Source organism: Yersinia rohdei ATCC 43380 (assembly GCF_000173775.1).
GTDB lineage: Bacteria > Pseudomonadota > Gammaproteobacteria > Enterobacterales > Enterobacteriaceae > Yersinia > Yersinia rohdei.
On record NZ_ACCD01000026.1, the window covers coordinates 1 to 57,671 of the forward strand.

Consider the following 57,671-nt stretch of genomic DNA (forward strand, 5'->3'; position numbering starts at 1 on the left):
TTTATTCAACAAAACCATGTTCAATTTACAGATGCTACTGAGGCAGTGATTAATGGCTATTTTTGCTATCCACAAGATCCGCAGTATTATAACTTTTTAGGGGAATCTGAGGTTGGTGATGCGAGATATTTAACATTTTATGAAAAAAAGCCTGATTACGCTAAGGCTATACTACGAATTCCGGATGAATAATATATTAATATATTGACATTAAACTTGGGTTTGGAGTAAAACAATTGGCTAAATTTTAAATTTAAGATCGTAAAATGATAAAACAAAAGAATGTGAGTTACGATTATACAATATGTGATTTTTTATCACTCGTATATTTGGGATTGCCTGTTTTTATTTTCTTTGCTTGTTTTGCTAAAGTGTGGATAGGTTTTTCAGCTATAATTATTTTAAGTTATATTCTATATAAAGTAATAAAAAAAACGCAATGGAAGCTGGATGGTAATATTAAGTTATTATTCTTGGTGTTTGCTATATCTTCTATATGGGTGTTATTGTCAGGTGGGCTGTTTGGGGTAAGTCAAAATTATGATTGGATAAAACACAATGCCATTTTAAATGTTTTATCTCATAATTCATGGCCTGTAAACACTGAGGATGGGAATATGAGGTACTATCTTGGATGGTATCTTACTCCTGCATTAGTGATGAAGCTATTTAATGGTAATGGCGGGATATTAATTTCATCTATATGGTCGTTAATTGGCGTTGTGCTTTTCTTTTGGGGGGTGGTTTCAAACATAAAATCAAAATTAAATGCCTCTATTGTTATATTTGCATTTATATTTTTTAGTGGTGCCGATAATATTGGATACCTGATAACTAAATTTCAGGTTGATCTCCCTTTACATTTTGAATGGTGGGCGGGGTGGATTGAATATGCATCGAATACAACATCTTTATTCTGGGTGCAACAACATGCGATTCCAGGATGGATAGGAATTACAATTCTTTTAAAAAGATTAGATAGTAATAACCTACAAGGCGGTTTGTTGGCGATGTTATTAATATTTATTGCTTTTTGGTCCCCTTTTGTCGCCGTGGGTTTGTTGCCATTTGTTTTGCCAATTCTTAGTAGATTTGGGTTGTATAAATCAATAGTTAATATTGAAAATATAATTGTTAGTGTGGTTGTTGGGCTTCCAATAGTATTGTACTTGCTGTCTAATACTGGGGAGATTATAAGTGGTCCGATCTGGAGTAATAGGTGTACAATAATTCCAAATTCACCTTGTTTTACTATTAGTAGCTTCTTCCTTTTTCTTGCACTTGAAATTGGTGGGGCTGTATTGGTTATGCTTACGTGTAAGACAAATATACCAAAAAGTTTTCTTATAATTTCCGTCGTGTCACTTTGCTTAATTCCTTTATATAAGGTTGGGCCACTCAATGATTTTGCTATGAGGGCATCTATCCCAGGGATAGCTGTGCTTGCTCTAGCTTGTGGTAAAGCATTAGTTTACACAAATTGGCCGAAAAAATTGATACCATTACTAGTTGTTTTAATTGGTATAGGTATTCCTCTAGGTGAGATGTATAGAGGAATATTTATTTTAAAAACAGACTTTGAAAAAGCAACGATTAAAGATCTAACTGGTGGTAATGAAATTTTCTTACAACAGTATTTTACTGAAAAATCAATTTGGGTACTGCGTGATAGTAAATAAAGAGTTGTGATATGTTTTTTCAGTAAAATTGCGCATATCATCTCTTACAGAAATAAGGTACAAAACCGGGCTTAATTCACTTACCCGAATCACTTAACTCTGTAAGCTCAACGGGATTCGCTCATTTGCCGCCTACCTGCGCCTTGAAATCTATTGGGTATGCTATGGATATATTTCAAGTCGCAGTGGTGTTGGCTGCTTTCACTTACCCGAATCGCTTAACTCTGTAAGCTCATCGGGATTCGCTCATTTGCTGGGGGTCACTTAGGCTCAAGAACATAAGTAGGCGCAGGAAAATAAGAGTGCAAACCAACCAACACACCATTAAGGTTATTACGCGGTCACTATAATGGCCACACGGCGGTTTTCTGCCCGGCCTTGAGCCGTTTTATTATCGGCCGCCGGCTCTAATTCCCCTCGGCCACGGACATCAATTCTTGCCCGTGGAATACCACTGGCCGACAGCGAATCTGCAACGGCTGCCGCCCGCTGGTATGACAATTGCTGGTTATAACCGTCTTCGCCAGTTGAGTCGGTATGACCATCAACTCGTAAGTGGTTGATGCCAACATTGTGTAATGCCCGGCCAATGCTCTCTACAGTTTGTTTGCCCGTAGAGTTTAATTCTCTGATATCAGTGTCAAATAACACTTTATTAGCTAACCCAAATTCCCAGCCATTATCCGTTAATTTAAAACCTTGCTCCTGTAAAGCTGCAATTTGTTCTGCTGTCAGCCCTGATGGTTTAGCCTGGCAGCCCGCGAGCGCCAGCAGGCAAAGAGCAATAAAGCCCATCCAAAGGGGATGGTTATGGTGATTCCTTGTTAAATGCATGTCACTTACCCTGTCTTTTCTGTATGAGTGAAGCCAGCATGTTGAACAGTGCCTCGTCCACATGGTTGAAAACCTTTTTTCGCCTGATACATGGCTTCATCTGCCCGTCGTAATAATTCGTCCGGCGTTTGTGCATGGTCAGGGTAAATTGCAATTCCAATGCTGAGTGAGGTGATTATTTCACTGCCATTCGGCAGTATTATTGGCTGAGCCATACTGTCGATAATATTGTCGGCAATGGTTAACACATCGTCAGTGTTATAAATAGGGGCCAGTAATATCGCAAACTCATCACCACCCAGACGGGCCACTAAATCGGACTCACGCAGCAGGGCGCGAATACGGTCAGCAATGGTGGTGAGCACAATATCGCCTGTTGCATGGCCATAGTTGTCATTGATGTCTTTAAAGCGATCGCCATCGAGAAATAAAACCGCGGCGTGTTCTTTGGATTTACACTCTTTAAGTGTCCGAATTAAGCGGCCCTCAAAGAAGGCGCGGTTTGCCAAACCGGTCAGGCTATCATGGGCTGCGCGGTGGGCGAGTGAGTCATTCTCCAGTGTTAAGTTTCTTTGCCAAACTTCCAACTCTTCCAGCAACCCATTGAAGTCATTGCTTAGCTCATTTAGCTCGGCGATTTGTGCCGAGGGAACGCGTTGACCAAAACTGCGGTTGCGGCTGACATTATGAGCCACCTCAGTTATGCGATTCAGTGAGCCGATGATGCCAAAAAGCATGCGGCGTGACAGGTAGAGTGCCACCACACAGCTAAGAATCAGGCAAACCAGTAGGCCTGCCAGCCCTTGTAGCAGGAAACGCAGCAGGCTACCGCCATGACCGGCAATGATTATTTTGCCAATTTCATTACCGGAATGAATTACTGGAACCACCACCGGTTCAGGCAGTGCCCAGCGGGCAGCACTTCTCTCCAGGAAATGAAGCGGGCCGCTCTCAGGGAGTGTCCAGCTGGCGACCTCCCGGCCATTTTTGTCCAGAATTTTGGCCTGTTCGACTTCTTCATTTTTAGCAATGAGAGCCAAAGATTCATTGGCGGCCATTGTGTCACCAAAAACAACTGCGGCTTCAGTGGTATAGCTGATAGAACGCGCGATCAAATGCAGGTTATGCTCAGCATAAACTCTTAAGGCGAACAGGGCGGCTAATGTCAGGAAAATACCTGCTGTAACCACCGAAACTATTGCCACGGTTAAATGTATTTTGCCCAAGACTCGACCCAGAGTAGGGAGTTTTACTGCCTGGGCTTGATTCCGTTCAGCGGATTTATTTTTTGTTGAATTCATAATGCGTCAGCCTTTTTACGGGCAAGTTGCAACACACTGGGGTGCACTTTCACCCCACTGCGTGCTAATGCATCCATATTAACTTTGAAAGAGGCTTGCTTATCTTCCAGTAGCAGACAAAAGGCACTGCCCAAAGTGCATTCGTCGTAATCTTCACTGATGGTAAGAACTGGGTGTTGGGATAATTGAACCGCCAGCTCTTGGCGATGTTGCTCGTCAATAAGGCCCAAATACGCCACATCACAATTGTCCGCTATTGCGAAATTGGGCAATGAATAACGCTGGGTGTAAATAGGATGTGTGGTTTCCATTAATGCTGGGTTAAATAATTCTTCTGCATATTGTGTTGGTGCAACAACACACAAACGAATGATTTTCGGTGCCACTGGCCAGCGCGAATAACTGATAATGCCCAACACCATTTTTGCGGCGGCATCACTGCGCTCATGCACCTGCTCTTCACTGAGATTATTTGCCGCCAGTAAAGGCCATGAGGCGAATAATATTGAAAAAAATAACAAAGTGTAAGCACCGGCTCGCCAGACACGCCGCCATATCGTCCGTTTTCGCGGATAATAATACTTATCATCACTGACGCCATTAATTGCGCAAGGTATTGTGTTCATTTTTGCGCTTCCTATAGGGCGAGTTAATTGCTGCGGCCAATGAATAAATCATCTCTATTATAAGATTTAATTGATGCAATAATAGTCATGGTATCGGCAATATGCGATTTATCTTAAGTCCGATTTTTAACAAATAAAAAAACCCGACTTATTAGCCGGGTTTATGTATCTAACTGAATGAAATCAGTCAGGATTTTTTATGCGCGTTTGAAGCGCCCTATGACCCACTTCTCAACTTCGACGATCAGGAAGATGGCGATAGAGACCAGCAGAGTGATGCCCCAATAATAAGCCGGTAATGGCTCGGTACCGAAAGCAGTATTCATAAATGGCAGATAGATAATGGCTAACTGCAACAGGATTAACACGCCAGAAACTAACCATAGCCCTTTGTTAACAAAGACTTCTTTGTTTAATGGGAATCTGTCCATCACACGGCAGTTAAACATATAAATCCACTGGGCGGTCACCAGGGTTTGCATTAACACGGTGCGGATAAATTCAGTGCTGTAACCGCGCGGTTCCATATAGGCTTCCAGGGCGAATGCGCTACAGGCAATCAAGGTGCCGACAAAAGCAATGCGCCAGATGGCATGGCCATCTAATACATGCTTGGACGGGTCACGAGGATTGCGGCGCATAATGCCTCTTTCTGCCGGTTCAAATGCTAAACCGAAGGACAGCGTGGTAGAGGTTGCCATGTTTATCCAGAGGATTTGCAATGGCGTCAATGGGATAACCGCACCCACCAGAATGGCAAAGATAATCAATAACCCTTGCGCCAGGTTGGTCGGCAACACAAACAGAATGGTTTTCTTCAGGTTATCGTAGACTCGGCGGCCTTCTTCAACCGCACTGGCGATGGTGGCGAAGTTATCATCTGACAGCACCATATCGGCGGCTTCTTTTGTCACCTCGGTGCCCTTGATACCCATGGCGATACCCACATCGGCCTGTTTCAGCGCCGGAGCATCATTGACGCCATCACCGGTCATCCCGACGATTTCACCTTTCTCTTGCAAGGCTTTGACCAGACGCAGTTTATGTTCTGGGCTAGTACGGGCAAAAATATCATAACGAACAGCAGCTTCCGCCAGCTGTGCATCATCCATATGCTCCAATTGGCCACCGGTAATGGAGTCTTTCCCATTACCTATCCCCAGCATGGCACCAATCGCCATTGCGGTTTCCTGATGGTCACCGGTTATCATTTTCACGCGAATACCGGCTTGCTGACAGGTGGCAATGGCATCAATGGCCTCTGGACGAGGTGGGTCCATCATGCCCGCTATGCCAACAAACACCATGCCTTGCTGGATGTCACTGTGGTCTAGCTCGCTGACGGCCTGCTCGGTCGGGCGGAAAGCCGCGGCGACCATGCGCAAGCCCTGTTTAGCATAGCGCGCCATCTCTGCTTCCCAGTAATCACGGCGGAATGGCGCAAAGCCGTTGTCCGTCAGTTCTTGCTGGCAGAAGGTGAACAGCACATCAGGCGCGCCGGTCAGGAAGATACTGTTTTCAGACTCAACTTGATGGCTGGTGGCCATGTATTTATAAGCTGAATCGAAAGGAATTTTACCCTGTTGCACCACTGGGCCAAGTTCAATGCCGGATTTGGCCGCCAACACTTTCAGCGCACCTTCCGTCGGGCCGCCGGTAATCGTCCAATGGCCTTGCTCGTTCTTTTGAATTTGGCTGTCATTACAGAGGTTTACTGCAGTGATAAAGGTCTTTAATGGCCCTGCCAGGGTGGCTTTCTGGTCACTGCCCTCAGGATAAATATTGCCGACCGGCTCGTAGCTTTCGCCTTCTACACGGTAGCAATGCTCTGCCAAAATCACCGCTTTGACGGTCATTTCATTCATCGTCAATGTACCGGTTTTATCGGAACAGACGACGGTCATGGCACCTAAGGTTTCTACCGTTGGCAGCTTGCGAATAATAGCGCGGTTGCGCGCCATCGCCTGCACACCCAAGGACAGAATAATTGAAATAATAGCCGGCAAGCCTTCAGGAACTGAGGCCACAGCCAGACTGATTAAGGCTAGCAGCAATTCATTGACTGGCAGGTCGCGCAAGATAAAGGCGAAGACGAACAAGAAGGCCATCATCACCAAAATCAGAATGAAAATGGCTTTGCCCAGCCTATCCATCTGTTGCAATAGCGGGGTGCGGGTGGCTTCGACCGCCGACATCATTTGGTTAATATGACCCAATTCGGTATCGCCACCACTGGCAATCACTAAACCTTTCGCGGTGCCAGCACTGATGGTGGTGCCCGAGAACAACAGGTTTTTGCGATCACCAATAACGGATTCGTTTTCAATAACGCCGGTTTGCTTCTCAACCACAGTGGATTCACCGGTCAAGATAGCTTCTTCAATCTGGAGGTTGTGGGCTTCCAGTAATCGAAGGTCGGCTGGAATCTTATCCCCTGGTTTTAATGTGACAATATCTCCCGGGACTAAATTCTGCGCATCAATAGTTTGTGCGCTGCCATTACGGATAACCACAGCTTTACTGGAAAGCATATTTTGGATGCTTTTCAGTGACTTCTCGGCTTTATTTTCCTGAACATAGCCAATTAAGGCATTAATAACAGCCACGCAAAGGATAATAATAGTGTCAACAGAGTGGCCCATTAGGCCTTTGACTAATGCTGCAGCTAAAAGAATGTAAATCAGAACATCATTAAAATGTGCTAAAAACTGAAGCAGGGGATGCTTACGTTTTTGGGCGGGTAGTGCATTGGGACCGTATTGTTTAAGACGTTCTTCCGCCTCTTGTGGGGTTAAACCTTCTTCGCGGCTATTTAAATGCTGCAAAGATTCTTCCGCAGTAAGCTGATACCAGGCCCTGCCCTCTGGGGGTTTCGCTCCGGGTGAATGGTTTGATGAGTTTTGCATTGAAAGAACCTTCTTAAAAATTAATAAATCTGAAATTTATCCATTTAATCTAATTATCGAGCTATGGGGCAGAGAAAATGACCTTCTTTCTTCCTTGAAAAAATCCTGCTCCTTAATTATTTGATTTTTATTAAAAGACAAAAAAATGATTCTGAATGATATATTTACATCAACATAGTTATATTAAGCAAGGATAGTAGATTTTTATCAAAATAGTGTCTTGATCTGAGATAATAAAGTCGAAACATTGAGTGATTAATGACGGGTAACTCAGTGAATAATAAGTAATTACTCGGTAAACTATTTTGTCCGCTATCTTTTTAACTTTCTGGAATTGAAGCCATCATCCAGGAATATTAATTTTCCCTTTGTATTGACACGTGTAATCGCTAGCTATCAGGTGAAACTCTTAGTTAGTATGTCCTGCGCCGGAACTAATTATGACTATGCTAATCAGAAGTTGCGGTAAGTGAAATGCAGTAGCCAACAACCAGTGAGGAAAAGGCAGTATGAACAAGTGGCAATATCTGGCGATTGGCGTGTGTCTGGTGACGACTTCAGGAGTGGCATTCGCAGACTCTATTGATGCCCAACGGCAACGCTATCAACAAGTTAAACAAGCTTGGGACAGCAATCAGATGGATACTGTCGCGCAACTGATGCCTATGTTGCGTGATTATCCTCTGTACCCGTATCTGGAATACCGCCAGTTAACTCAAGATTTAGGCCAAGTGAGTGCGGCCCAAGTGAACGATTTTCTGAGTCGTAACCCCACATTGCCGCCCGCACGTTCGCTGTCATCCCGTTTTGTTAATGAACTGGCTCGTCGCGAGGATTGGCGTGGGTTATTGGCTTTCAGTCCGCAAGCACCAAAACCGGTTGCTGCCCGCTGTAATTATTACTATGCAAAATGGGCAACTGGCGAACAGCAAGTCGCCTGGGACGGGGCCAGTGAGATCTGGCTCAATGGTCAGTCGCTACCGGGTAGCTGCGATAAATTATTCAGTGTCTGGCAACAAGCCGGGCATCAAACACCACTGGCAACTCTGGCCCGTATGAAGTTAGCGCTTCAAGAGGGCAATGCCAGCTTGGTGAGTTTCTTACTCAAACAATTGCCAGCCGATTATCAAACCATGGGGACGGCGCTGGCGAAATTGCAAAGTGATCCCGCCAGTGTTGAAAGCTTTGCCCGCACGGTGGGGCCAACAGATTTTACCCGCTCAGCGACCATTATTGGCTTTACCCGGCTGGCGCGTCAGGACGTAGAAAATGCGCGCGCGATGATCCCAAGCTTGGTGCGGCTACAAAAAATGAGTGACAGCGAGAAGCTGGAGCTGGAAGAAGCCGTCGCCTGGCGCTTAATGGGCACTGATGCCACTTATGACCAAGCTAAATGGCGAGATCAAGTCACCTTACGTAGCCACTCCACGCCATTGCTGGAGCGCCGTATTCGCATGTCTCTGGGCAGCGGTGACCGCCAGGGGCTGGCAACCTGGATGGCCCGCCTGCCAGCAGAGGCACAAAACAAAGATGAGTGGCGTTATTGGCGTGCTTCACTGTTATTAGATCAAGGCAAGAAAGCTGAAGGCGAAGCTATCTTGCGCAGTCTGATGCAGGAGCGCGGCTTTTATCCTATGGTTGCAGCCCAAAAATTGGGGGTGGCGTACCCCATCAATGTTGAGGTTGCGACTAAACCCGATGCTTCACTGACGCAGCGGCCAGAAATAGCCCGAGTGCGCGAGTTAATGTATTGGAATATGGATAATCTGGCCCGCAACGAGTGGAGTTATTTGGTTGCCAGCCGCAGTAAACCTGAGCAGGAAGCATTAGCGCGCTATGCCTTTAACCAAAAATGGGCGGATTTGAGTGTTCAGGCAACCATCGTGGCCAAATTATGGGACCATCTGGAAGAGCGCTTCCCACTGGCATGGCCGAAAGAATTCCATCAGGCAACAGAAGGGAAAGGAATCACCCCAAGTTATGCGATGGCCATTGCTCGTCAGGAAAGTGCCTGGAACCCGAAAGCACAATCTCCGGTAGGTGCGGCAGGTCTGATGCAAGTGATGCCCCGGACTGCGGAACATACCGTCAAACTGAATAACATCCCAGGTTATGTCAACAGCAGCCAGCTGCTTGACCCTATCACCAACATCGAGATAGGCACCAGCTATCTGGAAGAGGTATATCAGCAATTTGGCCGCAACCGTATTTTATCCAGTGCCGCCTATAATGCCGGCCCATCACGGGTCAACACCTGGCTAGGAAACAGTGGCGGGCAAGTAGATGCCGTGGCATTCATCGAAAGCATTCCGTTCTCAGAAACCCGAGGCTACGTGAAAAATGTACTGGCCTACGATGCTTTCTATCGTCATTTTATGAATCGCCCAGCGAAGGTGCTGAGTGATGCTGAGTGGCAGCGGCGCTACTGATCCCCTGCGTCCTTGGCGCTGCGGCGGTGTTAGCTGCGCTCGCGCCCCCGGGATTTGCTCGCTGGCTGCCTTTGGTTCTGGGCTCCGCAGAGGATAGCCTTGAACTTGAAGCTGTAGAGAGTTAACTGCGGCTTCAAGTGCTTTGGCTATATCTGGCCTTATGTTATCCTAAGTACTAGTTAAATAGTACTTAGGGTCTATATCATGACAACACCGCGATTCACCGAATCTAATCTGTCGGCTGATGAAGAAAACCTGCCTGATATCCACCATCCAATTAACAGCGCACAAGCTCCTGACCCAGCGTTATCCCCTGAAGATAACCAACATTGGTTGAGTTTTGTTGCGCTGTTACAAAATGCGATTGCGCAAGATCTGCATTTGCCACTCTTGCAATTGATGCTGACACCGGATGAACGCACGGCTCTTGGTACTCGTGTGCGTATCATTGAGGAGTTAATGCGCGGGGAATTAAGTCAGAGGGAACTGAAAAACCAATTGGGTGCCGGTATCGCCACTATCACTCGTGGTTCGAATAGCTTGAAAACCGCCCCACCAGAGCTGAAAAACTGGCTTGAAGAACAGTTGCTTTCAAACCAGCCGTAATCGCCCCTCCGTTGGGCAAACTTTAATCTTGCTGCACTGGGCGCTGGTAAATTTCATTATGAAAAGGAACCAGTGCCAGCAGCAGTGCCTGGTGGTAAACACCGGTTCGGGTCAATTTCCCATCGGTAAAAATCCCAATAGCACCGCCCTGATGCTTTACATTCGAAATTCCGGTTAAATCTGCCATTTCGTCGCCCAGCTCACGGCCTTGGCGAATCCCTTGCAATATAATCTCGGGCAGCATCAAACTGGCAGAACGGGATTCTCCCCGCAACTGTAAGTGTTCAATTACCATCCATGCAAAGGTCATATTATCTTCAATACCGGCTTCTACCCCGACCCAAAAATCAGCCTCAGGGCGCATCTGACGTGCATTACTCACTCGTTGTCTGGCACCAGTGCGTGTCTCAACGCTGCCTATCGGTTGCGGAGAGACGCCACTTTCGACATTAACACCTTCGATGCGATATTGGCTGGGGCCATAAACGTCGTCAAATGCGAGGCTGATAGCCTTAATCTTTGCAGGGTTGGTAGTTGCAGCAACAACATGGTACATAGTAAGTCTCAGTATTTTTAAGAATCTATATCCGTCATCTTCAAGGTGTAGGGTTGCTAGCCAAATAAAACAACTAAATAAGTGATATTGATTGTTTTTATAGGCGGCTTCAGTTGTTGACCCAACTCTGAATCTACTGGGTATAGTGAAGTGGATTGAGTTTTTATTTCACGCAGTATAACGGAAAAATGACATGTTACAGGTATATCTCGTGCGCCACGGCGAAACCGTATGGAACGCCTCGCGCCAGATCCAGGGCCAATCAGACAGCCCTCTGACCGAGGTCGGTCAACGTCAGGCACATTTGGTTGCGCAACGCGTTCGTAACCAAGGTATCACGCATATTATCACCAGCGACCTTGGGCGCACGCAACAAACAGCACAAATCATCGCCGATGCTTGTGGGCTAAACATAGTAACAGACCCACGGCTGCGCGAGCTGGATATGGGGGTGCTGGAAACACGTCCGATTGAAAGCTTAACGCCAGAAGAAGAGCAATGGCGCAAACAGATGGTCAACGGGACTGAAGGCGGCCGAATTCCTCAAGGGGAGTCGATGGCAGAGCTGGCGTGGCGGATGCGTGCAGCACTGGATAGCTGTTTAGAGCTTCCTGCGGGCAGTAAGCCGCTATTAGTCAGTCATGGTATGGCGCTGGGATGTTTATTAAGTACATTACTGGGTTTGCCCGCTCATGCCGAGCGGCGGTTGCGGTTGCGTAACTGTTCACTATCCCGTGTTGATTATCAGGAAAGCCCGTGGTTGGCTTCTGGCTGGGTGATTGAAAGTGCTGGCGATACCGCGCACTTGGATATGCCAGCACTTGATGAGCTACAGCGCTAGCGCCTGATCGGAATCAGATATTCACACTTCAATAGAGTCGGAGGCCCTTCTTTTGGCCTCCCCTGTGGAAAGAATCGCTCAATATCGTATCCACATCTGCGGGTCAATTCTAACTGTGGTAAGCAGGTGCCATACAGTGTCAGGATAAAGTTCTGCAATCCATCCAGTGGCCCTTCATAGCAAAACTGTGCGTATTCGCCACCTTGTAAAATAACCGGCTGCCCTTCCTGCACATTGCTCGGCACATGTTGTGGCTCAATTGCCGTGGTGTAAAAAATCTCTTGCTCATCATCTTTCTCCTGATTAGGGCGGGAGTGATGTAAGCCATAGAGCACGGGTGGCAATTGATCGGCATTACCAAGATACTGTTGCCAGAAATTAGTCCGAAATTCAGCACGGTAGGTTGAAATTTGCTCAAGTGTACAAGAGTAACTTTGCGTCAGGCCCACCAGGTGCTGTTCTGGTAAAGTAACAAATTCAGGCTGCGGTAAAGTATATTCCCCCAACCGAATAGGCGGACAGATCCCCGCTGAATGCCAATCTTCAGACCGGCGGTACAACGCAGGTGTTTGCGCAAACTGTTTCTTAAAGGCGCGGGTAAAGGTTTGCTGCGAATCAAAGCGATATTGCAGGGCAATATCCAGAATAGGTCGACTGGTTAATCGTAATGCGACAGCAGCTTTAGATAGCCTTCTGGCACGGATATAAGCACCGATAGCATTCCCGGTGACATCCTTGAACATTCGCTGTAAGTGCCATTTCGAATAACCTGCTTTGGCAGCGACATTGTCCAATGCTAAAGGCTGGTCTAAATGGCTTTCTAGCCAGCTAAGCAAATCACGAATGATACTGGCTTGATCCATAGATCTTCCTCGTAAAGCGGCCTAAATTTAGGGTGTTAGTCATATCAAAAGAATAGCTCTGGCGCATAGTAACAACTTTTTATGTTTCCGACTGCTTAAGAATTTAGGGGTGTTCTGTGCTAAAAAGGTTTCTAAGATTTATAAAGTAGCTTTTTAACCACTGTTTTATTTCAAATAAAAATATTTAATGTTGAATACTATTATTCAGCGACATAGGAGTAAGTGTATGAAAAAAAGCTGGATATTCCTTGGTTGTCTACTTTCTTTAGGGTCAATAGGCGTCCATGCAGAGGAAATTGGCTCAGTCGATACAGTATTTAAATTGCTTGGGCCAGACCATAAAATCGTGGTTGAAGCTTTCGATGACCCTGACGTTAAAAATGTAACTTGTTATATCAGCCGGGCAAAAACCGGTGGTATCAAAGGTGGGTTAGGGTTGGCGGAGGATACGTCTGATGCGGCTATTTCTTGCCAGCAAGTAGGGCCAATTGAGTTAAGCGAGAAGATTAAGAATAGAAAATCTGAAGGCTCTGTTGTGTTCCAGAAGCGGACATCACTGGTGTTTAAAAAGCTTCAAGTGGTTCGTTTTTACGACCCGAAACGTAATGCTTTAATCTACCTGACTTATTCCGATAGGATTGTTGATGGTTCGCCGAAAAATGCGATAAGCGCGGTGCCAATAATGCCGTGGCGTGAGCAGTAATAGAAAGATAAAAGCCAGCATATAAATGCTGGCTTTTTAGGGCAAATAGCTGGCCGAGGTTTACTCTTCCAGGTCACCACAGAAACGATAACCTTCACCGTGGATAGTGGCGATGATTTCAGGGGTGTCTGGCGTAGACTCGAAATGCTTACGAATACGACGGATAGTCACGTCAACAGTACGGTCATGTGGCTTCAGCTCACGACCGGTCATTTTCTTCAGCAATTCGCCACGGGATTGGATCTTGCCCGGATTCTCACAGAAGTGCAGCATGGCACGGAATTCGCTGCGTGGTAGCTTATAATGCTCACCAGCAGGGCTTATTAGTGAGCGGCTATTGATATCCAGCTCCCAGCCATTGAATTTATAGCTCTCAACCAAGCGGCGTTCTTCGCCGACGCTACCCAGATTCATTGTGCGTGATAGCAGGTTACGCGCCCTAATGGTTAATTCGCGCGGATTGAAAGGTTTGGTGATGTAATCATCAGCGCCAATTTCCAAGCCAAGGATCTTATCTACTTCGTTATCACGACCTGTCAGGAACATAAGGGCAACACTTGCTTGTTCACGAAGTTCTCGTGCTAGCAACAGGCCATTTTTGCCCGGCAGATTAATGTCCATGATAACTAAGTTGATATCATTCTCAGACAAGATGTGGTGCATTTCTGCGCCATCATTGGCCTCATGAACAACATAGCCTTCCGCTTCGAAAATGCTCTTCAGGGTGTTACGAGTAACTATCTCGTCTTCTACTATCAGAATGTGCGGGGTCTGCATGTTTGCTACCTAAAATTGCCAACAAAATAGAAATAGGAAGTACAGAAGTCTTTGTTATATTAGGATTTTTATTGACTTGTTGCTTGTCATCCTGCTCATCACATGACTAAAGTACGTAAACGCGTTCTTGATGCACTTTCCATCAACGTCAACAACATCACTAGCTCGGTCGGGGTGTTACTCCCTACAGCCCCAAAGGCGACAAAAGCGGCGCATATCCTAACCCTATTAACAGCAATATAACAGTGTGAGCCGAATCTACCACCCAACAAAACTACGCTTTGTTGACATATATCAAATTCAATTGTAGCACGTTAACACTTTTGTGAAAAAGACTTACAAGAATACCAGCTTAAGCGACAGTGGGTTAAATTAAGTGATCGATTCAGTGTTATTAATATTAAAAATTGAGTGTCAGACGTAACAAAAATATCACTTTCCTAATCTATTGATTTTTATTGTTTAAAATCAATATTCTTTCGACATAAAGCCCGTGGCACTATTTTTGTTGTCAGCGGCCTATTTCGGCCAAAAGCATAAGAATAATTATCATCAATGTTGGTTAAATGTAAAGCAAGGTGAGAAAGATTTCATTTTTGTTGCGTTTAAAATCATTTGAACAAATAACTAGCGGGAGTATGACTATTTTGCCCTTTATTTGAATTTCATCTTGCAGATTGAATCAATATGTCTGGCTGCGTATTTTTGTCATTAAGTTAAAAAAAATTCGTGCAGCGTATTATAGCGATTAACGATTATTTTGTGGTTTTATTCTCTAATGTTTTGGCGGGATTTTGATTCTCACTCTCTGGGAACCCTTGCTTAATTAGCATATTACCCATTATCAGTTAGTTGGTTTTTTTTGCTGTTTCGGATGAAAAAGTTTGACTTGAGGGGACGATTGCTTTAACCAATAGAGGGAGAGCTTAATTTATGAGACAGACAGACGAAATGCGATACATCAGCCTGAATACAACAATTATTACCACCACCGAAACCACAGGTTACGGGGCGGGCTGACGCGTACAGGAACAACAGAAAAAAGCCCGCACCTAGACAGTGCGGGCTTTTTTTTTCAATCAAATCTTTGCAAAAAAAGTTTGCGATAAAAAACGCGAAAGCGGGAGAGAACCAGAAATGCGAGTGCTGAAATTTGGCGGGACATCAGTAGCAAATGCAGAACGCTTTATGCGCGTTGCCGATATCATTGAAAGTAATGCGCGTCAGGGGCAAGTGGCCACGGTATTATCCGCTCCCGCTAAAATTACCAATCATCTGGTCGCGATGATCGACAAAATGGTTGCCGGGCAAGATATTTCGCCGAATATCAGTGATGCAGAGCGGATTTTTTCCGAGCTGCTGAGTGGGTTGGCTAAAGCGCAACCGGGTTTTGACTACGATCGTTTGAAAACGCTGGTTGCGCATGAGTTCGCACAACTCAAACATGTCCTGCACGGGATTTCATTGCTGGGTCAATGCCCGGATAGCATTAATGCCGCCATCATCTGCCGTGGCGAAAAACTGTCCATTGCTATAATGGAAGCGCTATTCCAAGCCAAAGGTTATGCAGTCAGCGTGATTAATCCAGTTGAGAAATTGCTGGCTCATGGTCACTATCTTGAATCCACTGTTGATATCACTGAATCTACCCGCCGGATTGGTGCAAGTGCCATTCCTGCTGACCATATCATCCTGATGGCCGGTTTCACCGCCTGCAATGACAAAGGTGAATTGGTGGTGCTGGGGCGTAATGGTTCGGATTATTCTGCTGCTGCACTGGCGGCATGTTTACGGGCTGATTGTTGTGAAATCTGGACTGACGTCGACGGCGTTTATACTTGCGACCCACGGGTGGTACCTGACGCGCGATTATTAAAATCGATGTCATATCAGGAGGCCATGGAGCTTTCCTATTTTGGCGCTTCAGTTCTTCACCCCCGCACCATCGCCCCTATCGCCCAGTTCCAAATCCCTTGCCTCATAAAAAACACCTCGAACCCACAAGCACCCGGCACCTTGATTGGCGGTGAAAGCAATGATGATGGTTTCCCGGTTAAAGGCATCACCAACCTGAATAATATGGCGATGATTAACGTTTCAGGCCCTGGAATGAAAGGGATGGTCGGTATGGCCGCCCGGGTCTTTGCAGTCATGTCGCGTAGCGGTATTTCAGTGGTGCTTATCACCCAGTCATCGTCGGAATACAGCATCAGTTTCTGTGTGCCTCAGGGGGAGTTGTTCCGCGCGCGCAGAGCCTTGGAAGATGAGTTTTATCTGGAGTTAAAAGATGGCCTGCTGGAGCCATTGGACGTCATGGAGCAGCTGGCCATCATTTCTGTGGTTGGCGATGGCATGCGCACGTTGCGTGGGATCTCAGCCCGCTTCTTCTCGGCGTTGGCCCGCGCCAACATCAATATCATTGCTATCGCGCAAGGTTCATCAGAGCGCTCTATTTCGGTGGTGGTCAGCAATGATGCGGTCACCACGGGGGTGCGGGTTTGTCACCAAATGCTGTTCAATACCGACCAAGTCATTGAAGTCTTTGTTATTGGTGTTGGTGGGGTGGGCGGCGCATTAATCGAACAAATCTATCGTCAACAGCCGTGGTTGAAGCAGCGCCATATTGATTTGCGCGTGTGTGGGATTGCCAACTCGAAAGCTATGCTGACCAATGTGCACGGCATTGCGCTGGATAACTGGCGTAACGAGCTGTCTGAAGTAAAAGAGCCGTTTAACTTGAGCCGCCTGATCCGTTTGGTGAAAGAGTATCACTTACTAAACCCGGTCATTGTCGATTGTACGTCCAGCCAGGCCGTAGCGGATCAATATGCAGATTTCCTGGCCGATGGCTTCCATGTTGTTACGCCAAATAAGAAAGCCAATACCTCGTCGATGAATTATTACCGTCAGATGCGTGCTGCGGCGGCAAAATCTTGCCGTAAATTCTTGTATGACACCAACGTGGGCGCGGGCTTGCCGGTCATCGAAAACTTACAGAACTTGCTCAATGCAGGTGACGAACTGATGCGCTTTACGGGCATTTTGTCCGGCTCACTGTCATTTATTTTCGGTAAGTTGGATGAGGGAATGACCCTGTCAGAGGCCACATTGCAGGCCAAAGCGATGGGATATACCGAACCTGACCCGCGCGATGACCTTTCTGGGATGGATGTCGCCCGTAAATTGTTGATCTTGGCCCGTGAAGCAGGGTACAAACTTGAGTTGGCAGATATCGAGGTTGAGTCAGTTCTGCCAGCAAGCTTTGATGCATCCGGTGATGTCGACAGCTTCCTTGCCCGCTTGCCATCACTCGATGCGGAGTTTACTCGCCGAGTGGCGGATGCGGCAGAAGAAGGCAAAGTTCTACGTTATGTTGGGGTTATCGAAGAAGGGCGCTGTATTGTCCGGATGGATGCTGTTGACGGTAACGACCCGCTGTACAAAGTTAAAAATGGTGAGAATGCGTTGGCTTTCTACACCCACTATTATCAGCCAATCCCGTTGGTACTTCGCGGCTATGGCGCGGGTAATGACGTAACTGCTGCCGGGGTATTCGCCGATCTTTTACGCACATTATCATGGAAGTTGGGAGTTTAAATATGGTTAAAATCTATGCTCCGGCATCGATTGGCAATGTCAGCGTGGGCTTTGATGTTCTGGGTGCTGCGGTTTCGCCGATAGACGGCACTTTGCTGGGTGACTGTGTCAGTGTGACCGCGGCCGATAGCTTCAGTCTGCGCAATGAAGGCCGTTTTGTCAGTAAGCTGCCAGATGACCCGAAACAGAATATTGTGTATCAATGCTGGGAGCGTTTTTGTCAGGAAATTGGCCAAGATATCCCGGTGGCGATGGTGTTAGAAAAGAATATGCCGATTGGCTCGGGGCTTGGCTCCAGTGCCTGTTCGGTGGTCGCCGGTCTGATGGCGATGAACGAGTTTTGTGGCAATCCATTGAATAAAAATAGATTGCTTGAGCTGATGGGCGAGTTGGAAGGGCGGGTATCCGGCAGTGTCCATTTTGATAATGTTGCACCGTGCTATTTGGGCGGGATGCAGCTGATTCTTGAGCAGGACGATTATGTTAGCCAAAACGTCCCCGGTTTTGATGATTGGCTGTGGGTTATGGCGTATCCGGGCATCAAAGTTTCAACTGCTGAGGCGCGGGCCATTTTGCCCGCTCAGTATCGTCGTCAGGATTGCATCACTCACGGGCGTAATGTCGCCGGATTCATACATGCCTGTCACACCCAGCAGCCAGATTTGGCCGCTAAAATGATGAAAGATGTTATTGCTGAACCCTACCGCACCCAATTGCTGCCTGGCTTTGCAGCGGCCCGCCAAGCTGCGCATGATATTGGCGCTCTGGCCTGTGGTATTTCCGGTTCCGGCCCAACACTGTTTGCGGTGTGCAATGATAAAGAAACCGCACAGCGCATGGCGGGCTGGCTACAAAATCATTACCTGCAAAACGATGAAGGTTTTGTTCATATTTGCCGCCTGGACACCGCAGGCGCACGACTACTGGGATAACGTATGAAACTGTATAACCTTAAAGATCACAACGAGCAGGTCAGTTTCGCGCAAGCGATCAAACAAGGGCTGGGTAAGCAGCAAGGGCTTTTCTTCCCGCTGGAATTACCTGAGTTTGAACTGACTGAAATAGACCGATTGCTGGATCTGGATTTTGTGACGCGCAGCAGCCGCATTCTGTCGGCATTTATTGGCAATGAAATTGCCCCTGAGGTTTTAACCAAACGCATTCAAGCAGCATTTGAATTCCCAGCACCAGTCGCGCCAGTGGAGAATGATATTTCGGTATTGGAGCTATTCCACGGCCCAACCTTGGCATTTAAAGACTTCGGCGCACGTTTTATGGCGCAAATGCTGGCAGAAGTGGCCGGCGAGCAGCCTGTCACCATCTTAACCGCGACTTCCGGCGATACCGGCGCAGCTGTGGCCCATGCATTTTACGGTCTGAAAAACGTGCGGGTGGTCATCTTGTATCCACGGGGTAAAATCAGCCCACTGCAAGAAAAACTGTTCTGTACCCTGGGCGGTAATATTCACACCGTGGCGATTGATGGCGATTTTGATGCTTGTCAGGCGCTGGTAAAACAAGCTTTTGATGATGAAGAATTAAAGCAAGAACTGAGTCTTAACTCGGCTAACTCAATCAATATCAGCCGGTTACTGGCACAAATTTGCTATTACTTTGAAGCGGTAGCTCAACTGCCACAGGAAGCACGTAATCAACTGGTTATCTCGGTGCCAAGTGGTAACTTTGGTGATTTGACGGCAGGTTTACTCGCCAAATCTTTAGGTTTGCCGGTAAAACGCTTTATTGCCGCCACCAATGCTAATGACACTGTGCCGCGTTTCCTGGTGAGTGGCGAGTGGCAGCCGAAACAGACTGTCGCGACGCTATCGAATGCGATGGATGTGAGCCAACCGAATAACTGGCCACGTGTTGAAGAACTTTACCGCCGTAAAATCTGGCAGTTGAAGGATTTGGGCCAGGGTGCGGTTAGTGATGAAGTGACCAAAGACACCATGCGCGAGCTAGCCGAACTGGGTTATATCTCTGAACCTCACGCTGCTATTGCTTATCGTGTGCTGCGCGACCAATTGCAGGATGGCGAATTTGGCTTGTTCATCGGGACAGCACATCCGGCGAAATTCAAAGAGAGCGTAGAAGAGATTCTGGGCCAAGAATTGCCGTTGCCAAAACCACTGGCTGTGCGCGCGCAATTACCTTTGCTATCCCATAATTTATCAGCGGATTTTGCAGAATTACGCACTTTCTTGATGGCGTTACCAAAGTAACTTGTGACTGATGAAAAAGACAAAAGGGCCAAAGTTGGGCCCTTTTTACTCTTGTTTAGTGCTGTTCAGCGCGTTTAAATACCAACTCGTTTTTCGCCGATAAGCCAGAATCAAACTCATAACCTTCTAGATTAAAATCAATCAGTTGTTCTGGTTTGGTTAACTTGTTTTGAATGATAAAACGGCTCATCAGCCCCCGAGCTTTTTTAGCATAAAAACTGATAATTTTATATTTACCGTTTTTCTCATCTAAAAAGACCGGCTTAATCATGGAACCTGCCAATTTGGCTGGTTTTACCGCCTTGAAATACTCATCAGAAGCCAGATTAATCAGCACATTATCGCCTTGTTGCTCCAGTGCCTGATTCAGTTTCTCGGTTATCTGGTCACCCCAGAATGAATAGAGATCTTTACCGCAAGGGTTAGCCAGCTTAATTCCCATTTCCAGACGATAAGGTTGCATCAAATCAAGCGGGCGCAACACGCCGTACAGGCCAGAAAGCATACGCAGATGCTGTTGGGCAAAATCAAAATCAGCCGCACTAAAATCTTGTGCCTGCATCCCGGTGTAGACATCACCTTTAAAAGCCAAAATCGCCTGACGCGCATTATCTGGGGTGAAATCAGGTTGCCATTCACTGAAGCGCGCCGCATTTAGCCCGGCAAGTTTGTCGCTAATCCCCATCAGACTGCTGATTTGTGCGGGCGTCAGCTCACGACAAATCTCGATAAGCTGTTGTGACTTATCCAACATTTCAGGCTGAGTAAACTTTTTAGTCGCTAGCGGACTTTGAAAATCGAGGGTTTTGGCTGGGGAAATTATAATAAGCATAACGACATCCTGTTTATCCAGATAACACACTGTAGCAAAAAGCACACGCCAGCCAAAAAAAGATTGGACGATTGCTAAGATAGGTAGGCCACTTTGGCTATAAAGTATATAGTTTGGCTAAATCGTCTCAGCACTACAATAATGGACGAAGTTGCTATTAATCTACCGGTTTCCTGCTGTTTTAAAAGCCGAAAACGGTTGCGAAGTGAAGACTGCCTGTTTGCGCTTTTTTTAATCAGTTTAACTGCCTTGCGCCAAGGCTGCTGCATGTTATTATCAAGACAAGGCAGGGCTTCGAAATAGTTAATAATGAGAAATGGCTAACATGCCAAAACAGATGATTTGCCATTTCGAACGTGTTAAAAAGTTGCAACATGCCAAAAGTTCATGCACAAACGACGAGAAACGACAACATGACCGATAAACTTACTTCCCTACGTCAAATCACCACTGTAGTAGCAGATACTGGGGATATCGCGGCAATGAAACTGTATCAGCCGCAAGATGCAACGACTAACCCGTCGCTTATTCTGAATGCTGCTCAAATTCCTGAATACCGTAAACTTATCGACGAAGCTATTGCTTGGGCGCGCGAACAAAGTAGCGATAAGGCTCAGCAAGTTGTTGATGCAACAGATAAACTGGCTGTAAACATTGGTTTGGAAATTCTGAAGCTGATCCCTGGCCGTATTTCTACCGAAGTTGACGCCCGTCTGTCCTATGACACTGTTGCCAGTGTGGCAAAAGCTAAGCGCTTGATCAAAATGTATGGCGATGCGGGTATCAGCAAAGACCGCATTCTGATCAAACTGGCTTCTACCTGGCAGGGCATCCGTGCCGCTGAGCAGTTAGAGAAAGAAGGTATCAACTGTAACCTGACTCTGCTGTTCTCCTTCGCTCAGGCGCGTGCTTGTGCTGAAGCGGGCGTTTACCTGATTTCACCTTTTGTTGGCCGTATTCTTGATTGGTATAAAGCCAATGGCGACAAAAAAGAGTTCGCACCTAACGAAGATCCAGGTGTTATCTCCGTGAAAGAGATTTATCAGTATTACAAAAAACACGGTTATAAAACTGTGGTGATGGGCGCAAGCTTCCGTAATATTGGTGAAATTATCGAACTGGCTGGCTGTGACCGTCTGACTATTGCTCCAAGTTTGCTGAAAGAACTGGCAGAAAGCGAAGGCGCTCTGGAACGCAAACTGGCTTATACCGGTAAAGTTGAAGCTGCGCCAGCGCCGCTGACCGAAGCCGAGTTCTATTGGGAGCATAACCAAGACCCAATGGCGATTGATAAACTGGCTGATGGCATTCGTAAATTTGCTATCGACCAAGGCAAACTTGAGAAAATGATCTCAGACTTGCTGTAATTCCTATAGCTTGCGGTAATTGATTACCTACAGTTATTTGGCGAAAAGGTGGCGTAAGCCGCCTTTTTTATTGCCTGTCGCTAATGGCGCATAGCAGCTCCAGTGGTGTTGGGTATGCTATTATTCGCCACAGATAACAGGATTTTCGTGGAGGTAGTCACATGAATACATTACGTATAGGTTTAGTCTCCGTTTCTGATCGGGCGTCGAGTGGGGTATATCAGGATAAAGGCATTCCCGCTCTGGAAGAGTGGTTGGCCGGTGCATTGACCACCCCTTTTGCCATAGAAACCCGTCTCATCCCTGATGAACAAACGCTGATTGAGCAAACCTTGTGTGAGTTAGTCGATGAAATGGGCTGCCATTTGGTGCTGACGACAGGGGGGACTGGCCCGGCAAGACGTGATGTGACCCCCGATGCTACTTTGGCTATTGCAGATCGACAAATGCCAGGTTTTGGCGAGCAAATGCGCCAAATTAGCCTTCATTTCGTGCCGACCGCTATATTATCCCGTCAGGTAGGGGTTATCCGTAAGCAAGCCTTGATAATTAACTTACCCGGGCAACCTAAATCAATCAAAGAGACGCTGGAAGGGGTGAAAGACGCCCAGTCACAGGTAGTTGTTGCCGGTATTTTCGCCAGCGTGCCTTATTGCATTCAATTACTGGACGGGCCTTACGTCGAAACCAACAGTGATGTGGTCGCTGCTTTTCGTCCTAAAAACGCCATAATCCCTCAGCTTTGAAGCCGTAGCAGCGCCAGCTCTAATTACTCGGCTTACCCCCCGGCCTCGACTCTACGAGGCCATTGTAAATCTGCTGCTGGCAGGTATTTTCTCCGAATAACTTACGGGTAATAGGCTGTCATTAAAAAGCACTTCTAAGTTTATTCGTTTGTTGTTCGCCAGAAATACCCATAATTCCGGGTGTGTGGCAGAGTTAAAAACTAAAATTAATATTTTTTAAGCATAAATAGCTGTTATTGCGGTGTGGGGAAATTTGTACGGTATAGTCATGTTTACTTTACAAAAAGTTGGAAATATTTTTCTTCTTCTACTCTGTTTTATTACGGTGCCCTATGTCACAAGAACATAACTCAAATCAAAATGACTCATCGCGACCTGATGTTGACCAACAACATAATCGCCGGTTGAATAAGCAAGATTACAAAACGCTCACCTTGGCTGCACTGGGTGGGGCGCTAGAATTTTATGACTTCATAATTTTTGTCTTTTTTGCGGCGGTCATTGGCGATCTCTTCTTCCCGACAGATATGCCAGAGTGGCTACGTCAGGTGCAGACCTTTGGTATTTTTGCTGCAGGTTATCTGGCACGCCCACTGGGCGGCATTATCATGGCGCATTTTGGTGACTTGGTTGGCCGTAAGAAGATGTTTACTCTCAGCATCTTATTGATGGCATTGCCAACATTGGCGATAGGTATGCTGCCAACTTATGCTTCTATCGGCATTGCAGCCCCCTTACTGCTGCTGCTGATGCGTGTATTGCAAGGTGCGGCCATTGGTGGTGAAGTGCCTGGCGCATGGGTTTTTGTGGCGGAACATGTACCACGCCGGCGCATTGGTATTGCCTGTGGTACTTTAACGGCAGGTTTAACCGCGGGGATCTTGTTGGGATCACTGGTGGCTACTGCAATGAACACGACATTAGGTAATCAAGCTATTTTAGATGGCGGCTGGCGTATTCCGTTCTTCTTGGGTGGAATATTCGGCTTGTTTGCCATGTACTTACGCCGCTGGTTACAGGAAACCCCAATTTTTAAAGAGATGCAGGCACGTAAAACCTTAGCTGATGAATTGCCGCTGAAATCTGTGGTCGTCAATCATAAGAAAGAAGTGTTTGTTTCGATGCTACTGACTTGGTTGCTTTCTGCCGGAATAGTGGTTGTTATCCTCATGACACCGACTTATTTACAAAAGCAATTCGGTGTATTGCCAGCTCTGGCATTACAGGCCAACAGTCTGGCAATTGTTGCATTGGTATTGGGCTGTGTACTGGCTGGATTGGCAATAGATCGCTTTGGTGCCAGTAAAACCTTTATTGTTGGCAGCCTAATGTTGGCGGCATCAACATGGTCGTTCTATCACACCAATTTAACTGATCCGACCCAGCTATTTAGCCACTATATGATGGCTGGATTCTGTGTGGGTATTGTCGGTGCAGTACCTTATGTGATGGTTCGTGCATTCCCCGCCGAAGTTCGCTTCACCGGTATTTCCTTCTCTTATAATGTGGCATATGCCATTTTTGGCGGGTTAACACCTATTGTTGTGACCCTATTAATGAAGGTTACGCCAATGGCTCCAGCTTATTATATGTTGCTGTTATCGCTGGTGGGGCTGTTGTTGGGGATTTATCTGCGAAACGATATTAACAGTGAAGTGAAAATTCAAATACCAAAGAAGGTAATGGGTTAAGTAAGCACTGCTCCAAATAAACTTATCATCAAATAGCCCATAAATTTATGGGCTATTTTTTGACTCATTCTTTACTCATATGTCTTAAAATTCTGTTTTAAAACTAAATCCAACCTTCTGTTTTACTCGAGCTGAGGGCTGAGAAATTACTTCAGAAAATAATGTTCTGACACCTTGTTGCTGTAAATATTGGGCCAGTTCTCTAACGGCAGCAGTTCCCGCGCCTCTTATGGTGCCCTCGCGGTCGGGAGATAATACATAGTCTGGCAGCGTTGCGGAGGCAACCAATTCAACTTCATCCCGGCTATTAAAACGATCTGCCAGAACAATGGCTATTATTCTTCCTTGTAGTTTGACCACGACATAGATTTCACCGGGGCGCTGAATAACTAATCTTCGATGAATGATACCGGTGACTATATGCCCGGCATGCAGGAGTTTCCTTCGTGTGGAATCTTCCGTATTGTCACTTTGTTCACTGTGAACATCTTGATATTGCTGCCCCCAATGGTGAATAGTTTTACGCAGCCTCTGTCGCATGGCTTGAGCATTCTGAATTTCAGATTCTGAGAGTTTTGCTGCTTCTTCTGGGGAGTCTGTGGGAAGTATTTCTACTTCAAATTCTAGTTCAGGTTGTTCAACTTGTTCACCTTGAGTGATTATGATAGGTGCAGTTTTCCTATAGATAAAAGTCTCTAATAATAACTCATAAATCCCTAGTGGCAGTAATTCTACTACCGAGGGTGAATCATCAATTGAGTAATAAGAAATATAAGTTAAATAACTAAGTTGGGCATAATCAAATGCTGTTTTTATATGGCTAAATCTATTTTCAGCATCATCTTCTACTATTTTTTCTTGTATTGCATTGACCAGGCGTGTTTCCACTTCTGTGTTTTCTACTGCGACACCGGTACTGCCGGTTTTAATAATTGTATCTATAATATGACCAAAATACACCGTATTCCACGTATCTAAGCTATGACCAAATAAGAGGGTGAAATCTGTCATAATATCCAAAGTCCAATCAATACAATAAGGCCTTACTTGACGGACTTGACGTGAGTTTAGCAAAGAATAGATGGACACCATGCATGCTTTGGCGACAGCAGGTAGGTTTAGCGCCTGTTGATGTTTAGTGTTATCTATATATGTCAATAACATATAGTTATCAACGCTATCTGTAGTATGAGGTGCGACTTCTGCTGGCGATGTTTTTTTAATAGGTTTAGCGTTACCCGCAATATGTAATGTTTTTCCGTTTGTATTGTTATTGAAATATTCTGCCGCACTAAATACGATACTATCTAATTGTTGGCATTTACCGTGAGTGAGATAATTGTAAATATTTAAAAAGGGAATGAAAGCACATATTATTTTACTTATTTGGCTGACGTCTCTTTTTCCCCAGTTTTTCTCACCAGTATCTGCGGTTAATATCACTTTATTTAGAATGAGAGGTTTGAGTATGTTGTAGTTAGATATTTTTATTGTTGTGTTATTATCTTCTTTGTTTTCATATTCAAAAGATATAATTGGTGAAATGTCGACTAAATTATTATTTAATGTTTGGATATATTGAGTTTGCACTGAATCTTCTTTGATCTGTATTATAAATGATAGGTTATCTATAACTTCATAGCGATCAAAATAAAATTTATTGATCATGTTTCGGTCATGAAAGATAATTCTTCGTTCATTCATGACAATGCTGGGGCCATCAAAAAAGTTAATTTCATAATTATCATCTTCACCCATTCCATCACTACTAAAAACGAGTAAGATTTGTTTGTTCTGCAAGCGAGTATCATGCCAATACTCACCAAACGCCTTAGGTAAGGCTATTTCTCGGTCTTCTATAATGACACACTGTTGGTCACAACTCATGTCATTATCTTCTGATACTTTCATGCTGCTAATATTATTAACCATTCCCAGTGATTTTAAATAATTAGCCGTAGTATCCTCGGTTAACTTGAAAAAAGGAGCGTTGAAATTATCATTTTTATATATCGTTGCCATCATTCCTTGTGGAACAGTGATAGAGTTAATACTGTCATTATTAATAAGTAAAGAGTTTCTGTTAGAGTTTATTATCCCTTGGCTATCATGATATAAATCTATTTTTTGGTTTAATGCCAGGCAAGTACTATTACCTTGGAATTTATCTTCATCATAAAAGCATGCTGCTGAGGCTATTCTGTATGAGTTTATTTTTTTATATAACCCTAATAATTCCAGCTCTGGTAGGTCTATATCATTTTTTAATGTTTTTTCTTTACCTGAAAAATCACCGCTTTCATACAGTGTCACTATCATACCCGGCGGGACTGAGATAGAGGCGATCCCATCATTAAAGTGATCGTTATAATGATATATAGGTTTAGACTCACTTTCTTCCGCACAAAATGACTCTCCGCCAAAATCAGCTAATTCGTAGAAGCATACTTTGGCTTTATCTGAGTAAGCCGGTTGCGACATCATTAATATAACGCTTGTTAATAGCTTTATGACTATTTTCATCGGCGCCTCTTTAGATGTGTTGGTTATTAATTACATTTAATCAACTAGATCTAGATGTTATATTATGTATTTTTTATTTGCTTTATCTATTTTCATTATTCTATTTAATTATTTTATAGTGTTAATCATGATGAAATAGTTTATTTTACTTTTCGATAAGGTTGTTATAAATGACTTATGTAAAAACTTAGCTGCTATTTCCTGTAAAATAAGAATAAAAAAAAGCCCCCTGGATATTAACATTCAGGGGGCTATTAAATATTATAATTTTGCTGTAATTAAGCTACAGCTTGTACTTGTAATCTTTGGCTTGGTTCACCAATTGGCAATACAGTACGGCCATATTGTTCGTTTAATACTTCTGCCATTGCCAGGTAAATAGCACTGGCTCCGCAGATAATGCCTTCGAACCCGGCGAAAACCAGCAGTGAATGGTTACCGGTGAAGTTGCCAACTGCCAGCAGAGCAAACAGCAGTGTCAGGCTACCGAATACAAACTGCAAGGCGCGGTTCGCGGGCAAAGTACCGAAGAACATAAACAGCGTGAAGATACCCCAGAGACCTAAATAAACGCCGAGGAATTGTGCATCAGTTGCTTCTGCCATCCCCATTTTAGGCAGCATCAGCAAGCCAACCAGGCTCAGCCAGAATGCGCCATATGAAGTAAATGCAGTTGCGGCAAAAGTATTGCCTTTTTTGTACTCCAGCATGCCTGCCAGAATTTGTGCCAGACCGCCGTAAAAAATCCCCATACTCAAAATAACAGAGGTTAGGGGAAAGAAGCCTGCATTGTGCAGGTTAAGCAAGACGGTAGTCATCCCAAAACCCATCAGGCCTAAAGGGCCAGGATTCGCCAACTTGGTGGTGTTCATAAGTCCTCTGCAAATTTGGTATACCCGTTATTTTTCAAAATACAGAGTTATTGGCTTTCATTACTTACACAATTAATTGATTTATAACAATATATTGTGTCTGCTAAGTTGGCTGTTACCTGCGACTTGAAATCTACTGGGTGTATAATTATTTAAATAAGTATAAGGCTACTGAATGACTAAAAAGTCGTCTATTCCTTCAGTGCGCGCGGCATCATAATGATCCACGCGGCGGGAAACAATGATCTGGAGGGCGATAAAAAGTAATTTTTTTTCATTGCCCCCCTTGATGCTGAGTTTCCTGGCCCCATCTTATTCCCAACCGCAGGGACTAATCGTGGATCAGCGGAAACATGCATCAGTAGAATTCTGAGTATGAAATCATTGATTAAGAAAACATGGGCAGTTGAAAATAAACAATCCGCCCACATATAGATTAGTAACTTGACCGAATATGACTTTTTAGTGGAGGCGTTCTAGATGGGTAAAATTATTGGTATCGACTTGGGTACTACCAACTCTTGTGTAGCAATTATGGATGGTACAACTGCGCGCGTGCTGGAAAACGCCGAAGGCGATCGCACAACGCCTTCTATTATCGCGTATACCCAAGATGGTGAGATTCTGGTTGGTCAACCAGCTAAACGTCAGGCTGTCACTAACGCAGAAAACACATTGTTTGCTATTAAGCGTTTGATTGGCCGTCGTTTCCAAGACGAAGAAGCACAGCGTGATAAGAGCATCATGCCGTACAAAATCGTTGCTGCGGATAATGGCGATGCTTGGCTGGAAGTAAGAGGCCAAAAAATTGCACCACCGCAGATTTCTGCTGAAGTACTGAAAAAAATGAAGAAAACGGCTGAAGATTATCTGGGTGAACCAGTAACTGAAGCGGTTATCACTGTACCTGCATATTTTAACGATGCTCAGCGCCAGGCAACTAAAGATGCTGGCCGTATCGCAGGTCTGGAAGTAAAACGTATCATCAACGAACCAACCGCAGCGGCATTGGCCTACGGTCTGGATAAAGAAGTCGGCAACCGTACTATCGCGGTTTATGACCTTGGTGGTGGTACTTTCGATATCTCAATTATCGAAATCGACGAAGTTGATGGCGAAAAAACCTTTGAAGTTCTGGCAACCAACGGTGATACCCACTTGGGTGGTGAAGACTTCGATAGCCGTCTGATTAATTACTTGGTTGATGAATTCAAGAAAGACCAGGGTATGGATCTGCGTACTGATCCACTGGCAATGCAGCGCCTGAAAGAAGCCGCTGAAAAAGCGAAAATTGAGCTGTCTTCAGCTCAGCAGACCGATGTTAACTTGCCGTACATCACGGCTGATGGCAGTGGTCCAAAACACATGAACATCAAAGTGACTCGCGCTAAATTGGAGTCACTGGTAGAAGATTTAGTTAATCGTTCTATTGAACCACTGAAAGTTGCTCTGCAAGATGCTGGTCTGTCTGTTTCCGATATCCAAGACGTTATCTTGGTAGGTGGTCAGACTCGTATGCCAATGGTTCAGAAGAAAGTATCTGAGTTCTTTGGTAAAGAGCCACGTAAAGACGTTAACCCAGATGAAGCTGTTGCTATTGGTGCGGCAGTGCAGGGTGGTGTTCTGTCTGGTGAAGTGAAAGACGTGCTGTTGTTAGACGTTACCCCACTGTCACTGGGTATTGAAACCATGGGTGGTGTGATGACTCCGCTTATCACCAAAAACACCACTATCCCAACTAAGCACAGTCAGGTGTTCTCTACTGCGGAAGATAACCAGTCTGCGGTAACCATCCATGTGCTGCAGGGTGAACGTAAACGTGCTCAGGATAACAAATCTCTGGGTCAGTTCAATCTGGACGGTATCCAGGCGGCACCTCGCGGCATGGCGCAAATCGAAGTCACCTTCGATATCGACGCCGATGGTATTTTGCATGTGTCTGCTAAAGACAAAAATACCGGTCGTGAGCAGAAAATCACCATCAAGGCCTCTTCTGGTTTGAACGAGGAAGAGATCCAGAAAATGGTTCGTGATGCTGAAGCCAATGCTGAAGCAGACCGTAAGTTTGAAGAACTGGTACAAACTCGTAACCAAGCTGACCACCTGATTCACGGTACACGTAAACAGTTGGAAGAAGCCGGTGACAAGTTGCCAGCTGAAGATAAAGCTTCAATCGAAGATGCAGTTAAAGCTCTGGAAGCTGCACTGAAGAGCGAAGATAAAGCTGAAATTGAAGCGAAAACTCAAGCTCTGGTGCAAGTTTCTGGCAAGTTGCTGGAAATGGCTCAGCAACAGCAAGCTGCCGCAGGCGGTGATGCTGGCGATACCAGTGCTAAGAAAGAAGACGACGTTGTAGACGCCGAATTCGAAGAAGTAAAAGACAAAAAATAATAGCCCTTAAGCGGGCACAGCAGTGGTAGGCCTTACTGTTGCTGGAAACCAGCACGGGCGTCGAGGAAACTCTACGCCCGTGCACGCATGTTAAGGGTAGGAAAAAAAGAGAATGGCGAAGAGAGATTATTACGAGGTTTTAGGCGTTAAAAAAGACGCCGAAGAACGTGAAATCAAAAAGGCCTATAAACGCCTGGCGGTAAAGTATCACCCGGACCGTAATCAGGACGAGAACGATACCGGCGAAAATTTCAAAGAAGTTAAAGAAGCCTACGAAATTCTGACCGATCCACAAAAACGTGCGGCATACGATCAGTATGGTCATGCAGCCTTCGAGCAAGGTGGCATGGGCGGTGGCGGTTTTGGTGGTGGCGGTGCTGATTTTAGCGACATTTTTGGTGATGTTTTCGGTGATATCTTTGGCGGTGGCCGTCGGCAACGCGCCTCCCGTGGCTCAGACCTGCGTTACAACATGGATCTGACACTGGAAGAAGCGGTTAGGGGTGTGACCAAAGAAATTCGTATCCCAACGCTAAATGAATGTGATGTTTGCCACGGTAGTGGTGCTAAACCGGGAAGCTCTCCTGTCACATGTTCGACTTGCCGTGGTGCAGGTCAGGTACATATGCGCCAAGGGTTCTTCACCGTACAGCAGGCGTGTCCAACTTGTCATGGCAATGGTCAAATCATTAAAGACCCGTGCAATAAATGTCATGGACATGGTCGTGTTGAAAAATCTAAAACACTGTCGGTTAAGATCCCGGCGGGCGTGGATACCGGTGACCGCATTCGTCTAAGCGGTGAAGGTGAAGCCGGCGAACACGGCGCACCAGCAGGTGATTTATACGTTCAGGTGCAGGTTAAAGCTCACCCAATCTTTGAACGTGAAGGTAATAACCTGTATTGCGAAGTGCCAATTAACTTTGCAATGGCAGCCTTGGGTGGCGAGATTGAAGTCCCAACCTTGGATGGCCGGGTTAAGCTGAAAGTCCCTGCGGAAACCCAAACCGGCAAATTGTTCCGTATGCGCGGTAAAGGGGTTAAATCTGTTCGCGGTGGTAGCCAGGGTGACTTGCTGTGCCGCGTTGTGGTTGAGACGCCAGTCCATCTGAGTGAAAAACAGAAACAACTGCTGCGGGAACTGGAAGAAAGCTTTGTGGGTGCCGCGGGCGAGAAAAATAGCCCCCGTTCCAAGAGCTTTTTAGATGGTGTCAAAAAGTTCTTTGACGATCTGACCCGCTAGCGATGGTTTAGCTGCTAGCCTGCTAATAATGCAGATGAAAATTAAAATCCTCGATAAATATCGGGGATTTTTTTCATCGTCTGAGATGATTATTTGTGATGAACATTGGCAATAGATCGGTTTTACCGAGTATTTGTTGCTATAAAAACGACTTTTTTCGAGTTAAGGATTATCCTAATATTTGTACATTGATTTAATGAGCGCAGGCTCACTGTCCGATGTAAGGAGCTTTCATTGTGACAAACATAATTCGTCAATTTTTACGCCAAGAGGCCGCGGGCGGCTTAATTTTAATTTTTGCCGCCATCGTGGCTTTATTTATGGCGAACAGCCCACTCTTCGGGTTTTATCAATCATTTCTTGATGTACCAGTATCAGTAAAGATAGCGGCGCTGGATATCAGTAAGCCACTGCTGCTGTGGGTTAACGATGGCTTAATGGCCGTATTCTTCTTGGTTGTCGGGCTGGAAGTTAAGCGCGAATTGATGGAAGGTTCGCTCGCGGGCCGTGATAAAGCGGTATTCCCCGCGATTGCGGCATTGGGCGGAATGTTGGCCCCAGCACTTATCTATTTACTGTTTAATGGGGCCGATGAAGTTACCCGCCAAGGCTGGGCAATTCCGGCCGCCACTGATATTGCCTTTGCACTGGGTGTGATGGCATTGCTGGGGAATCGGGTTCCAACCAGTCTAAAAGTCTTTTTACTGGCATTAGCCATTATTGATGATCTGGGCGTCATTATTATTATTGCGTTGTTTTATACCCATGAAGTTTCACTGCCAGCATTAGGGATTGCTGCTGCGGCGATTGCGCTGTTGGGTTATATGAATTGGCGTGGTGTCGGGAAGACTTCTGCTTATTTATTGGTCGGGTTGGTGCTGTGGGTCTGTATTTTGAAATCCGGTGTACATGCAACCTTAGCCGGTGTGATTGTCGGCTTTATGATACCGCTGCACACGAAAGACAAACGTTCGCCTTCTGAAACTTTGGAACACGGTTTACATCCGTGGGTGGCTTATTTAATTCTGCCATTCTTTGCTTTTGCCAATGCAGGGGTTTCATTACAAGGTGTTTCTTTTGCAGGATTAACCTCGTTACTGCCTCTTGGGATTGCAAGCGGCCTGTTTATTGGTAAACCTCTGGGGATTTTTCTCTTTAGTTGGTTAGCGGTTAAGTTTGGGATTGCTAAACTGCCCGATGACATCAACTTTAAACAGATTTTTGCCGTATCAGTGCTGTGTGGTATTGGTTTCACCATGTCGATCTTTATTGCTTCACTGGCATTTGAGGGCGCTGATATTGCCCTGATGACCTATTCTAAGTTGGGCATACTATTAGGCTCAACCACCGCAGCAGTTGTGGGTTACAGCTTGTTGCGTTTGGCTTTGCCAGTGAATAAAAAAGTAATTAACTGATTTAAGGTTGAATGGTCAGTGCTGTTTACCGCAGCACTGACAGCTTATTTGATGGATTTCATGACTTTCAATTTGTGAGGTCTCGGAACAGGGAATGTTTAGTCGTGCTTATGGCCTCTATTTGGCTTGGCGATATGTTAAGGGGATAACAACATGCGAATGTCACACATCAATTTCAATCATTTATATTATTTTTGGCAAGTATGTAAGGAAGGCTCAGTTGTTGGTGCTGCAGAGGCTTTATTTCTGACACCGCAAACTATTACTGGGCAAATCAAAGCTCTGGAAGAGCGCCTGGGCGGTAAATTGTTTAAGCGGCAGGGGCGAGGGCTGGTGCCATCTGAATTAGGGCAATTGGTTTTTCGCTATGCCGATAAGATGTTTATGCTCAGCCATGAAATGCTGGATATAGTTAATTATCGTAAAGAATCTAACTTATTATTTGATGTCGGTGTTGCCGATGCCTTATCCAAGCGCTTGGTGAGCCAGGTGTTGGAAACGGTGGTCGCTGATCATGAAAAAATTCATTTACGCTGTTTTGAATCGACTCATGAGATGCTGCTAGAACAGCTAAGTCAGCATAAACTGGATATGATTCTGTCTGATTGCCCGGTCGATTCCAGTCAGCAAGAGGGGCTATTTGCTGTAAAACTTGGCGAGTGCAGTGTCAGTTTTTACTGCCGTCAGCCTATTCCAGAGTTGCCTTTCCCGGCTTGTTTACAGCAAAAACGTTTATTGATCCCCGGCCGTCGTTCAATGCTAGGGCGTAAATTATTAAACTGGATCAACAGCAAAGGGCTAAAAGTGGAGATTCTGGGGGAATTTGATGACGCAGCACTAATGAATGCCTTTGCTCTCTATAACAATGCCATTTTTGTTGCGCCAACCATATACGCCGCTGATGCCTATGCCCAAGATGACAAAATTGTAGAAATCGGTCGTTTAGATAATGTGCAGGAAGAATATTACGTTATTTTTGCCGAGCGTATGATTCAGCACCCGGCGGTACAACGAGTCTGTAATAAAGATTTCTCCGCACTTTTTAACGGCTAACGCTACTGGCCATCTTGCTGTGCAAGATTGTTGGCAGCCATCATCTCCTGGCTCAGGGATGGGCCAAAAGATGTGAAACCACGACAAGCAGTATTCAAATCTCCTTTCGATAGATTTCTTATCCGACCTATTGATTTAAAATTAACCGGATTAATAAACCGGCTCCGACAGATTAGCATTTGTGCTGTTCAACCTATTTTCTGACCGATTTATCATTCAGTACAGTTTATCGACAATGTAAAGTCTCTTGGCAACAAGTTGATTTGGTGGATGAGTGGCCGCGGGGAAGCAGTTTGATAGTCAGCATATGCTGACAAATTGTGGGCAGCTAAAGAGTCAATAAATCTTCTGGGTGAAAAAAAGACGTAAAAAAACCGGCCTAAGCCGGTCTTTTTACTAAGCAGTCAACTTAATGCAATTACTGCATTGCGTTGATTTGCGCTACTAAGTTTGACTTATGGCGCGCTGCTTTGTTTTTGTGGATCAGACCTTTACAGGACTGACGATCCACGATTGGTTGCATTTCATTAAATGCTTTTTGCGCTGCGTCTTTATCGCCAGCTGCAATTGCCGCATACACCTTCTTAATGAAGGTACGCACCATTGAGCGACGGCTAGCATTATGCTTGCGGCGTTTCTCAGACTGTACGGCGCGTTTCTTAGCTGATTTGATATTAGCCAAGGTCCAACTCCCAAATATATTCTATTGAGGACAATTCAAAGGCCGAGGAATATGCCCTTTTCGCCTTCGTTTGTCAATGGATTTGTGCAAATAAGCGCCGTTTGTACGGGCGGCACTTGCTACGTTGTGATGGAGCGGGATTTTACCAGCTTCGCGCTGTGGAATACAGTCTTTCGAAAGAAAATTCCACAGTTCACTGCCTCGAAGGGATTCGACGGTGGTTCTTGTAAAAATCTCAGCCTGCTTCTGTATTCAACGGCGTGGGCATTCTACAGGATAAAGTCAGAAAAGGGGATTTTACCTGCATATAATTGGCAAAATGGTATGACTTTCGGTTAAAGGTGCCAATCGCGGGTTAACCTTAACCGCTGTACAAGGTATAATCCGGCGATTTCCACTGTTTTGAGCCAGCTATGGAGCTAATTCGCGGTATACATAATATCCGGGCACGCCACCATGGTTGCGTGCTGACTATCGGTAACTTTGATGGTGTCCATCGTGGGCATCAGGCCTTATTGGAGCAGCTAAAGCGCGAAGGTCAGCGTTTGGGCTTGCCCGTAATGGTTATGATATTTGAACCGCAACCCTTGGAATTGTTTGCAGCAGACAAAGCACCAGCACGGCTGACGCGTTTGCGTGATAAAGCCAAATATCTGGCCGAAGCGGGTATTGACTATTTATTATGCGTTAAATTTGATCCGCGTTTTGCGGCAAATACTGCGCAAGCTTTCGTTGCTCAGTTGCTGGTAGAGAAGTTGGGTGTTAAGTTTTTAACTGTCGGTGATGATTTCCGCTTTGGCGCAGGACGCCAGGGGGATTTTCAGCTATTACAGCAAGCGGGTGCTGAGTTTGGTTTTGATGTTATTAGCACAGACAGCTTTTGTGATGGTGGGTTGCGCATTAGCAGCACCGCGATTCGTCAGGCGCTTAATGACGATGACTTGGTGTTAGCCGAGACGCTGCTAGGTCACCCCTACAGTATTTCCGGCCGCGTCGTTCACGGTGACGAACTGGGGCGCACAATAGGCTTCCCAACGGCGAATTTGCCGTTAAAACGTTTAGTTGCTCCAGTTAAAGGAGTGTATGCGGTTGATGTTTATGGTTTGAGTTCGGAGCCATTACCCGGGGTTGCCAATATTGGCACTCGGCCGACTGTTGCAGGTATTCGCCAGCAGCTAGAGGTTCATCTGCTTGATGTAACTATGGATCTTTATGGGCGTCATATTGATGTGGTGCTCCGCGCAAAACTGCGCGACGAACAGCGTTTTGCTTCGCTCGATGCGTTGAAGCAGCAAATCGCCAATGATGTGGTGACGGCCCGAACATTTTTTGGGCTAAAGACACCGGTTTAATATTTCTAGCCGAAACGGAACCGAGAATCTAATGAGTGACTACAAGAATACCCTGAATTTGCCTGAAACAGGGTTCCCGATGCGCGGCGATCTGGCTAAGCGTGAACCTGACATGCTGAAACGTTGGTATGAGCAGGATCTGTACGGGATTATTCGTACGGCCAAAAAGGGTAAAAAGACCTTTATTTTGCACGACGGCCCTCCTTATGCGAATGGCAGCATTCACATTGGTCACTCTGTTAATAAAATTCTCAAAGATATTATTATTAAATCGAAAGGCATGGCGGGCTACGATTCGCCTTATATCCCCGGTTGGGATTGTCATGGCTTGCCGATTGAACTGAAAGTTGAACAACTTATCGGTAAACCGGGCGAGAAAGTCACCCCGGCAGAGTTTAGGACGGCATGTCGCAAATATGCGGCTGAGCAAATCGAAGCACAGAAAAAAGACTTTATCCGCTTGGGTGTGTTAGGCGATTGGGATCATCCGTACTTGACGATGGATTTCAAAACTGAAGCCAATATCATTCGCGCATTAAGCAAAATCATTGATAACGGCCACCTGCACAAAGGCGCGAAGCCAGTGCATTGGTGTACGGATTGCCGTTCTTCACTGGCTGAAGCGGAAGTTGAATATTACGACAAAACTTCGCCGTCTATTGATGTGCGTTTCAACGCCGTCGATGCCGCAGCAGTGAGCGAAAAATTTGGCGTAACTAATGCCGAAGGCCCAATTTCGCTGGTTATCTGGACGACAACGCCTTGGACTTTACCGGCTAACCGCGCAATTTCATTGAATGCCGAATACCTCTATCAACTTGTGCAAATTGACGGCGAATGCCTGATTTTGGCCGCTGATTTGGTTGAAAGTGTCATGAAACGCGCCGGAATTACTCAGTGGAAGGTACTGGGCGATTGTAAAGGTGAGAGTCTGGAGCTGATGCGCTTTGCTCATCCGTTTATGGGCTTTGATGTGCCAGCAATTTTGGGTGACCACGTTACCTTGGATGCCGGTACTGGCGCGGTGCATACCGCCCCTGGTCATGGCCCTGATGACTTTGTTATCGGCCAAAAATACGGGTTGGAAGTTGCTAATCCGGTTGGCCCGAATGGCTGTTATTTGGCGGGGACTTATCCAACGCTAGACGGCCTGTTTGTGTTTAAAGCCAACGATGTCATCGTCGAGCTGTTGCGTGAAAAAGGCGCATTACTGAAAGTTGAGAAACTGGTTCACAGCTATCCGTGCTGCTGGCGTCACAAAACACCAATTATCTTCCGTGCCACGCCGCAATGGTTCATCAGTATGGATCAAAAAGGCCTGCGCAAGCAGTCTTTGGAAGAAATCAAAGGCGTACAGTGGATCCCAGAATGGGGCCAGGCGCGTATCGAAACTATGGTGGCAAACCGCCCTGACTGGTGTATTTCTCGCCAGCGTACTTGGGGTGTGCCGATGTCTCTGTTTGTCCATAAAGAGACAGAAATGCTTCACCCACGCAGCACTGAGCTGATGGAAGCAGTGGCCAAACGTGTCGAGCAAGATGGTATTCAAGCATGGTGGGATCTGGATCCTGCAGAGATTTTAGGTGCTGATGCTGCTGATTACGTCAAAGTGCCTGATACGCTGGATGTCTGGTTTGACTCTGGTTCCACCCATTCTTCAGTGGTTGATGTGCGCCCTGAGTTTGGTGGACATAGCCCGGATATGTATCTGGAAGGCTCTGACCAACACCGCGGCTGGTTTATGTCTTCCTTGATGATAGCGACGGCGATAAAAGGCAAAGCGCCTTATCGTCAGGTGCTGACTCATGGTTTCACCGTTGATGGACAGGGGCGTAAAATGTCTAAATCCATCGGCAATACAATCAGCCCGCAAGATGTTATGAACAAACTGGGTGGCGACATCCTGCGCCTGTGGGTGGCATCGACAGATTACAGTGGCGAGATTGCGGTTTCTGATGAAATCCTGAAACGCTCTGCTGACTCATATCGCCGTATCCGTAACACCGCGCGCTTCTTGTTGGCGAACCTTAATGGTTTCGATCCGGCGAAGCATCAGGTGAAACCGGAAGATATGGTCGTGGTAGACCGCTGGGCAGTCGGTCGTGCGCAAGAGGCTCAGGCCGAAATTATGGCCGCGTACGAAAATTACGATTTCCACTTGGTAGTACAGCGTTTGATGCAGTTCTGCTCCGTTGAGATGGGGTCTTTCTATCTCGATATCATCAAAGACCGCCAGTACACCGCGAAAGGCGACAGTGTTGCGCGTCGCAGCTGCCAGACTGCATTGTTCCATATTGCAGAAGCATTGGTTCGCTGGATGGCACCAATCATGTCCTTTACCGCAGATGAAATCTGGAATGAATTACCAGGCCAGCGTTCACAGTATGTCTTTACCGAAGAATGGTATGAAGGGCTGTTCGGGTTGGCAGGTGACGAAAGTATGAACGATACTTTCTGGGCCGAGTTACTGAAAGTCCGTGGCGAAGTGAACAAGGTATTGGAGCAGGCTCGTAGCGACAAGCGCATTGGTGGTTCACTGGAAGCCGCTGTGACCTTGTTTGCCACACCAGAGCTGGCCTCACGATTGAACAGCTTGCAAGATGAGCTGCGTTTTGTGCTGCTGACCTCTGGCGCTAAAGTCGCAGATTATGCAACAGCAGGTGATGATGCACAGCAAAGTGAATTAATTGCTGGGCTGAAAATTACCTTTAATAAAGCAGACGGTGAGAAATGCCCGCGTTGCTGGCATTACACGCAAGATATCGGTTTGGTAGCGGAACATGCTGAGCTGTGCGGCCGTTGTGTCACTAACGTTGCCGGAGACGGTGAAGAGCGTAAGTACGCCTGATGAGTAAACCTATTTGTTCGACCGGATTGCGCTGGTTATGGCTGGCAGTACTGGTGGTGATTTTGGATCTCAGCAGCAAACAGTGGGTAATGACCCACTTTGCGCTGTATGAATCTGTGCCACTGATTCCTTTTTTCAACCTGACCTACGCACAGAATTTTGGTGCGGCATTTAGCTTCCTTGCGGATAAAAGTGGTTGGCAGCGTTGGTTCTTTGCGGGAATAGCTATCGGTATTTCAGTCATATTGATGGTGCTGATGTATCGCTCTACCGCCAAACAACGCCTGCTAAATTGCGCTTATGCTCTGATAATCGGTGGCGCATTAGGTAACTTATTTGATCGTATGGTGCACGGTGCGGTGATCGACTTTATTGATTTCCACGTCAATAACTGGCATTTCCCAACCTTTAACATCGCCGATACTGCCATTTGTATCGGTGCTGCACTGGTTATATTTGAAGGCTTCTTGAGCCCGGCTGAAAAAACGGCCATTGATAAAGGTGAGTGATATGTCCGAGCATGTACCTGGCCATCAAGTGCAAGACAATAGCGCCGTTTTGGTGCACTTCACTCTGAAGCTGGAGGATGGTTCAACAGCAGAATCGACCCATATCCACGGGAAACCGGCGCTGTTTCGCTTAGGTGATAACAGCCTTTCCGATGCACTAGAGCAACAGCTGATTGGTTTGACTGTAGGTGATAAACACGCTTTTACCTTGCAGCCTGAAGATGCTTTTGGCCTGGAAAGCCCTGATTTGATTCAATACTTCACTCAGCGCGATTTTGCACAAACCGGTGTACCGGATGCAGGAACCATTATGCTGTTTACTTCCCGCGATGGCGGTGAAATGCCAGGTGTGGTGCGCGAAGTGGCGGATGAGTCTATTACTGTTGATTTTAATCACCCGTTGGCCGGGCATGTCATCAGCTTTGAAATTGAAGTGCTGGAGATAGACCCCCAACAGGAGGCAATGAATGCAGATATTGCTGGCTAACCCACGTGGCTTTTGTGCCGGGGTTGATCGGGCTATCAGTATTGTTGAGCGCGCTATCGAAATGTATGGCGCGCCAATTTATGTACGTCATGAAGTGGTACATAACCGCTATGTGGTTGATAGCTTACGTGAACGCGGTGCTATCTTTATCGAGGATATCGCAGAAGTACCGGACGGCTCGATTCTTATCTTCTCGGCTCATGGCGTCTCGCAGGCCGTCCGAGCAGAAGCCCGTTCGCGCTCGCTGACGATGTTATTTGACGCTACCTGTCCATTGGTGACTAAAGTCCATATGGAAGTGGCGCGCGCCAGCCGCAAAGGGAAAGAAGCCATTCTGATTGGTCATGCTGGCCATCCGGAAGTAGAAGGCACTATGGGGCAATACAGTAACCCGAAAGGGGGAATGTATCTGGTTGAATCTCCTGATGATGTTTGGAAACTGAAGGTCAAAGACGAGAACAATCTCTGCTTTATGACCCAAACGACATTATCGGTTGATGACACCTCTGCTGTGATTGATGCCCTACAACAGCGTTTTCCGAAGATTATCGGCCCGCGTAAAGACGACATTTGCTATGCCACGACTAACCGGCAGGAAGCGGTGCGGAATTTGGCGAATGATGCAGATGTGGTGCTGGTGGTCGGCTCGAAAAACTCGTCTAACTCTAACCGTTTGGCCGAGTTAGCGCAGCGAATGGGAATACCTGCTTATCTAATTGATTCTGCGGCTGATATTCAGGAGTCTTGGTTACAGAATACTTCGTGTATTGGTGTGACTGCTGGGGCATCTGCGCCGGATATTTTGGTACAGCAAGTTATTACGCGCTTGCAGGAGCTTGGCGCTTCAGGGTCGGTTGAACTGCGTGGTCGTGAAGAAAGTATTGTTTTCGAAGTCCCCAAAGAATTACGTGTTGAGGTTAAGCAGATCGATTGATCTGGTAGTTATTAACTTCGGTATGTATTCACTTACGTATAAAAAGCAGCCCTGAGTGGCTGCTTTTTTTATAGATAAAGTCTGTTGCCTATCCTTGTGGTGAATAGGATGGCATAAATTCAGCGCTATAAATGACAGAATATAGTTCATCATAACTGCATGAATATGCGAAATAACGACAATATGCCAGATTTAACACTTTGGCTCTGTAGCTGGATGAATAGCCGGTCTGATTTCGGATAAATGCTAGCAGAGAGTGGGTTACTGAATGTTATGTAAGGAATTAAGTGGTTTCACTGATAAAAGCGAGTGTATATCATTTTTTTCTAATACAGATTAAATAGGCTGGCAGAGTCCATAGTAGAAAGCTAATCTGAACTCTTGTCAGGGCAGATGACACAATATTTGGAGAACTAATGACAGATTCCATAATTCGTATCGCAATTGTCGGCGCGGGTGGTCGTATGGGCCGGCAACTTATCCAGGCGATTACCCAGACAAAAGGTGTCGTGCTGGGTGCGGCTGTTGAGCGCGCAGGTTCCTCCTTAGTGGGATGTGATGCGGGTGAACTGGCGGGGACTGGCTTACTGGATATTACTGTAAGTGATGATTTATCCAAGGTAACTGATCATTTTGATGTATTGATCGACTTTACTCGTCCTGAGGGCACGCTAGAACATTTAGCCATTTGCCGTAAGCATTGCAAGGCAATGGTCATTGGTACCACCGGTTTTGATGATGCAGGCAAAGCCGCCATCAGTGCTGCAGCAGCTGATATTGCTATTGTGTTCGCTGCAAACTTCAGCGTTGGGGTGAATGTGATGCTTAAGTTGCTTGAAAAAGCGGCGAAAGTCATGGGTGATTACACTGACATTGAGATTATTGAAGCACATCACCGCCATAAAGTTGATGCGCCATCGGGCACAGCGCTAGCAATGGGGGAGGTTATTGCCGATTCTTTAGGGCGGTCACTGAAAGATTGCGCGGTTTATAGCCGAGAAGGTTATACCGGTGAACGTAAGCCCGGCACCATTGGTTTTGCAACCGTGCGGGCCGGCGATATTGTTGGCGAACACACGGCGATGTTTGCTGATATTGGCGAGCGGGTCGAAATCACGCATATCGCTACCAGCCGGATGACTTTTGCTAATGGCGCAGTTAAGTCAGCTGTTTGGGTGTCTAAGCTTGATAATGGCCTGTTTGATATGCGAGATGTACTGAGTCTGAACGAACTTTAACGGTGTAAAGCACAGCCAGTGATGTGGTTGTTTTTATCATAATTATTTGATAATAGGGCAATATTTTATTGTCCTTTTTATTTTAATGTTAAAATGCATTGTTTTTGTTCGTTTTATCGTTAAGCCTTTATTTTGTTGTATTTTCTCTGTTTTCGTTGCCATTTATTCACCTCGGAAAGCATTAACCCCATTTTTTAACGCGTCAGATTGATATTTTTCAGTCGCCCACCCTCGCAACCGTTTACTATGTTAAGTTAGCTTGTGTTTATGCCATGATAATCGACTCATTTTAACGAAAACGGTAAAAAACAAAGAAAAAATGGTACTTTGGCTAGACAAGAGCGCTACTCATCATTAAAATGCGCCCAATTTGCCAAAAATTAGCTTTGAGGGCGGTTTTTGCATTGATTTAGGTCGCTAGATATGAATTAATATGCAAATAATGTGACTGTTTATTCCTTGGAGGATATTTTGATTAAGTCAGCGCTATTGGTTCTCGAAGACGGAACCCAATTTCACGGTCGGGCCATCGGGGCAGAAGGTACGGCAGTGGGGGAAGTGGTCTTCAATACGTCGATGACCGGTTATCAAGAAATCCTTACTGATCCTTCCTACTCCCGCCAGATCGTCACTCTTACTTATCCTCATATCGGCAATGTCGGCACTAATGCTTCCGATGAAGAATCCTCCGCAGTACACGCCCAAGGTCTTGTGATTCGTGACCTGCCATTGATTGCCAGCAATTACCGTAATGAAGAAGGCTTATCTGATTACCTCAAACGCCATAAAATCGTAGCGATTGCGGATATTGATACACGTAAGCTGACCCGGTTGTTGCGCGAAAAAGGTGCTCAAAACGGCTGCATTATTGTGGGTGATTTATCTGATGCCGCTTTGGCACTGGAAAAAGCAAAAGCGTTCCCTGGCTTGAAAGGGATGGACTTGGCCAAAGAAGTGACCACCAAAGAAGCCTATAACTGGCTACAAGGCAGTTGGACTCTGGAAGGCGACTTACCTGCAGCAAAACAGCCAGAAGATTTACCCTTCCATGTGGTGGCTTATGACTACGGGGTAAAACGCAATATTCTGCGCATGTTGGTGGATCGTGGGTGCCGACTGACGGTAGTACCGGCCCAGACTTCGGCTGAAGATGTGCTGAAACTGAATCCGGATGGCATTTTCTTGTCCAACGGCCCAGGAGACCCAGAGCCATGTGATTATGCCATCACGGCGATTAAACGTTTCCTGGAAACAGATATCCCAGTGTTTGGTATTTGTTTAGGCCATCAATTGTTGGCACTGGCGAGTGGTGCGAAAACGGTAAAAATGAAGTTTGGCCACCACGGCGGCAACCACCCAGTAAAAGATTTAGACGCAAGTTGTGTGATGATAACTGCGCAGAATCACGGTTTCGCGGTCGATGAAACCTCATTGCCATCTAACCTGCGAGTCACGCACGTTTCTTTATTTGATGGTTCACTGCAAGGCATTCATCGTACCGATAAAGCAGCGTTCAGCTTCCAGGGACATCCGGAAGCCAGCCCAGGGCCGCACGATGCCGCTCCGCTGTTTGACCACTTTATTGAATTGATTGAAGCTTACCGCGCATCATCAGCAAGCACTAACAGCAAGTAATCAGGAGCTAAACCATGCCAAAACGTACAGATATAAAAAGCATCCTGATTCTCGGTGCTGGCCCGATTGTTATCGGCCAGGCCTGTGAGTTTGACTACTCAGGCGCACAAGCCTGTAAAGCACTGCGTGAGGAAGGTTACCGCGTCATTTTGGTAAACTCTAACCCCGCAACGATTATGACCGACCCGGAAATGGCCGATGCAACTTACATCGAGCCGATTCACTGGGAAGTGGTTCGCAAGATTATCGAAAAAGAGCGCCCGGATGCAGTATTGCCAACCATGGGCGGCCAAACAGCACTGAACTGCGCGTTAGAACTGGAGCGTCAGGGCGTGCTGGCCGAGTTTGGCGTCACCATGATTGGTGCGACCGCCGATGCCATTGATAAAGCAGAAGACCGCCGTCGCTTTGATATCGCGATGAAGAAAATTGGTCTGGACACCGCCCGCTCAGGTATTGCGCATAATATGGAAGAAGCGCTGGCGGTTGCTGCAGACGTCGGCTTCCCATGTATTATCCGCCCTTCCTTTACGATGGGTGGCACCGGTGGCGGTATCGCGTATAACCGCGAAGAATTTGAAGAGATTTGCGAGCGCGGTCTGGATTTATCACCAACCAAAGAGTTGCTGATTGATGAATCGCTGATTGGCTGGAAAGAGTACGAAATGGAAGTTGTCCGCGATAAAAACGACAACTGTATTATTGTCTGCTCCATCGAGAACTTCGATGCGATGGGCATCCATACCGGCGACTCCATTACCGTAGCACCAGCCCAGACACTGACCGACAAAGAATACCAAATCATGCGGAATGCCTCTATGGCAGTGCTGCGTGAAATCGGCGTAGAAACCGGTGGCTCTAACGTACAGTTCTCGGTTAACCCGAAGAATGGCCGTTTGATTGTCATTGAAATGAACCCGCGCGTTTCCCGCTCCTCGGCATTGGCATCTAAAGCAACCGGCTTCCCAATTGCTAAAATTGCAGCCAAGTTGGCCGTGGGTTATACGCTGGATGAGTTGATGAATGACATCACGGGTGGCCGCACTCCGGCATCCTTCGAGCCATCCATTGACTACGTTGTGACTAAAATCCCGCGTTTTAACTTCGAAAAATTTGCCGGTGCTAATGACCGCCTGACGACCCAAATGAAATCTGTGGGTGAAGTGATGGCCATTGGCCGCACTCAGCAGGAGTCACTGCAAAAAGCCTTGCGCGGTTTGGAAGTTGGCGCGACAGGTTTTGATCCTAAGGTCAGTCTGGACGATCCAGAAGCGCTGACTAAGATCCGCCGTGAATTAAAAGAAGCCGGCGCTGAGCGTATCTGGTATATCGCCGATGCATTCCGGGCAGGAATGTCTGTTGATGGCATCTTCAACCTGACCAATGTTGACCGCTGGTTCCTGGTGCAGATTGAAGAGCTGGTTCGCCTGGAAGAAAGTGTAGCGGAATGCGGCATTAATGGCCTGACTGCCGAGTTTATGCGGCACCTGAAACGCAAAGGCTTTGCCGATGCCCGTCTGGCGAAATTGGTCGGTGCGGCGGAAAGTGAAGTGCGCAAGCTACGTTACAAATATGGTTTGCATCCAGTTTATAAGCGGGTTGATACCTGTGCGGCAGAATTCTCTACTGATACCGCCTACATGTACTCAACTTATGAGGAAGAGTGCGAATCCAACCCAACCAGCGACCGTCCTAAAGTGATGGTGCTAGGTGGTGGCCCGAACCGCATCGGTCAGGGAATTGAGTTCGACTATTGCTGTGTACATGCATCACTGGCACTGCGCGAAGACGGTTACGAGACCATAATGGTGAACTGTAACCCTGAGACAGTTTCCACGGATTATGATACTTCAGACCGCCTCTACTTTGAGTCCGTCACTTTGGAAGATGTGCTGGAAATCGTCCGTATCGAGAAGCCACAGGGTGTTATCGTGCAGTACGGTGGTCAGACTCCATTGAAATTAGCTCGTGAGTTGGAAGCAGCCGGTGTCCCGATTATCGGCACCAGCCCGGATGCGATTGACCGTGCAGAAGACCGCGAACGTTTCCAGCAGGCGGTAAACCGTCTGGGCTTGAAGCAGCCAGCTAACGCAACTGTCGCGACCATTGAACAGGCGGTTGATAAAGCGGCTGGCCTGGGTTATCCGCTGGTGGTTCGCCCTTCCTATGTGCTGGGTGGCCGTGCGATGGAAATCGTTTATGACGAAATCGACCTGCGCCGTTACTTCCAAAATGCGGTAAGTGTCTCAAATGATGCACCGGTGCTGCTGGATCGCTTCCTTGATGATGCGGTTGAGGTCGATGTGGATGCCATTTGTGACGGCGAGCGAGTGTTAATCGGCGGCATTATGGAGCATATCGAACAAGCAGGTGTTCACTCTGGTGACTCGGCCTGCTCATTGCCAGCTTACACTCTGAGTAAGGAAATTCAGGATGTTATGCGCCAGCAAGTTGAAAAACTGGCCTTTGAGCTTTGTGTTCGTGGCCTGATGAACGTGCAGTTTGCCGTGAAGAATAATGAAGTTTATCTGATTGAAGTTAACCCACGCGCCGCCCGTACAGTGCCTTTCGTCTCTAAAGCCACGGGCATGCCACTGGCAAAAATTGCAGCGCGCGTAATGGTGGGGCAAACTTTGGCCGAGCAAGGGATGTTGGAAGAAATTATTCCACCTTACTACTCGGTAAAAGAAGTGGTGCTGCCGTTCAATAAATTCCCTGGTGTTGACCCTATTTTAGGGCCAGAAATGCGCTCGACCGGTGAAGTCATGGGCGTTGGTCGCACTTTCGCCGAAGCTTTCTCTAAAGCGATGCTGGGCAGCCAGTCCGGGATGAAAAAGAGTGGGCGCGCGCTGTTATCTGTACGCGAAGGTGATAAGCATCGGGTAGTTGATTTGGCAGCCAAATTGCTGAAACAAGGCTTTGAACTGGATGCAACTCACGGTACTGCGGTGGTGTTGGGTGAGGCGGGTATCAATCCACGCCTAGTCAACAAGGTGCATGAAGGCCGTCCACACATTCAAGACCGTATTAAGAATGGCGAATACACTTACATCGTGAATACCACGGCAGGACGTCAGGCAATTGAAGATTCTAAGCTGATCCGCCGCAGTGCTTTGCAATATAAGGTGCATTACGACACCACTCTGAATGGCGGCTTTGCCACGGCAATGGCATTGAATGCTGATCCGACTGAGCAAGTGACTTCAGTGCAAGAAATGCATGCCAAGATTAAGAAGATGAAAGGTTAATCTGGGCTGTTAAGAAGAGGGCGATGGAGACATCGCCCTTTTTTATGCTCATAATTTATGGAATAGTGGCTTTTAACGATAAAAACAGTATTTTTCATAAACAATAGTATTGTTCATAAACAACATTGATCTTCACCAATGTTAGCGCTCGCCGTATTGTAGATAGTAGTTGGTAGATAGCGGGGTCAGCGGAAATAACTAACTTAAAGCCACTTTAATACCCAAGCCAATCAGCAGAACCCCCAGCAATTTATCAACAACTTTTTGGGCTTTTGCCAAACCACGGCGTACCGGTGCACTTTGAATCAGAATCACCAGCAAAGGCCACCAGATGACGGCCAGTACCCAGATGATTGAGGCGTACCACAGCTTTTCGCCTACGCCGGAGTTAATCTGCAAAATTTGTGTGAAAACGGCAAGGAAGAAAAGAGTCGCTTTGGGGTTCAATAAGTTACACAGATATCCTTGCCAAAATGCGGCTTTCAGTGTGATGGGGTCCTGTGCTGCGTTATCAATATTGAGCTTACTTGCTCCACGTGATAGCAGTGCTTGGATACCAATCCAGATCAAATAGCAGGCTCCGGCATATTTCAGAAAATTGAATAGCCACGGGGTAGTGGTGATAACCACTGCCAGTCCCGCCACGCAGTAAGACATATGAGTAGCCACACCTAAAATTACGCCGAGTGCCGTCATCATGGCTGCGGGGCGGCGATAGCGGGCGGCATTTTTAATGACCAGAAAAAAATCAGGCCCGGGGGATAACATCCCCAATGTAGCAATGGTTGCGACGAAGAGAGAGGTTTCAAGCATCAGGATTACCAAGTCAGCAAGGAGGCATTGTGGCGATAATAGCGCTACTGGGTTTTCCATGCATTATTGTTATTGATTATCGGTGGTGGTTTTGTTGTCAGCAGTGATGGAATTGAGCATTTATCTTTTACTCTTTTGACGGATAGTGATGCACGAATATGAGCCTGGCGAATGAAATAAGCAGTGAGATACCGCATCTACAACAGCGGGAGATCACCAAGTTATGCATTAAATGTGCGCTGCTTTTGTTGCAGCATGGGGCCGAAAGTATGCTGGTTGAGCAACTGTCCGCGCGGCTTGGTTTGGCGCTAGGTATGGATAGCGTCGAAAGCTCTATCTCAGCCAATGCTGTGGTATTAACCACCATTAGCCAAGGCAATTGCCTGACATCAACGCGCAAAAATACTGACCGTGGTATCAATATGCAGGTGGTGACTGAGGTGCAGCATATTGTTATTTTGGCAGAGCACCGTTTACTTGATGCCAGGGACGTAGATAAGCGCTTTGAGAATATGAAACCACTGCGCTACCCGCGTTGGCTGGTTGTGGTGATGGTTGCACTGTCATGTGGCTGTTTCAGTAAATTAAACGGCGGCGGATGGGATGCATTCTCTATTACCGTTTTAGCCAGTGGGCTGGCCATGTTTGTGCGCCAAAGCCTGACAGCTCGTCATATGAATCCACTGATTAATTTCTGTATCACCGCTTTTGTTGCTACCTCGGTATCCGGCCTATTAATGCGTTTACCTTTCTTCCAGGAAGCCTCCAGTGTGGCGATGGCTGCCAGTGTTTTATTGTTAGTACCGGGTTTCCCGCTGATTAATGCGGTCGCAGATATGTTCAAGGGACATGTTAATACCGGCCTGGCGCGCTGGGCAATGGCAAGCTTATTAACCTTATCAACCTGTATTGGGGTGGTGTTTGCCATGGCATTGTGGGGATTGCGGGGGTGGTCGTGAGTTTACTCTGGGCGTTATTACAAGACATGGTGCTAGCGGCTATTCCTGCACTTGGTTTTGCGATGGTATTTAATGTACCAGTTCGCGCATTACGCTATTGCGCATTACTGGGCGCTATAGGTCATGGTTCGCGCATGCTGATGATTCATTTCGGCATGAATATCGAGCTGGCTTCGCTATTGGCTTCAATTATGATTGGGGTCATTGGGATTAATTGGTCGCGCTGGTTGCTGGCTCACCCTAAAGTTTTCACTGTTGCAGCTGTGATTCCTATGTTCCCTGGCATTTCGGCGTACACCGCGATGATCTCAGTGGTGGAGATTTCTCATCTTGGCTATAACGAGGAATTAATGTCGGTGATGGTGACCAATTTCTTGAAGGCCTCATTTATTGTGGGTGCGTTGTCGATTGGTTTATCTTTGCCGGGGTTGTGGTTATATCGCAAACGTCCTGGTGTATAAGGTTTTTTTTCTTCCCTATTTTTTTAGTGGGCTAAGAGCTGTCTTATATATGCAATTAGCCTGCTTATCTCTATCGACGCTTGATTAGCCTTTACGTATAGTGTGAGCAATTTTTCGGTACTGGCTCTCGTAGCCTACAGGGTTTAACAATGATTATCAGCCTGATCGCTGCATTGGCAGCAGATCGCATTATTGGCATGGAAAACGCAATGCCATGGCATTTACCGGCTGATTTAGCCTGGTTCAAACGTAACACGCTAAATAAACCGGTAATTATGGGGCGTAAGACCTTCGAATCTATTGGTCGCCCACTGCCGGGCCGCTTGAATATTGTTATCAGCAGCCAACCTGGCACTGATGACCGGGTGACTTGGGCAACGTCTATTGATGAAGCACTGGCGCTAGCGGGTGATGTGGAAGAAGTGATGGTGATGGGGGGCGGGCGTGTCTATAAACAATTTTTAGACCGGGCGCACCGTATGTATCTTACCCATATTGATGCTGAGGTCGGGGGGGATACGCATTTCCCTGATTATGAACCAGATGAATGGGAAAGCACCTTTAGTGAATTCCACGATGCTGATGAGGCTAATTCACACAGTTATTGTTTCGAGATTTTGGAACGGCGCTAAAGATAGGTGACCATCGCGCTATTTTTTAGCTTTAAAAGCCCATTGTTATGGGCTTTTTTTACGATTATCCAACAGTAATATCTCTACTTTACAAGTAGTTTGGTGGTTCTTCGGATGTATCAATAGGCTCACCCGCCGGGCTTATGGTGGCTGCGACTTTGAAAGCATGCTGTGTGAAATAACGTTTATCTTCCCAACGAAGTAAGGTTAAATCTCCGCCCCAACAACAGCCAGTATCCAGCCCATAAATACCTTCTGGAATACCTTTACCTTCCAATGATGCCCAGTGACCAAAAATAATCGAATATTCAGGACTGACCAACCGTGGCAACTCAAACCAAGGTTTGAGAGGCGCTGGAGCATTTTCCGGCGTGTCTTTGCAGATCATATCCAACTGCCCGTTAGGGAAACAAAAACGCATGCGCGTCAATGCATTAGTGCTAAACCGTAACCGCGCCAGCCCAGTCAGATTCGGTGACCAGTTGTTGGGCATATCACCATACATCGCATCAAGGAACAGCGGATAACTGTCACTGCTTAAGACAGATTCGACTTCACGGGCGCACATCTTGGCTGTTTCGATATCCCATTGAGGTGTGATACCGGCGTGGGCCATGATCAATTTGAGTTCGTCATCCACTTGCAAAACCGGTTGGCGGCGTAGCCAGTTAATGAGTTCATCAGCATCAGGCGCTTCTAGCAGTGGCGTAATATGGTCTTTGGGTTTGTTACGACTGATACCGGCGTAAACCGCCAGTAAATGCAAATCATGGTTACCCAAAACCATGCGCACAGCAGGTCCTAATGAGCGAACATAACGTAAAACATCCAGTGATGCTGGGCCCCGGGCCACTAAATCACCAGTTAACCACAGGGTATCTTGCTGCGGATTGAAGTCTACCTGCGCCAAAAGCGCAAGCAGCTCATCGAGGCAGCCATGAACATCGCCAATAAGATAAGTAGACATAATTAAGGTCAGGGTTAATGGATAAGTGCGGGGATCGCTAAACGGAACACCGGAATTGCAGTACGGAAAGCCTGACCAAGGTGATCAACCATCTCATAATGCCCTTCCATGGTACCCAGCGGGGTTTCTAATACAGCGCCACTGGTGTATTGGAACTCATTACCTGGCAGAATCAACGGCTGCTCACCGATGACTCCTTCGCCCTGAACTTCAGTCTGCCGGCCATTACTATTAGTAATTAACCAATAGCGGCCCATCAGTTGCACATTTGAACGGCCCAAATTACGAATCGTCACGGTATAGGCAAAGACGAAACGTTCTTCGTCGGGTATCGACTGGGTTTCCACATAGATACTTTGTACCTGTACACAAACGCGGGGCTGTTCAATCATAATGTGCTCCTGCTTATTCTTGCGGTGTCGATTGGGCTGAAAGCCAGTTAGCCAGCTTACAATATTGTGCGACTGAAATATTCTCTGCCCGCAGTATTGGGTCAATACCCAATTCGATTAACTGCTCGGCAGTGAAGAGGTCACCCAAGCTGTTACGCACGGTTTTTCTGCGCTGGTTGAATGCTTGCGTAGTAATACGGCTAAGCATACGCACATCACCCACCGGATTTGGCATCTGTACGTGAGGGATAAGGCGCACTACCGCGGAATCAACTTTAGGGGCTGGGGTAAACGCAGTGGGTGGTACTTCCAGCACAGGGATGACATTGCAATAGTATTGCGCCATGACTGTCAGGCGACCATAAGCTTTACTGTTAGGCCCTGCAACCAAGCGGTTAACCACTTCTTTTTGCAACATGAAGTGCATATCACGGATAGCATCAGTATAGCCGAAAAGATGGAACATCAGCGGGGTCGAAATGTTGTATGGCAAGTTACCAAACACGCGTAATGGCTGCCCAGCTTGCTCGGCCAACTCAGAAAAATTGATTTTCATCGCATCTTCTTGATGGATAGTCAGCTTGTCTTTCAACTGCGGATGGCTGGCTAAGCGAGCGGCCAGGTCACGATCCAGTTCAATGACTGTCATGTGATCCATACGAGCAGCTACCGGCTCGGTCAATGCACCTAGACCGGGGCCAATCTCAACTACCGCTTCACCTGGGACTGGGTGAATTGCGGAAACGATGCTATCGATGACAAACTGATCATTTAAAAAGTTTTGTCCAAAGCGTTTGCGGGCAAAATGCCCTTGGTGGACTCTATTATTCATTGCTGTTATTTATCATTTTAATGGCTAAGTTTAATGCCGTAATGAAACTGCCAACGTCGGCAGAACCGGTTGCGGCGAGTTCTAAAGCGGTGCCGTGGTCGACAGATGTGCGGATAAAAGGCAACCCAAGAGTGATATTGACGGCCCGACCAAATCCCTGATACTTCAGCACTGGCAGCCCTTGGTCATGATACATGGCAAGGACGGCATCTGCATGTTGCAAATATTTGGGCTGAAATAAGGTATCTGCCGGTAGAGGGCCGATAAGGTTTATCCCTTGCTGGCGCAATGCATCCAGCGCCGGAATAATCGTATCAATCTCTTCATGGCCCATATGACCCCCTTCACCCGCATGAGGATTAAGCCCACACACATAAATCTGTGGCTGGCGAATACCAAATTTGGTTTTCAGGTCATTATCAAGGATGGTTATCACTTCATGCAAACTGGCCTGTGTTATGGCCCCCGGCACTGCCAATAAAGGCAAATGGGTGGTTGCCAGAGCAACACGAAGCTCTTCTGTTGCTAACATCATCACAACCCGCGGGCAGTGGCTACGATCAGCGAAGAACTCGGTATGCCCGATAAAAGGAATACCCGCATCATTGATAATGCTTTTTTGTACCGGGCCGGTGACCAACGCGGCAAACTCGCCACTAATGGCACCATCACAGGCTTTGGCAAGCGTCTCCACAACATAGTTGCTGTTACTGATATCCAACTTACCGGGTGTCACCTCAGTGGCTATTTTCACCGGTAAAACAGTCAGGGTGCCAGCTTGTTGTGCCACTGCCGGTTGACTTGGCTGATACTCGCGTAATTGCAAGGGCAGGTTAAGCAGGGCCGCTCGCGCATGAAGCAAGGCCGGATCTGCGCACACCACCAGCTCAACAGGCCAATCCTGTTGCGCTAGGGCGACGACCAAATCCGGCCCGATCCCGGCAGGCTCGCCGGGAGTGATAACAATACGATTACTCTGGTTTTGCATTACTACCATCAAGAATTTTCACATAAGCAGCAGCGCGCTGTTCTTGCATCCAGGTTTGAGCTTCTTCAGCAAACTTACGGCTAAAGAGCATACGGTACGCCCGATCTTTCTGTGCTGCATCAGTTTTGTCAACCTGACGGCTATCAACAAGCTGAATCAAGTGCCAGCCGAAAGAAGAATGAACTGGGGCGCTAATCTCGCCTTTTTGCAGCTTCATGACAGCATCACGGAATGCGGGGTCATAAATATCTGGAGATGCCCAACCCAGGTCGCCGCCTTGCATGGCAGAACCAGGATCCTGAGAGATCTCTTTGGCGATGGTGGCGAAACTGGCTTTCCCGCTTTTAATATCTGCAGCCGCTGCTGATAACTTAGCTCGCGCTTGATCGTCGGTCATCACTGGCGACGGTTTCAGCAAGATATGACGTGCGTGAAGTTCAGTCACTGAAACGGTTTTATCCGCACCACGAATATCATTTACTTTCAGGATGTGGAAGCCGACACCAGAACGGATTGGGCCAACAATGTCACCTTTTTTGGCTGATTGCAGTCTTTCAGCAAACAAAGAAGGCAATTCCTGCAGTTTTCCCCAGCCCATTTGGCCACCTTTCAGTGCCTGGGAGTCAGCGGAGTTTGCAATAGCCAATTTACCAAAATCAGCACCGGCTTTAATGTCTGACGCTAACTTCTTGGCCAGCTCTTCAGCCTGATCAACTTGCTGCTGGGAGGGATTCTCCGGCAATGGGATCAGAATATGGCTGAGGTTCAGCTCGGCATCACCACTGGTTTGATTGCCAATTTGTTTAGCCAAAGATTCAACTTCTTGCGGCAAGATAGTTATCCGACGGCGCACTTCATTATTACGCACTTCTGATGTCAGCATTTCTTTGCGGATCTGCTCACGGTAAGTGTCATAATTCAGGCCATCAGCAGCTAACCGGCTGCGCATTTGGGCCGGTGTCATGCGGTTTTGTGCCGCAATATCGGCAATGGCTTTATCCAAAGCTTCATCACTGACGGTAATGCCCATCTTCTTGGCCATCTGCAACAGGATATTATCCATAATCAGGCGTTCAAGCACTTGATGACGCAGCGTTCCATCATCTGGAACTTGTTGTCCTGCTTGTTGCGCATTCAGTTTCACTGATTGTAGCAGGCCGTCAACATCACTTTGCAGAACTACGCCGTTATCAACCACCGCGGCAACTTTATCAACTTCTTGTGGTGCAGCGAACGCGGTATTGGCACAGACAACCAATCCGAGAATAAGCGTTCTCCAGTTCTTCATACCTTTTCCATTTATGTAATCCGCAGTAGCGGGTTAAAATTCACTGTATTCAGTGTGTTACACCGTATCAGAATGCACTTTGATAAGGCAGGATACCAGAGCCGAGCATTTGTGCAGTACCTAAGCTATGGTCACTGCTCAGACCGCGTAATTCGATGTTAAAGCTAACTCTGTTTTCATATTTACTGGTTTCATTCTGTGAATTCCAACCAGTGATTTTCCGCTCGTAACCCAAGTTAACCGCCCAGCAGCAAGTATTGTATTGTAAGCCAACCAATTGGCTGGCAGGCTGATTAGCTTTGGTATCGTAATAATAAGCACCAACTACTGCCCAGCGGTCAGCAATTGGCCAACTGGCGGTAGTACCTACCTGAGAAATACCCTGTTGGTAACCCGGATTTTTCACATTCGGTACTGCGGCCTGAATATATTCAGGACTAGCATAGCGATAATTCAATTGAATCATACGCTCTGAGTCTTTCCTATACTCCATTACCGCATTGCCCAGGGTCAAACTTCCTAGCCGAGTATCATACTGTGCTCCGCCCTTCAGGCCCAGTTGATCGCTAATCCGCCAGAATGTATCACCTGCCCAAACCAAGCTCCCAGTATCATCACTGTTATCAAGCGTTTCGTTATTGCTGTTACCTGTCCGCGAGCGGCTAAAGTAATAGATTTGACCTACAGAAACGTTAAAACGTTCAACCAGTGCATCATCATATATGCGAGAAGTTACACCGGTGGATACCTGATTAGCGGAAGCGATACGGTCTAGGCCGCTATAGGTGCGGTCGCGGAACAGGCCTGAGTAGTCAGATTGCATCAGCGTGGTATCGTAAATATAGATATCATCCTGATTTCGGTAAGGAACATAAAGATACTGCGCGCGCGGCTCTAATGTTTGGGTAAAACCTGTCGCCCAGTCCATTGGCCGGTCAAATACGACTTTGCCATCAACCTTAAATTGCGGCATGACTCGATTAACAGAATCTTTCAAATCAGGTGCTGCTTCACCACCATTTGCATTGGCGTAGTAGCTGGCAAAACCGGTCGGAATATCTTGTTGATAGTGCGTTGCCAGTAATTTAGCTTCTGTATTTAGACTGCCCCAGTTGTTGGATAATGGCAGACTAATCGAGGGCTCAATATGGAAACGGCTGGCTTCCGGATTATCTGGATTGACGCTGGTAAATTTGGCAGCCTGACTATAAACATGCATATCAAACGGGCCAACGTCATTTTTATAGTAGTTCATGTCCAGCTGTGGCTGGGCGCGGTAAGCATTACTGTTACCGGCATTAGTAAATACCTGGAACTGCTTGGACGCCAAAGTGGCATCCCAGTTCTGATCAGCATAACCGACACTGAATATCTGTGTGGCGTAGCCGTCAGTTGTTGAACCGTATAGTGATGTTAAATCAGTGAAGTAATTTGGATCACTGACACGGGTGTAGTTGACGTTGAAGCGCCAGACTTTATCCATCACACCGGAATGGCCCCAGTAATACAACCAGCGGGTTGGATCACTCTCTTTGCCATCAGCCCCTTTATATAGGCGATCATTCGGTAGCCAATCTAATGCCATGGTACCTGAACCAGGAGCCAGCAAGTAGCGGAACTCATTCTGCCACTGTAACCCACGGCGCTCCATGTAATGAGGCGTAATGGTGGCATCGAAGTTGGGGGCAATATTCCAGTAATACGGCAGCATAAACTCAAGGCCGTTATTACTGGTGTATTTAGCATTCGGAATCAAAAAGCCTGAGCGACGTTTATCACCGGTCGGTAATTGCATGTACGGGCTGTAGAACACCGGCACTTTGCCAATTTTAAACCGGGCATTCCAGATTTCTGCCACTTGCTCTTCGCGGTCGTGAATAACTTCGGAACCCACGACACTCCAGCTGTTATCGCCTGGCAAGCAGGAGGTAAATGTCCCGTTGTCCAAAATGGTATAGCGGTTCTGACCACGTAATTTCATTAAATCCGCATCACCACGCCCCTGACGACCGACCATCTGATAGTTGCCTTTGTCCATATCAGTGTCTTTGGTATTCAGGTTCGACCAGGCTTGCGGGCCTTTCAGCTTAATTTGCGGATCGTCATAATTGACGTCACCGGTTGCTGTTACGGTACGAACGGGGATAGGTTCACCCGGTTTCTGTACTTGGGTCAGCTTAACCTGATCAGCGGTTAGGGTGCTATTACCTTGCTGGACGATAACATTGCCAGTGAACAAGGCATTATCTGGGTAATTGGCTTCGGTTTTATCTGCATTGATACGAACCGGTAGCTGGTTTGGATCACCTGTAACCAAAGGTTGGTCATAGGTAGGTACGCCGAGCATGCATTGCTCAGCCAAGTCGGCCAGCGTGTGCTGGCTATAGAGTGCCGTCCATATCAAGGTGGCCAGCATTGTTGGGAATCTTTTTTTCATACGCTGTTTTGGTGTTCCGTCATCGGGGGGCATCATGCCGGCAAACGGTCTGAGACTATATTACTCATCACAGTTGCGCTAGTGTTAAATCCGGCCGCTTACACGTCTCGCTGTTAGGCGCTGAGCTGAATGCCGAGTATGATAATGCAAATTTTGGCTGACGGCATGATGTATTGAGGAGTATATGCAGTATTGGGGAAAACTGCTCGGTCTGGTACTGGGCTTTATGTCCGGTGGAGTCTGGGGTGCGATACTAGGGTTGCTGGTTGGCCATATGGTCGACAGGGCGCGCAGCACAAAGCGCCGCGGCTTTTTTGCCGATCAACAAACACGACAATTAATCTTTTTCCGAGCCACTTTTCAGGTCATGGGGCATTTAACCAAGGCTAAAGGGCGGGTTACTGAGGTTGACATTCAGCTTGCCAGTCAATTGATGGATAGAATGCAATTGCATGGTGAGGCCAGGGCTGCCGCACAGCAAGCCTTCCGCGAAGGGAAAGAAAGTGGTTTCCCGTTGCGCGAAAGATTGCAGGAATTACGCGGTGTTTGCTTTGGTCGCTTTGATCTCATTCGGATGTTTCTGGAAATTCAGTTACAGGCCGCATTTGCTGATGGCTCTTTGCATCCTAACGAACGTCAAGTGCTGTATGTCATTGCTGAAGAACTTGGGATTTCCCGTGGTCAGTTTGATCAGTTCTTGAGCATGATAGAAGGTGGACGCCAGTTTGGTGGGCACGGCGGTTGGCAGGGTCACCAGGGAGGACACTCCCAAGGGGGCTACCAGCAAGCACCAAATGGCCCGACCTTGCAAGACGCCTGCAAAGTGCTGGGGATCAACAGCACTGATGACAGCGTAACCATCAAGCGCGCCTATCGTAAGTTAATGGGTGAGC

48 protein-coding genes and 1 other annotated feature (1 of these 49 running past the window's edge) are annotated in these 57,671 nt (G+C 46.7%); of the genes, 30 read left to right on the forward strand and 18 right to left on the reverse strand.

Annotated features, from left to right (window positions below):
* Together YROHD0001_RS0118420 and YROHD0001_RS04025 are read left to right on the forward strand one after the other, a co-directional pair.
* Positions 1 to 192: hypothetical protein (locus tag YROHD0001_RS0118420; RefSeq protein ID WP_032817597.1), on the forward strand; the 192-nt coding region annotated here is incomplete at its 5' end.
* 74 nt (positions 193 to 266) lie between these two features.
* Positions 267 to 1,679, forward strand: coding sequence for a hypothetical protein (locus YROHD0001_RS04025; RefSeq protein ID WP_004715906.1), 1,413 nt, complete (start codon positions 267 to 269; stop codon positions 1,677 to 1,679).
* Between the two features lie 333 nt (positions 1,680 to 2,012).
* On the opposite strand, the gene yfiB is transcribed toward YROHD0001_RS04025, so the two are convergent.
* From yfiB to YROHD0001_RS04005, 4 genes are all read right to left on the reverse strand, one after another.
* The gene (gene yfiB, locus YROHD0001_RS04020) at positions 2,013 to 2,474 is read right to left on the reverse strand and encodes an outer membrane lipoprotein YfiB (protein ID WP_004715907.1); all 462 of its coding nucleotides are present in this window, start codon (positions 2,472 to 2,474) and stop codon (positions 2,013 to 2,015) included.
* A gap of 44 nt (positions 2,475 to 2,518) precedes the next feature.
* Positions 2,519 to 3,814 (reverse strand): diguanylate cyclase DgcN/YfiN, encoded by a 1,296-nt coding sequence (gene dgcN / locus YROHD0001_RS04015; RefSeq protein WP_042542331.1) that lies wholly within the window; start codon positions 3,812 to 3,814, stop codon positions 2,519 to 2,521.
* Positions 3,811 to 4,440, reverse strand: coding sequence for a regulatory sequestration protein YfiR (gene yfiR / locus YROHD0001_RS04010; protein WP_004715909.1), 630 nt, complete (start codon positions 4,438 to 4,440; stop codon positions 3,811 to 3,813). Before yfiR ends, dgcN begins: the two co-directional genes overlap by 4 nt.
* Positions 4,441 to 4,637: 197 nt before the next feature.
* Complete coding sequence (locus tag YROHD0001_RS04005; RefSeq protein WP_004715910.1) at positions 4,638 to 7,346, reverse strand: cation-transporting P-type ATPase; 2,709 nt, start codon at positions 7,344 to 7,346, stop codon at positions 4,638 to 4,640.
* Positions 7,347 to 7,855: 509 nt separating this feature from the next.
* Between YROHD0001_RS04005 and sltY the strand changes: the two genes are divergently transcribed.
* Together sltY and trpR are read left to right on the forward strand one after the other, a co-directional pair.
* Positions 7,856 to 9,775 carry a murein transglycosylase gene (gene sltY / locus YROHD0001_RS04000; protein ID WP_004715911.1) on the forward strand — a complete coding sequence of 640 codons (1,920 nt, stop codon included), beginning with the start codon at positions 7,856 to 7,858 and terminating at the stop codon, positions 9,773 to 9,775.
* Between the two features lie 204 nt (positions 9,776 to 9,979).
* Positions 9,980 to 10,381: a trp operon repressor gene (gene trpR / locus YROHD0001_RS03995; RefSeq protein ID WP_004715912.1), complete on the forward strand. Its 402-nt coding sequence runs from the start codon at positions 9,980 to 9,982 to the stop codon at positions 10,379 to 10,381.
* A 22-nt stretch (positions 10,382 to 10,403) separates the two neighbouring features.
* On the opposite strand, the gene yjjX is transcribed toward trpR, so the two are convergent.
* The gene (yjjX, locus tag YROHD0001_RS03990) at positions 10,404 to 10,937 is read right to left on the reverse strand and encodes an inosine/xanthosine triphosphatase (protein WP_004715913.1); all 534 of its coding nucleotides are present in this window, start codon (positions 10,935 to 10,937) and stop codon (positions 10,404 to 10,406) included.
* A 193-nt stretch (positions 10,938 to 11,130) separates the two neighbouring features.
* Here yjjX and gpmB point away from each other — a divergent pair, with 193 nt between their 5' ends.
* Positions 11,131 to 11,778, forward strand: a complete 648-nt coding sequence (gene gpmB, locus YROHD0001_RS03985) for a 2,3-diphosphoglycerate-dependent phosphoglycerate mutase GpmB (RefSeq protein ID WP_032817601.1) — start codon at positions 11,131 to 11,133, stop codon at positions 11,776 to 11,778.
* Here the strand turns inward: gpmB and robA are convergent.
* Positions 11,775 to 12,641, reverse strand: a complete 867-nt coding sequence (gene robA, locus YROHD0001_RS0118425; protein ID WP_032817604.1) for an MDR efflux pump AcrAB transcriptional activator RobA — start codon at positions 12,639 to 12,641, stop codon at positions 11,775 to 11,777. The genes gpmB and robA overlap by 4 nt on opposite strands.
* Positions 12,642 to 12,867: 226 nt before the next feature.
* Here robA and creA point away from each other — a divergent pair, with 226 nt between their 5' ends.
* Positions 12,868 to 13,344: a protein CreA gene (gene creA / locus YROHD0001_RS03980; protein ID WP_004715916.1), complete on the forward strand. Its 477-nt coding sequence runs from the start codon at positions 12,868 to 12,870 to the stop codon at positions 13,342 to 13,344.
* Between the two features lie 60 nt (positions 13,345 to 13,404).
* Here creA and arcA read toward each other — a convergent pair whose 3' ends face one another.
* The gene (gene arcA / locus YROHD0001_RS03975) at positions 13,405 to 14,121 is read right to left on the reverse strand and encodes a two-component system response regulator ArcA (RefSeq protein WP_004706052.1); all 717 of its coding nucleotides are present in this window, start codon (positions 14,119 to 14,121) and stop codon (positions 13,405 to 13,407) included.
* Between the two features lie 102 nt (positions 14,122 to 14,223).
* On the opposite strand from arcA, the gene yjjY reads away from it, so the two are divergent.
* From yjjY to thrC, 5 genes are all read left to right on the forward strand, one after another.
* Positions 14,224 to 14,364 (forward strand): YjjY family protein, encoded by a 141-nt coding sequence (gene yjjY / locus YROHD0001_RS20765; RefSeq protein WP_004715917.1) that lies wholly within the window; start codon positions 14,224 to 14,226, stop codon positions 14,362 to 14,364.
* Between the two features lie 708 nt (positions 14,365 to 15,072).
* Entirely contained in the window at positions 15,073 to 15,141 is a 69-nt protein-coding gene (gene thrL, locus YROHD0001_RS19770; RefSeq protein WP_002231504.1) for a thr operon leader peptide, read from the forward strand.
* Positions 15,080 to 15,197: a sequence feature (Thr leader region), on the forward strand. Its footprint overlaps the gene before it by 62 nt.
* A 61-nt stretch (positions 15,198 to 15,258) precedes the next feature.
* On the forward strand, positions 15,259 to 17,718 hold the full coding sequence (gene thrA / locus YROHD0001_RS03965) for a bifunctional aspartate kinase/homoserine dehydrogenase I (RefSeq protein WP_004715919.1): 2,460 nt from the start codon (positions 15,259 to 15,261) through the stop codon (positions 17,716 to 17,718).
* Positions 17,719 to 17,720: 2 nt separating this feature from the next.
* The gene (thrB, locus tag YROHD0001_RS03960; RefSeq protein WP_004715920.1) at positions 17,721 to 18,650 is read left to right on the forward strand and encodes a homoserine kinase; all 930 of its coding nucleotides are present in this window, start codon (positions 17,721 to 17,723) and stop codon (positions 18,648 to 18,650) included.
* Between the two features lie 3 nt (positions 18,651 to 18,653).
* Positions 18,654 to 19,943: a threonine synthase gene (gene thrC / locus YROHD0001_RS03955; protein WP_004715921.1), complete on the forward strand. Its 1,290-nt coding sequence runs from the start codon at positions 18,654 to 18,656 to the stop codon at positions 19,941 to 19,943.
* Between the two features lie 55 nt (positions 19,944 to 19,998).
* Here thrC and yaaA read toward each other — a convergent pair whose 3' ends face one another.
* Positions 19,999 to 20,775: a peroxide stress protein YaaA gene (gene yaaA / locus YROHD0001_RS03950; protein WP_032817606.1), complete on the reverse strand. Its 777-nt coding sequence runs from the start codon at positions 20,773 to 20,775 to the stop codon at positions 19,999 to 20,001.
* A 413-nt stretch (positions 20,776 to 21,188) separates the two neighbouring features.
* Between yaaA and tal the strand changes: the two genes are divergently transcribed.
* From tal to YROHD0001_RS03935, 3 genes are all read left to right on the forward strand, one after another.
* Entirely contained in the window at positions 21,189 to 22,142 is a 954-nt protein-coding gene (tal, locus tag YROHD0001_RS03945; protein WP_004715923.1) for a transaldolase, read from the forward strand.
* A gap of 161 nt (positions 22,143 to 22,303) precedes the next feature.
* On the forward strand, positions 22,304 to 22,888 hold the full coding sequence (gene mog, locus YROHD0001_RS03940; RefSeq protein ID WP_004715924.1) for a molybdopterin adenylyltransferase: 585 nt from the start codon (positions 22,304 to 22,306) through the stop codon (positions 22,886 to 22,888).
* Positions 22,889 to 23,220: 332 nt separating this feature from the next.
* Complete coding sequence (locus YROHD0001_RS03935; RefSeq protein ID WP_004715925.1) at positions 23,221 to 24,579, forward strand: MFS transporter; 1,359 nt, start codon at positions 23,221 to 23,223, stop codon at positions 24,577 to 24,579.
* Positions 24,580 to 24,663: 84 nt separating this feature from the next.
* Here the strand turns inward: YROHD0001_RS03935 and YROHD0001_RS03930 are convergent, their stop codons facing one another.
* Together YROHD0001_RS03930 and satP are read right to left on the reverse strand one after the other, a co-directional pair.
* Positions 24,664 to 27,102 (reverse strand): peptidase inhibitor family I36 protein, encoded by a 2,439-nt coding sequence (locus YROHD0001_RS03930; RefSeq protein WP_032817608.1) that lies wholly within the window; start codon positions 27,100 to 27,102, stop codon positions 24,664 to 24,666.
* A 278-nt stretch (positions 27,103 to 27,380) separates the two neighbouring features.
* Positions 27,381 to 27,974 carry an acetate uptake transporter gene (gene satP, locus YROHD0001_RS03925; protein ID WP_004715927.1) on the reverse strand — a complete coding sequence of 198 codons (594 nt, stop codon included), beginning with the start codon at positions 27,972 to 27,974 and terminating at the stop codon, positions 27,381 to 27,383.
* Positions 27,975 to 28,454: 480 nt separating this feature from the next.
* On the opposite strand from satP, the gene dnaK reads away from it, so the two are divergent.
* The 4 genes from dnaK (at position 28,455) to nhaR (ending at position 34,076) form a co-directional block, all read left to right on the forward strand.
* A complete protein-coding gene (dnaK, locus tag YROHD0001_RS03920) occupies positions 28,455 to 30,365 on the forward strand; it encodes a molecular chaperone DnaK (protein ID WP_004715928.1) in 1,911 nt (636 codons plus the stop codon).
* A gap of 112 nt (positions 30,366 to 30,477) precedes the next feature.
* Positions 30,478 to 31,608 carry a molecular chaperone DnaJ gene (gene dnaJ, locus YROHD0001_RS03915; protein ID WP_004715929.1) on the forward strand — a complete coding sequence of 377 codons (1,131 nt, stop codon included), beginning with the start codon at positions 30,478 to 30,480 and terminating at the stop codon, positions 31,606 to 31,608.
* A 236-nt stretch (positions 31,609 to 31,844) separates the two neighbouring features.
* Complete coding sequence (gene nhaA / locus YROHD0001_RS03910; RefSeq protein ID WP_004715930.1) at positions 31,845 to 33,023, forward strand: Na+/H+ antiporter NhaA; 1,179 nt, start codon at positions 31,845 to 31,847, stop codon at positions 33,021 to 33,023.
* Positions 33,024 to 33,176: 153 nt separating this feature from the next.
* Positions 33,177 to 34,076, forward strand: a complete 900-nt coding sequence (nhaR, locus tag YROHD0001_RS03905) for a transcriptional activator NhaR (RefSeq protein WP_032817611.1) — start codon at positions 33,177 to 33,179, stop codon at positions 34,074 to 34,076.
* 418 nt (positions 34,077 to 34,494) lie between these two features.
* Here the strand turns inward: nhaR and rpsT are convergent, their stop codons facing one another.
* A complete protein-coding gene (rpsT, locus tag YROHD0001_RS0118430) occupies positions 34,495 to 34,758 on the reverse strand; it encodes a 30S ribosomal protein S20 (protein WP_002220715.1) in 264 nt (87 codons plus the stop codon).
* A 413-nt stretch (positions 34,759 to 35,171) separates the two neighbouring features.
* Here rpsT and ribF point away from each other — a divergent pair, with 413 nt between their 5' ends.
* The 8 genes from ribF (at position 35,172) to carB (ending at position 47,009) form a co-directional block, all read left to right on the forward strand.
* The gene (gene ribF / locus YROHD0001_RS03900; protein ID WP_032817615.1) at positions 35,172 to 36,110 is read left to right on the forward strand and encodes a bifunctional riboflavin kinase/FAD synthetase; all 939 of its coding nucleotides are present in this window, start codon (positions 35,172 to 35,174) and stop codon (positions 36,108 to 36,110) included.
* Positions 36,111 to 36,141: 31 nt separating this feature from the next.
* Positions 36,142 to 38,958 carry an isoleucine--tRNA ligase gene (gene ileS, locus YROHD0001_RS03895; RefSeq protein WP_004715933.1) on the forward strand — a complete coding sequence of 939 codons (2,817 nt, stop codon included), beginning with the start codon at positions 36,142 to 36,144 and terminating at the stop codon, positions 38,956 to 38,958.
* Positions 38,958 to 39,467: a signal peptidase II gene (lspA, locus tag YROHD0001_RS0118440; protein WP_032817619.1), complete on the forward strand. Its 510-nt coding sequence runs from the start codon at positions 38,958 to 38,960 to the stop codon at positions 39,465 to 39,467. The genes ileS and lspA overlap by 1 nt, the downstream gene beginning before the upstream one ends.
* Before the next feature lies 1 nt (position 39,468).
* Positions 39,469 to 39,954 carry an FKBP-type peptidyl-prolyl cis-trans isomerase gene (fkpB, locus tag YROHD0001_RS03890; RefSeq protein ID WP_004715934.1) on the forward strand — a complete coding sequence of 162 codons (486 nt, stop codon included), beginning with the start codon at positions 39,469 to 39,471 and terminating at the stop codon, positions 39,952 to 39,954.
* Positions 39,935 to 40,888 (forward strand): 4-hydroxy-3-methylbut-2-enyl diphosphate reductase, encoded by a 954-nt coding sequence (ispH, locus tag YROHD0001_RS03885; RefSeq protein WP_032817621.1) that lies wholly within the window; start codon positions 39,935 to 39,937, stop codon positions 40,886 to 40,888. The genes fkpB and ispH overlap by 20 nt, the downstream gene beginning before the upstream one ends.
* Before the next feature lie 416 nt (positions 40,889 to 41,304).
* On the forward strand, positions 41,305 to 42,126 hold the full coding sequence (dapB, locus tag YROHD0001_RS03880) for a 4-hydroxy-tetrahydrodipicolinate reductase (RefSeq protein ID WP_004715936.1): 822 nt from the start codon (positions 41,305 to 41,307) through the stop codon (positions 42,124 to 42,126).
* Positions 42,127 to 42,597: 471 nt separating this feature from the next.
* Positions 42,598 to 43,761, forward strand: coding sequence for a glutamine-hydrolyzing carbamoyl-phosphate synthase small subunit (gene carA / locus YROHD0001_RS03875; RefSeq protein WP_032817625.1), 1,164 nt, complete (start codon positions 42,598 to 42,600; stop codon positions 43,759 to 43,761).
* A 14-nt stretch (positions 43,762 to 43,775) separates the two neighbouring features.
* On the forward strand, positions 43,776 to 47,009 hold the full coding sequence (gene carB, locus YROHD0001_RS03870) for a carbamoyl-phosphate synthase large subunit (RefSeq protein WP_004715938.1): 3,234 nt from the start codon (positions 43,776 to 43,778) through the stop codon (positions 47,007 to 47,009).
* 198 nt (positions 47,010 to 47,207) lie between these two features.
* Here carB and YROHD0001_RS03865 read toward each other — a convergent pair whose 3' ends face one another.
* Positions 47,208 to 47,822 carry a LysE family transporter gene (locus tag YROHD0001_RS03865; protein ID WP_032817626.1) on the reverse strand — a complete coding sequence of 205 codons (615 nt, stop codon included), beginning with the start codon at positions 47,820 to 47,822 and terminating at the stop codon, positions 47,208 to 47,210.
* Positions 47,823 to 47,980: 158 nt separating this feature from the next.
* On the opposite strand from YROHD0001_RS03865, the gene YROHD0001_RS03860 reads away from it, so the two are divergent.
* The 3 genes from YROHD0001_RS03860 (at position 47,981) to folA (ending at position 49,874) form a co-directional block, all read left to right on the forward strand.
* A complete protein-coding gene (locus YROHD0001_RS03860) occupies positions 47,981 to 48,781 on the forward strand; it encodes a threonine/serine exporter family protein (RefSeq protein ID WP_004715940.1) in 801 nt (266 codons plus the stop codon).
* Positions 48,778 to 49,242 (forward strand): threonine/serine exporter, encoded by a 465-nt coding sequence (locus tag YROHD0001_RS03855; protein WP_032817628.1) that lies wholly within the window; start codon positions 48,778 to 48,780, stop codon positions 49,240 to 49,242. The genes YROHD0001_RS03860 and YROHD0001_RS03855 overlap by 4 nt, the downstream gene beginning before the upstream one ends.
* A 152-nt stretch (positions 49,243 to 49,394) precedes the next feature.
* Positions 49,395 to 49,874 (forward strand): type 3 dihydrofolate reductase, encoded by a 480-nt coding sequence (gene folA, locus YROHD0001_RS03850; protein WP_186373616.1) that lies wholly within the window; start codon positions 49,395 to 49,397, stop codon positions 49,872 to 49,874.
* Positions 49,875 to 49,962: 88 nt separating this feature from the next.
* On the opposite strand, the gene apaH is transcribed toward folA, so the two are convergent.
* The 6 genes from apaH to lptD all read right to left on the reverse strand — a co-directional run bounded on the left by apaH (position 49,963) and on the right by lptD (position 56,778).
* Positions 49,963 to 50,841, reverse strand: coding sequence for a bis(5'-nucleosyl)-tetraphosphatase (symmetrical) ApaH (gene apaH, locus YROHD0001_RS03845; protein ID WP_004715943.1), 879 nt, complete (start codon positions 50,839 to 50,841; stop codon positions 49,963 to 49,965).
* 14 nt (positions 50,842 to 50,855) lie between these two features.
* Positions 50,856 to 51,233 carry a Co2+/Mg2+ efflux protein ApaG gene (apaG, locus tag YROHD0001_RS03840; RefSeq protein WP_004715944.1) on the reverse strand — a complete coding sequence of 126 codons (378 nt, stop codon included), beginning with the start codon at positions 51,231 to 51,233 and terminating at the stop codon, positions 50,856 to 50,858.
* A gap of 13 nt (positions 51,234 to 51,246) precedes the next feature.
* Complete coding sequence (gene rsmA, locus YROHD0001_RS03835) at positions 51,247 to 52,065, reverse strand: 16S rRNA (adenine(1518)-N(6)/adenine(1519)-N(6))-dimethyltransferase RsmA (protein ID WP_032817629.1); 819 nt, start codon at positions 52,063 to 52,065, stop codon at positions 51,247 to 51,249.
* Entirely contained in the window at positions 52,058 to 53,053 is a 996-nt protein-coding gene (pdxA, locus tag YROHD0001_RS03830) for a 4-hydroxythreonine-4-phosphate dehydrogenase PdxA (RefSeq protein WP_032817631.1), read from the reverse strand. The genes rsmA and pdxA overlap by 8 nt, the downstream gene beginning before the upstream one ends.
* Positions 53,037 to 54,341, reverse strand: a complete 1,305-nt coding sequence (surA, locus tag YROHD0001_RS03825; RefSeq protein WP_004715947.1) for a peptidylprolyl isomerase SurA — start codon at positions 54,339 to 54,341, stop codon at positions 53,037 to 53,039. Before surA ends, pdxA begins: the two co-directional genes overlap by 17 nt.
* A gap of 67 nt (positions 54,342 to 54,408) precedes the next feature.
* Positions 54,409 to 56,778, reverse strand: a complete 2,370-nt coding sequence (lptD, locus tag YROHD0001_RS03820) for an LPS assembly protein LptD (protein WP_032817640.1) — start codon at positions 56,776 to 56,778, stop codon at positions 54,409 to 54,411.
* Positions 56,779 to 56,962: 184 nt separating this feature from the next.
* Here lptD and djlA point away from each other — a divergent pair, with 184 nt between their 5' ends.
* Positions 56,963 to 57,671 carry the 5' portion of a co-chaperone DjlA gene (gene djlA / locus YROHD0001_RS03815; RefSeq protein ID WP_004715949.1) on the forward strand. It continues 122 nt past the right edge of the window, so the window shows 709 of its 831 coding nt (coding positions 1–709); its start codon is at positions 56,963 to 56,965; its stop codon lies off the right edge, out of view.

Coding starts and splice junctions, on each gene's coding strand:
- YROHD0001_RS04025 (WP_004715906.1), top strand. CDS start 267: ATGATAAAACAAAAGAATGTGAGTTACGATTATACAATATGTGATTTT.
- yfiB (WP_004715907.1), bottom strand. CDS start 2,474: ATGGGCTTTATTGCTCTTTGCCTGCTGGCGCTCGCGGGCTGCCAGGCT.
- dgcN (WP_042542331.1), bottom strand. CDS start 3,814: ATGAATTCAACAAAAAATAAATCCGCTGAACGGAATCAAGCCCAGGCA.
- yfiR (WP_004715909.1), bottom strand. CDS start 4,440: ATGAACACAATACCTTGCGCAATTAATGGCGTCAGTGATGATAAGTAT.
- YROHD0001_RS04005 (WP_004715910.1), bottom strand. CDS start 7,346: ATGCAAAACTCATCAAACCATTCACCCGGAGCGAAACCCCCAGAGGGC.
- sltY (WP_004715911.1), top strand. CDS start 7,856: ATGAACAAGTGGCAATATCTGGCGATTGGCGTGTGTCTGGTGACGACT.
- trpR (WP_004715912.1), top strand. CDS start 9,980: ATGACAACACCGCGATTCACCGAATCTAATCTGTCGGCTGATGAAGAA.
- yjjX (WP_004715913.1), bottom strand. CDS start 10,937: ATGTACCATGTTGTTGCTGCAACTACCAACCCTGCAAAGATTAAGGCT.
- gpmB (WP_032817601.1), top strand. CDS start 11,131: ATGTTACAGGTATATCTCGTGCGCCACGGCGAAACCGTATGGAACGCC.
- robA (WP_032817604.1), bottom strand. CDS start 12,641: ATGGATCAAGCCAGTATCATTCGTGATTTGCTTAGCTGGCTAGAAAGC.
- creA (WP_004715916.1), top strand. CDS start 12,868: ATGAAAAAAAGCTGGATATTCCTTGGTTGTCTACTTTCTTTAGGGTCA.
- arcA (WP_004706052.1), bottom strand. CDS start 14,121: ATGCAGACCCCGCACATTCTGATAGTAGAAGACGAGATAGTTACTCGT.
- yjjY (WP_004715917.1), top strand. CDS start 14,224: ATGACTAAAGTACGTAAACGCGTTCTTGATGCACTTTCCATCAACGTC.
- thrA (WP_004715919.1), top strand. CDS start 15,259: ATGCGAGTGCTGAAATTTGGCGGGACATCAGTAGCAAATGCAGAACGC.
- thrB (WP_004715920.1), top strand. CDS start 17,721: ATGGTTAAAATCTATGCTCCGGCATCGATTGGCAATGTCAGCGTGGGC.
- thrC (WP_004715921.1), top strand. CDS start 18,654: ATGAAACTGTATAACCTTAAAGATCACAACGAGCAGGTCAGTTTCGCG.
- yaaA (WP_032817606.1), bottom strand. CDS start 20,775: ATGCTTATTATAATTTCCCCAGCCAAAACCCTCGATTTTCAAAGTCCG.
- tal (WP_004715923.1), top strand. CDS start 21,189: ATGACCGATAAACTTACTTCCCTACGTCAAATCACCACTGTAGTAGCA.
- mog (WP_004715924.1), top strand. CDS start 22,304: ATGAATACATTACGTATAGGTTTAGTCTCCGTTTCTGATCGGGCGTCG.
- YROHD0001_RS03935 (WP_004715925.1), top strand. CDS start 23,221: ATGTCACAAGAACATAACTCAAATCAAAATGACTCATCGCGACCTGAT.
- YROHD0001_RS03930 (WP_032817608.1), bottom strand. CDS start 27,102: ATGAAAATAGTCATAAAGCTATTAACAAGCGTTATATTAATGATGTCG.
- satP (WP_004715927.1), bottom strand. CDS start 27,974: ATGAACACCACCAAGTTGGCGAATCCTGGCCCTTTAGGCCTGATGGGT.
- dnaK (WP_004715928.1), top strand. CDS start 28,455: ATGGGTAAAATTATTGGTATCGACTTGGGTACTACCAACTCTTGTGTA.
- dnaJ (WP_004715929.1), top strand. CDS start 30,478: ATGGCGAAGAGAGATTATTACGAGGTTTTAGGCGTTAAAAAAGACGCC.
- nhaR (WP_032817611.1), top strand. CDS start 33,177: ATGCGAATGTCACACATCAATTTCAATCATTTATATTATTTTTGGCAA.
- ribF (WP_032817615.1), top strand. CDS start 35,172: ATGGAGCTAATTCGCGGTATACATAATATCCGGGCACGCCACCATGGT.
- ileS (WP_004715933.1), top strand. CDS start 36,142: ATGAGTGACTACAAGAATACCCTGAATTTGCCTGAAACAGGGTTCCCG.
- lspA (WP_032817619.1), top strand. CDS start 38,958: ATGAGTAAACCTATTTGTTCGACCGGATTGCGCTGGTTATGGCTGGCA.
- fkpB (WP_004715934.1), top strand. CDS start 39,469: ATGTCCGAGCATGTACCTGGCCATCAAGTGCAAGACAATAGCGCCGTT.
- ispH (WP_032817621.1), top strand. CDS start 39,935: ATGCAGATATTGCTGGCTAACCCACGTGGCTTTTGTGCCGGGGTTGAT.
- dapB (WP_004715936.1), top strand. CDS start 41,305: ATGACAGATTCCATAATTCGTATCGCAATTGTCGGCGCGGGTGGTCGT.
- carB (WP_004715938.1), top strand. CDS start 43,776: ATGCCAAAACGTACAGATATAAAAAGCATCCTGATTCTCGGTGCTGGC.
- YROHD0001_RS03865 (WP_032817626.1), bottom strand. CDS start 47,822: ATGCTTGAAACCTCTCTCTTCGTCGCAACCATTGCTACATTGGGGATG.
- YROHD0001_RS03860 (WP_004715940.1), top strand. CDS start 47,981: ATGAGCCTGGCGAATGAAATAAGCAGTGAGATACCGCATCTACAACAG.
- apaH (WP_004715943.1), bottom strand. CDS start 50,841: ATGTCTACTTATCTTATTGGCGATGTTCATGGCTGCCTCGATGAGCTG.
- apaG (WP_004715944.1), bottom strand. CDS start 51,233: ATGATTGAACAGCCCCGCGTTTGTGTACAGGTACAAAGTATCTATGTG.
- rsmA (WP_032817629.1), bottom strand. CDS start 52,065: ATGAATAATAGAGTCCACCAAGGGCATTTTGCCCGCAAACGCTTTGGA.
- pdxA (WP_032817631.1), bottom strand. CDS start 53,053: ATGCAAAACCAGAGTAATCGTATTGTTATCACTCCCGGCGAGCCTGCC.
- surA (WP_004715947.1), bottom strand. CDS start 54,341: ATGAAGAACTGGAGAACGCTTATTCTCGGATTGGTTGTCTGTGCCAAT.
- lptD (WP_032817640.1), bottom strand. CDS start 56,778: ATGAAAAAAAGATTCCCAACAATGCTGGCCACCTTGATATGGACGGCA.